The 55,881-nt window shown below is 39.1% G+C and carries 63 protein-coding genes, 2 pseudogenes and 1 other annotated feature (1 of these 66 only partly in view); of the genes and pseudogenes, 47 read left to right on the top strand and 18 right to left on the bottom strand.

All coding sequences use genetic code 11. The annotated features are described in order from the left end of the window. The 3 genes in view from K6V48_RS05140 to K6V48_RS05130 are tightly spaced (at most 56 nt apart) and all read right to left on the bottom strand, a layout consistent with a single transcriptional unit that may run on beyond the window. Window positions 1–1,180, bottom strand: the 5' portion of a protein-coding gene (locus K6V48_RS05140) for a cation diffusion facilitator family transporter (protein WP_222368327.1). The gene continues 14 nt to the left of window position 1, outside the view; the window shows 1,180 of its 1,194 coding nt (coding positions 1–1,180); its start codon is at window positions 1,178–1,180; its stop codon lies beyond the left edge, outside the window. A 56-nt stretch (window positions 1,181–1,236) separates the two neighbouring features. Next, a complete protein-coding gene (locus K6V48_RS05135; protein WP_024392706.1) occupies window positions 1,237–1,689 on the bottom strand; it encodes a threonine/serine exporter family protein in 453 nt (150 codons plus the stop codon). 3 nt (window positions 1,690–1,692) lie between these two features. Further along, window positions 1,693–2,451, bottom strand: coding sequence for a threonine/serine exporter family protein (locus K6V48_RS05130; RefSeq protein WP_222368390.1), 759 nt, complete (start codon window positions 2,449–2,451; stop codon window positions 1,693–1,695). Between the two features lie 155 nt (window positions 2,452–2,606). On the opposite strand from K6V48_RS05130, the gene K6V48_RS05125 reads away from it, so the two are divergent. Beyond that, window positions 2,607–3,032 carry a MarR family winged helix-turn-helix transcriptional regulator gene (locus K6V48_RS05125; protein WP_222368325.1) on the top strand — a complete coding sequence of 142 codons (426 nt, stop codon included), beginning with the start codon at window positions 2,607–2,609 and terminating at the stop codon, window positions 3,030–3,032. 19 nt (window positions 3,033–3,051) lie between these two features. Continuing rightward, complete coding sequence (locus tag K6V48_RS05120; protein WP_222368323.1) at window positions 3,052–3,411, top strand: DUF1304 domain-containing protein; 360 nt, start codon at window positions 3,052–3,054, stop codon at window positions 3,409–3,411. A gap of 35 nt (window positions 3,412–3,446) precedes the next feature. Here the strand turns inward: K6V48_RS05120 and K6V48_RS05115 are convergent, their stop codons facing one another. From K6V48_RS05115 to K6V48_RS05100, 4 genes are read right to left on the bottom strand one after another with little or no spacing between them, the layout of a single operon-like run. Next, window positions 3,447–4,301, bottom strand: a complete 855-nt coding sequence (locus K6V48_RS05115; protein ID WP_222368320.1) for a DUF4097 family beta strand repeat-containing protein — start codon at window positions 4,299–4,301, stop codon at window positions 3,447–3,449. Beyond that, window positions 4,288–4,872 (bottom strand): DUF1700 domain-containing protein, encoded by a 585-nt coding sequence (locus K6V48_RS05110; RefSeq protein ID WP_105127003.1) that lies wholly within the window; start codon window positions 4,870–4,872, stop codon window positions 4,288–4,290. The genes K6V48_RS05115 and K6V48_RS05110 overlap by 14 nt, the downstream gene beginning before the upstream one ends. 11 nt (window positions 4,873–4,883) lie before the next feature. After that, window positions 4,884–6,002, bottom strand: a complete 1,119-nt coding sequence (locus K6V48_RS05105; protein ID WP_222368317.1) for a DUF1700 domain-containing protein — start codon at window positions 6,000–6,002, stop codon at window positions 4,884–4,886. Continuing rightward, window positions 5,999–6,316, bottom strand: a complete 318-nt coding sequence (locus K6V48_RS05100; RefSeq protein ID WP_024392712.1) for a PadR family transcriptional regulator — start codon at window positions 6,314–6,316, stop codon at window positions 5,999–6,001. The genes K6V48_RS05105 and K6V48_RS05100 overlap by 4 nt, the downstream gene beginning before the upstream one ends. Window positions 6,317–6,615: 299 nt before the next feature. Here K6V48_RS05100 and K6V48_RS05095 point away from each other — a divergent pair, with 299 nt between their 5' ends. Next, complete coding sequence (locus K6V48_RS05095) at window positions 6,616–7,530, top strand: AEC family transporter (RefSeq protein WP_222368316.1); 915 nt, start codon at window positions 6,616–6,618, stop codon at window positions 7,528–7,530. Between the two features lie 258 nt (window positions 7,531–7,788). On the opposite strand, the gene K6V48_RS05090 is transcribed toward K6V48_RS05095, so the two are convergent. The 3 genes from K6V48_RS05090 to K6V48_RS05080 all read right to left on the bottom strand — a co-directional run bounded on the left by K6V48_RS05090 (window position 7,789) and on the right by K6V48_RS05080 (window position 10,367). Further along, complete coding sequence (locus K6V48_RS05090) at window positions 7,789–8,187, bottom strand: DUF5684 domain-containing protein (protein WP_222368314.1); 399 nt, start codon at window positions 8,185–8,187, stop codon at window positions 7,789–7,791. 134 nt (window positions 8,188–8,321) lie between these two features. Continuing rightward, a complete protein-coding gene (pepT, locus tag K6V48_RS05085; RefSeq protein ID WP_222368312.1) occupies window positions 8,322–9,542 on the bottom strand; it encodes a peptidase T in 1,221 nt (406 codons plus the stop codon). 9 nt (window positions 9,543–9,551) lie between these two features. After that, window positions 9,552–10,367: a Cof-type HAD-IIB family hydrolase gene (locus K6V48_RS05080; protein WP_222368311.1), complete on the bottom strand. Its 816-nt coding sequence runs from the start codon at window positions 10,365–10,367 to the stop codon at window positions 9,552–9,554. A gap of 225 nt (window positions 10,368–10,592) precedes the next feature. Between K6V48_RS05080 and K6V48_RS05075 the strand changes: the two genes are divergently transcribed. From K6V48_RS05075 to K6V48_RS04980, 19 genes are all read left to right on the top strand, one after another. Beyond that, window positions 10,593–11,036 carry a DUF2798 domain-containing protein gene (locus K6V48_RS05075; RefSeq protein ID WP_222368310.1) on the top strand — a complete coding sequence of 148 codons (444 nt, stop codon included), beginning with the start codon at window positions 10,593–10,595 and terminating at the stop codon, window positions 11,034–11,036. Between the two features lie 310 nt (window positions 11,037–11,346). Beyond that, window positions 11,347–11,817: an SRPBCC family protein gene (locus tag K6V48_RS05070; protein WP_222368309.1), complete on the top strand. Its 471-nt coding sequence runs from the start codon at window positions 11,347–11,349 to the stop codon at window positions 11,815–11,817. 15 nt (window positions 11,818–11,832) lie between these two features. Continuing rightward, entirely contained in the window at window positions 11,833–13,089 is a 1,257-nt protein-coding gene (locus tag K6V48_RS05065) for a DUF2130 domain-containing protein (protein WP_222368307.1), read from the top strand. 1 nt (window position 13,090) lies between these two features. Beyond that, complete coding sequence (locus K6V48_RS05060) at window positions 13,091–13,324, top strand: DUF1858 domain-containing protein (protein ID WP_172075374.1); 234 nt, start codon at window positions 13,091–13,093, stop codon at window positions 13,322–13,324. After that, window positions 13,321–14,646, top strand: a complete 1,326-nt coding sequence (locus tag K6V48_RS05055; RefSeq protein WP_222368305.1) for a DUF438 domain-containing protein — start codon at window positions 13,321–13,323, stop codon at window positions 14,644–14,646. Before K6V48_RS05060 ends, K6V48_RS05055 begins: the two co-directional genes overlap by 4 nt. Before the next feature lie 26 nt (window positions 14,647–14,672). Next, entirely contained in the window at window positions 14,673–15,104 is a 432-nt protein-coding gene (locus K6V48_RS11820; protein ID WP_261311046.1) for a hypothetical protein, read from the top strand. Window positions 15,105–15,153: 49 nt separating this feature from the next. Beyond that, complete coding sequence (truB, locus tag K6V48_RS05040) at window positions 15,154–16,032, top strand: tRNA pseudouridine(55) synthase TruB (protein ID WP_222368301.1); 879 nt, start codon at window positions 15,154–15,156, stop codon at window positions 16,030–16,032. A gap of 34 nt (window positions 16,033–16,066) precedes the next feature. Continuing rightward, window positions 16,067–16,987, top strand: a complete 921-nt coding sequence (locus tag K6V48_RS05035) for a bifunctional riboflavin kinase/FAD synthetase (RefSeq protein WP_222368297.1) — start codon at window positions 16,067–16,069, stop codon at window positions 16,985–16,987. 154 nt (window positions 16,988–17,141) lie between these two features. Next, a complete protein-coding gene (locus K6V48_RS05030) occupies window positions 17,142–17,543 on the top strand; it encodes a Spx/MgsR family RNA polymerase-binding regulatory protein (RefSeq protein ID WP_024392725.1) in 402 nt (133 codons plus the stop codon). Between the two features lie 4 nt (window positions 17,544–17,547). Further along, window positions 17,548–17,826, top strand: a complete 279-nt coding sequence (locus tag K6V48_RS05025) for a UPF0223 family protein (protein WP_029749539.1) — start codon at window positions 17,548–17,550, stop codon at window positions 17,824–17,826. After that, a complete protein-coding gene (locus K6V48_RS05020) occupies window positions 17,816–18,574 on the top strand; it encodes an inositol monophosphatase family protein (RefSeq protein WP_172038489.1) in 759 nt (252 codons plus the stop codon). Before K6V48_RS05025 ends, K6V48_RS05020 begins: the two co-directional genes overlap by 11 nt. Continuing rightward, on the top strand, window positions 18,574–19,875 hold the full coding sequence (locus K6V48_RS05015; protein WP_172038536.1) for an RsmF rRNA methyltransferase first C-terminal domain-containing protein: 1,302 nt from the start codon (window positions 18,574–18,576) through the stop codon (window positions 19,873–19,875). Before K6V48_RS05020 ends, K6V48_RS05015 begins: the two co-directional genes overlap by 1 nt. A gap of 138 nt (window positions 19,876–20,013) precedes the next feature. Beyond that, window positions 20,014–20,883: a phosphate ABC transporter substrate-binding protein PstS family protein gene (locus K6V48_RS05010; protein WP_172038488.1), complete on the top strand. Its 870-nt coding sequence runs from the start codon at window positions 20,014–20,016 to the stop codon at window positions 20,881–20,883. Window positions 20,884–20,885: 2 nt separating this feature from the next. Next, window positions 20,886–21,803: a phosphate ABC transporter permease subunit PstC gene (gene pstC / locus K6V48_RS05005; protein ID WP_172038487.1), complete on the top strand. Its 918-nt coding sequence runs from the start codon at window positions 20,886–20,888 to the stop codon at window positions 21,801–21,803. Further along, window positions 21,793–22,680: a phosphate ABC transporter permease PstA gene (gene pstA / locus K6V48_RS05000; RefSeq protein WP_172038486.1), complete on the top strand. Its 888-nt coding sequence runs from the start codon at window positions 21,793–21,795 to the stop codon at window positions 22,678–22,680. Before pstC ends, pstA begins: the two co-directional genes overlap by 11 nt. Window positions 22,681–22,705: 25 nt before the next feature. After that, on the top strand, window positions 22,706–23,509 hold the full coding sequence (pstB, locus tag K6V48_RS04995; RefSeq protein ID WP_172038485.1) for a phosphate ABC transporter ATP-binding protein PstB: 804 nt from the start codon (window positions 22,706–22,708) through the stop codon (window positions 23,507–23,509). 12 nt (window positions 23,510–23,521) lie between these two features. Then, a complete protein-coding gene (pstB, locus tag K6V48_RS04990) occupies window positions 23,522–24,280 on the top strand; it encodes a phosphate ABC transporter ATP-binding protein PstB (protein ID WP_172038484.1) in 759 nt (252 codons plus the stop codon). Between the two features lie 31 nt (window positions 24,281–24,311). Beyond that, window positions 24,312–24,968 carry a phosphate signaling complex protein PhoU gene (gene phoU / locus K6V48_RS04985; protein ID WP_172066185.1) on the top strand — a complete coding sequence of 219 codons (657 nt, stop codon included), beginning with the start codon at window positions 24,312–24,314 and terminating at the stop codon, window positions 24,966–24,968. 145 nt (window positions 24,969–25,113) lie between these two features. Beyond that, complete coding sequence (locus K6V48_RS04980) at window positions 25,114–25,602, top strand: EbsA family protein (RefSeq protein WP_222368296.1); 489 nt, start codon at window positions 25,114–25,116, stop codon at window positions 25,600–25,602. On the opposite strand, the gene K6V48_RS04975 is transcribed toward K6V48_RS04980, so the two are convergent. Then, on the bottom strand, window positions 25,591–25,785 hold the full coding sequence (locus K6V48_RS04975; protein WP_222368295.1) for a ferredoxin: 195 nt from the start codon (window positions 25,783–25,785) through the stop codon (window positions 25,591–25,593). The two genes, K6V48_RS04980 and K6V48_RS04975, sit on opposite strands and share 12 nt — an antisense overlap. Before the next feature lie 50 nt (window positions 25,786–25,835). Between K6V48_RS04975 and K6V48_RS04970 the strand changes: the two genes are divergently transcribed. The 5 genes from K6V48_RS04970 (at window position 25,836) to rplT (ending at window position 28,351) form a co-directional block, all read left to right on the top strand. After that, complete coding sequence (locus tag K6V48_RS04970) at window positions 25,836–26,336, top strand: SAG1386/EF1546 family surface-associated protein (RefSeq protein WP_222368294.1); 501 nt, start codon at window positions 25,836–25,838, stop codon at window positions 26,334–26,336. Between the two features lie 8 nt (window positions 26,337–26,344). Next, window positions 26,345–27,022, top strand: a complete 678-nt coding sequence (gene cmk / locus K6V48_RS04965) for a (d)CMP kinase (protein WP_172085669.1) — start codon at window positions 26,345–26,347, stop codon at window positions 27,020–27,022. A 26-nt stretch (window positions 27,023–27,048) separates the two neighbouring features. Continuing rightward, window positions 27,049–27,177 (top strand) — a sequence feature (ribosomal protein L20 leader region). 40 nt (window positions 27,178–27,217) lie between these two features. Beyond that, window positions 27,218–27,724 carry a translation initiation factor IF-3 gene (infC, locus tag K6V48_RS04960; protein WP_024392739.1) on the top strand — a complete coding sequence of 169 codons (507 nt, stop codon included), beginning with the start codon at window positions 27,218–27,220 and terminating at the stop codon, window positions 27,722–27,724. 27 nt (window positions 27,725–27,751) lie between these two features. Next, a complete protein-coding gene (gene rpmI, locus K6V48_RS04955) occupies window positions 27,752–27,952 on the top strand; it encodes a 50S ribosomal protein L35 (protein WP_024392740.1) in 201 nt (66 codons plus the stop codon). A gap of 39 nt (window positions 27,953–27,991) precedes the next feature. After that, a complete protein-coding gene (gene rplT / locus K6V48_RS04950; RefSeq protein WP_012028296.1) occupies window positions 27,992–28,351 on the top strand; it encodes a 50S ribosomal protein L20 in 360 nt (119 codons plus the stop codon). 117 nt (window positions 28,352–28,468) lie between these two features. Here rplT and K6V48_RS04945 read toward each other — a convergent pair whose 3' ends face one another. Then, the gene (locus tag K6V48_RS04945; protein ID WP_222368293.1) at window positions 28,469–30,664 is read right to left on the bottom strand and encodes an LTA synthase family protein; all 2,196 of its coding nucleotides are present in this window, start codon (window positions 30,662–30,664) and stop codon (window positions 28,469–28,471) included. A 122-nt stretch (window positions 30,665–30,786) separates the two neighbouring features. Between K6V48_RS04945 and K6V48_RS04940 the strand changes: the two genes are divergently transcribed. The 9 genes from K6V48_RS04940 (at window position 30,787) to K6V48_RS04900 (ending at window position 39,412) form a co-directional block, all read left to right on the top strand. Then, window positions 30,787–31,950 (top strand): class I SAM-dependent rRNA methyltransferase, encoded by a 1,164-nt coding sequence (locus K6V48_RS04940; RefSeq protein WP_172071250.1) that lies wholly within the window; start codon window positions 30,787–30,789, stop codon window positions 31,948–31,950. After that, window positions 31,947–32,621: a type I 3-dehydroquinate dehydratase gene (gene aroD, locus K6V48_RS04935; RefSeq protein WP_172038476.1), complete on the top strand. Its 675-nt coding sequence runs from the start codon at window positions 31,947–31,949 to the stop codon at window positions 32,619–32,621. Before K6V48_RS04940 ends, aroD begins: the two co-directional genes overlap by 4 nt. A 1-nt stretch (window position 32,622) precedes the next feature. Then, complete coding sequence (gene aroC / locus K6V48_RS04930; protein WP_222368292.1) at window positions 32,623–33,789, top strand: chorismate synthase; 1,167 nt, start codon at window positions 32,623–32,625, stop codon at window positions 33,787–33,789. Window positions 33,790–33,797: 8 nt separating this feature from the next. Beyond that, window positions 33,798–34,901, top strand: a complete 1,104-nt coding sequence (locus K6V48_RS04925) for a prephenate dehydrogenase (RefSeq protein WP_222368291.1) — start codon at window positions 33,798–33,800, stop codon at window positions 34,899–34,901. Between the two features lie 10 nt (window positions 34,902–34,911). Continuing rightward, window positions 34,912–35,253, top strand: a complete 342-nt coding sequence (locus K6V48_RS04920; RefSeq protein ID WP_222368288.1) for a YlbF/YmcA family competence regulator — start codon at window positions 34,912–34,914, stop codon at window positions 35,251–35,253. A 438-nt stretch (window positions 35,254–35,691) separates the two neighbouring features. Continuing rightward, window positions 35,692–36,654 carry an ABC transporter substrate-binding protein gene (locus tag K6V48_RS04915; protein ID WP_222368285.1) on the top strand — a complete coding sequence of 321 codons (963 nt, stop codon included), beginning with the start codon at window positions 35,692–35,694 and terminating at the stop codon, window positions 36,652–36,654. Between the two features lie 27 nt (window positions 36,655–36,681). Then, window positions 36,682–37,659, top strand: coding sequence for an ABC transporter substrate-binding protein (locus K6V48_RS04910; protein ID WP_222368388.1), 978 nt, complete (start codon window positions 36,682–36,684; stop codon window positions 37,657–37,659). Window positions 37,660–37,708: 49 nt separating this feature from the next. Further along, complete coding sequence (locus K6V48_RS04905) at window positions 37,709–38,602, top strand: ABC transporter permease (RefSeq protein ID WP_024392749.1); 894 nt, start codon at window positions 37,709–37,711, stop codon at window positions 38,600–38,602. A gap of 9 nt (window positions 38,603–38,611) precedes the next feature. Next, window positions 38,612–39,412 (top strand): ABC transporter ATP-binding protein, encoded by an 801-nt coding sequence (locus K6V48_RS04900; protein WP_222368283.1) that lies wholly within the window; start codon window positions 38,612–38,614, stop codon window positions 39,410–39,412. 52 nt (window positions 39,413–39,464) lie between these two features. Here the strand turns inward: K6V48_RS04900 and aroB are convergent, their stop codons facing one another. The 4 genes from aroB to K6V48_RS04880 are packed head-to-tail and all read right to left on the bottom strand — an operon-like array spanning window position 39,465 to window position 43,531. Then, window positions 39,465–40,529, bottom strand: a complete 1,065-nt coding sequence (gene aroB, locus K6V48_RS04895; RefSeq protein ID WP_222368280.1) for a 3-dehydroquinate synthase — start codon at window positions 40,527–40,529, stop codon at window positions 39,465–39,467. Window positions 40,530–40,541: 12 nt separating this feature from the next. Next, window positions 40,542–41,411, bottom strand: coding sequence for a shikimate dehydrogenase (locus K6V48_RS04890; RefSeq protein WP_222368277.1), 870 nt, complete (start codon window positions 41,409–41,411; stop codon window positions 40,542–40,544). Window positions 41,412–41,458: 47 nt separating this feature from the next. Then, window positions 41,459–42,484: a 3-deoxy-7-phosphoheptulonate synthase gene (locus tag K6V48_RS04885; protein WP_172024679.1), complete on the bottom strand. Its 1,026-nt coding sequence runs from the start codon at window positions 42,482–42,484 to the stop codon at window positions 41,459–41,461. 9 nt (window positions 42,485–42,493) lie between these two features. After that, a complete protein-coding gene (locus tag K6V48_RS04880; protein WP_172038469.1) occupies window positions 42,494–43,531 on the bottom strand; it encodes a 3-deoxy-7-phosphoheptulonate synthase in 1,038 nt (345 codons plus the stop codon). Between the two features lie 341 nt (window positions 43,532–43,872). Here K6V48_RS04880 and aroA point away from each other — a divergent pair, with 341 nt between their 5' ends. The 6 genes from aroA to K6V48_RS04850 all read left to right on the top strand — a co-directional run bounded on the left by aroA (window position 43,873) and on the right by K6V48_RS04850 (window position 49,790). Next, the gene (gene aroA, locus K6V48_RS04875) at window positions 43,873–45,153 is read left to right on the top strand and encodes a 3-phosphoshikimate 1-carboxyvinyltransferase (RefSeq protein WP_172038468.1); all 1,281 of its coding nucleotides are present in this window, start codon (window positions 43,873–43,875) and stop codon (window positions 45,151–45,153) included. Window positions 45,154–45,161: 8 nt separating this feature from the next. After that, window positions 45,162–45,653 (top strand): shikimate kinase, encoded by a 492-nt coding sequence (locus K6V48_RS04870; RefSeq protein WP_172038467.1) that lies wholly within the window; start codon window positions 45,162–45,164, stop codon window positions 45,651–45,653. After that, window positions 45,644–46,471, top strand: a complete 828-nt coding sequence (pheA, locus tag K6V48_RS04865) for a prephenate dehydratase (protein WP_172038466.1) — start codon at window positions 45,644–45,646, stop codon at window positions 46,469–46,471. The genes K6V48_RS04870 and pheA overlap by 10 nt, the downstream gene beginning before the upstream one ends. A gap of 14 nt (window positions 46,472–46,485) precedes the next feature. Further along, on the top strand, window positions 46,486–47,805 hold the full coding sequence (locus K6V48_RS04860; RefSeq protein WP_172016504.1) for an LCP family protein: 1,320 nt from the start codon (window positions 46,486–46,488) through the stop codon (window positions 47,803–47,805). Between the two features lie 68 nt (window positions 47,806–47,873). Then, window positions 47,874–49,229 (top strand): 23S rRNA (uracil(1939)-C(5))-methyltransferase RlmD, encoded by a 1,356-nt coding sequence (gene rlmD / locus K6V48_RS04855; RefSeq protein ID WP_222368274.1) that lies wholly within the window; start codon window positions 47,874–47,876, stop codon window positions 49,227–49,229. A 390-nt stretch (window positions 49,230–49,619) separates the two neighbouring features. Further along, a complete protein-coding gene (locus tag K6V48_RS04850) occupies window positions 49,620–49,790 on the top strand; it encodes a hypothetical protein (RefSeq protein ID WP_002941306.1) in 171 nt (56 codons plus the stop codon). Window positions 49,791–49,810: 20 nt separating this feature from the next. On the opposite strand, the gene K6V48_RS04845 is transcribed toward K6V48_RS04850, so the two are convergent. Then, window positions 49,811–50,764, bottom strand: a complete 954-nt coding sequence (locus K6V48_RS04845) for an IS30 family transposase (protein WP_141596847.1) — start codon at window positions 50,762–50,764, stop codon at window positions 49,811–49,813. 453 nt (window positions 50,765–51,217) lie between these two features. Here K6V48_RS04845 and K6V48_RS04840 point away from each other — a divergent pair. The 3 genes and pseudogenes from K6V48_RS04840 to optrA all read left to right on the top strand — a co-directional run. Then, window positions 51,218–51,361, top strand: a pseudogene (locus K6V48_RS04840) (CatA-like O-acetyltransferase); the annotation flags it as partial. Beyond that, entirely contained in the window at window positions 51,355–52,050 is a 696-nt protein-coding gene (locus tag K6V48_RS12015; RefSeq protein WP_174854653.1) for a helix-turn-helix domain-containing protein, read from the top strand. The pseudogene K6V48_RS04840 and the gene K6V48_RS12015, both read left to right, overlap by 7 nt. Window positions 52,051–52,381: 331 nt before the next feature. After that, window positions 52,382–54,349, top strand: coding sequence for an ABC-F type ribosomal protection protein OptrA (gene optrA / locus K6V48_RS04830; RefSeq protein ID WP_050572105.1), 1,968 nt, complete (start codon window positions 52,382–52,384; stop codon window positions 54,347–54,349). Window positions 54,350–54,645: 296 nt separating this feature from the next. Here the strand turns inward: optrA and K6V48_RS04825 are convergent, their stop codons facing one another. Beyond that, complete coding sequence (locus K6V48_RS04825) at window positions 54,646–55,326, bottom strand: IS6-like element IS1216 family transposase (RefSeq protein ID WP_001015311.1); 681 nt, start codon at window positions 55,324–55,326, stop codon at window positions 54,646–54,648. Between the two features lie 257 nt (window positions 55,327–55,583). Here K6V48_RS04825 and K6V48_RS12010 point away from each other — a divergent pair. After that, window positions 55,584–55,667, top strand: a pseudogene (locus K6V48_RS12010) (MLS leader peptide); the annotation flags it as partial. A gap of 48 nt (window positions 55,668–55,715) precedes the next feature. Then, entirely contained in the window at window positions 55,716–55,799 is an 84-nt protein-coding gene (locus K6V48_RS04815) for a 23S rRNA methyltransferase attenuator leader peptide ErmL (protein WP_032501549.1), read from the top strand. Window positions 55,800–55,881: the final 82 nt, after the last annotated feature.

Raw genomic sequence — 55,881 nt, 5'->3', positions numbered from 1 at the left:
TTGAGATTTGGTGGAAAATGACAGTCCAATTTTCATGACGACGCCAGAGGGATGTATGGACAAAATCGCCAATTTCAAATGTAACTAGTTTAGACTTTTGACTAATAGAAATCATCTGATAGTTGGAAAGATAGGTTGTTTGAACAGGGTGACTTTCAAGCATTTGAGTTTTATCTTGATACCGACCTTTGGCATCGATGAGAAGGTAGTTCTCATCAATTAAAGTCTCATATCCAGTAGCATGTGCTTGTATCTCTGTTTCAAATCGGAAGAGTTTATCATAAATGTGTTCATACATCTCATCGTGTGGAATTTCAGATGGTTCTACGTGTATATCTACATCAAAAACACCATGTTTGAGTGTTAGGAGTTGCTCAACCTGTTCGGTTATTTCATGACTTTCATAAACGGACAGATCCGGATTCATTTCGAGGACAATATCCAGATAGATATTGGCACCATAGGTGCGACCACGTTGTGACTTGACAGAAACAATTTTAGGAAGTTTGAGAATATCTTCTTCGTATTTTTTCAATAAGTTTTCATCAAAACCATCTGAGAGTGTGAAAAAGCTCTCCATAAAAATATCATATGCAGTTTTTAGAATGAAAAAGGTGATGATGATAGCAGCAATTTTATCAACAATTGGGAAGTTAGAGGCAGCAGCAAAGATTGCGATAGAAGTTCCAATGGAGGTAACAGCGTCAGATAGATTGTCCTTAGCAGCAGCTTCAAGTGCTTTAGAATGAACTCTTTTCGCTAGGCGATTATTATAAAAATATACGGCCAACATAACGAGTGCGGAGAAAATACCTACTATTGCCCCCGTGATGTCTACCTCGACTGGAGAATTACTAATTATTTTTTGTAAGGTATCATAGAGGACTTGAAAACCAACAACGAACATGATGAAAGAAGTCATCAAACTAGCAAGGTCTTCCATTTTCCAATGTCCGAATTTATGGTCAGTGTCAGCAGGTTTTTGAGCCATTTTCAATCCAACCAGTACGGCGACATTTCCAATAATATCGGAAATATTATTGAAGGCATCTGCTCGCAAGGCATCTGAATGAAAGAGTTGACCTGCAGTTAGTTTGATAATTGACAAGACTATGTAGGTACCTATTGATAGTAAGGCACCACGTTCAGCTAGTTTTAGATTGGAAACAGTTTGGTTCATGGCATCTCCTTTAATAAGTTTTCATTGTAACAAAAAGCCCCCCTGTTTTCAAGGGGTTAGACTGAATTTTTATGAGCATTCATGACCTTATAAAGGCGTAATAAGATAGTGCCACTTGCCATACCAATTGGGATAACCAAAGCTAGTGTCAATACGGTTGTAATATTGGTGAGGGCTTGAGCATATTCGCCTGAAACAAAATAGGTAGTAGACATGTATGCACGGTAGCCGGGAACAAGTGGTGCAAGTATAGCCAATGAAAAGATGACGGAGGGTGTTTTTAACCAAATACTCATGATTTGACTGACACAGGATCCGATAATTGCTGCGAAAAAGGTAGCAATCAAGACATTTGTTGGTTCCAATAGTAAAAGATAAATAAGCCAAACAAGCATTCCTAGGAGACCACCCGGAATCAACATTTTCTTTTGAACATTGAGAACAACTAAAAAAGCAGCAATAGCGATGTAAGATGCAATCGCCTGAAATAAAAAATTAATGGAAGTCATACCTTACCTCACAAGCATCAGGGCGACTGTAGTTCCAGCACCAAGTGATAAAATAATCAGCGCAGTTTGAAAGAACTTGGTCATTCCAGTATTAATATGGTTGGTCATCAGGTCCCTCACAGCATTTGTGAATGCAATACCAGGTACAAATGGCATGACCGCACCAGCGTTAATCAGGTTTGGATTGATGGTAAGGTTCGTATGGGTACTAAGTATGTAGGATGTGAGTGAGAACACAAAAGCGCCGACAAAAGTTGTGACAAAGTCAATTCCAATATAGCGATCTACAATGAGAGAGAGAGGAAAAGCTAGTGCGGTGGCAAGTATAGCTCCTGCAGCATCTAAAAGCGATCCACCAAACATAATGGTAAAAAAAGGAGCAGCGACCACTGCGGCCAAGGTTACTTGGATATTATTATATGGTGGTTTTTGTTGTTTAATTCTATTTAACTGTTGCCAAGCTTCTTCCAAACTTATTTCTTCATTGGCAAGAGAGCGAGAGACTTGATTGACATCACAAACTTTTTGCATGTCGTAATTTGAGCTCACAATACGTTTCATACGAGAAATGTTTGTATGATCAATGGAGAAAAAGATTGCAGCAGGAATCGCCAGAACATTAGCTTGTTCGATTCCTTGTGAGTGTGCAATCCGAATCATTGTATCCTCTACTCGATGAATTTCAGCTCCGCTTTGCGCTAAAATAGCACCAGCTAGCATGAGTACATCTATGACTAAGTTTAGTCTAGGAGTGTTTTCCATCAATGTGTCCTTCCGCTTGTTTTCCTTCATTATAACAAAATATAGGTATAGGAAACACATTTTTTTGATAGATAAGCAAATAAATTGCAAATTGTTCGGATTGTAGTATAATTGATTTATCAACGATTGATGAATCAATCAAAAGAGGTAAATCTATGCAAGAAATGGAAGATTTGTTATACAGATTGAAAGTGGCTGATGAATCGATTTCTAATCTATTTGAAAAGCAATTGGGAATCAGCTTGACACGTTACACCATACTACGGATATTGTTGGAGGATGCCCCGATGCATCAATTAGCATTACAGCAGCGACTTCAGATTGATCGGGCAGCTATTACAAGGCATCTGAAATTGTTAGAGGAACAAGGCTATATTAGTCGTGAACGAAATTCTAAGAATCAGAGAGAAGTACTTGTATGGCCGACTGAGCAGGCTCGAGAAGCACTGATTTCTGCCCCTCCAGCCCATCATCTTGCGATCAAGGAAGCAATGAACCAGGTTCTGACTCTCGAAGAGAGGAATCAATTTCTTGCCATGCTTGACAAATTGCTAAGTGGCTTGCAAGAGTTACCTATTTAATTTTTAGAGAGGAGACATTATGTCTATTTTTACCACTATTCTAGCTAGTATCGTAGCTATTGAACATTTATATATCATGTATTTGGAAACCTTTGCGACCCATTCAAATACTACAAGCCGTGTCTTCAATATGGCCAAGGATGAATTGCAACGTAAGTCTGTGACCACTCTATTTAAGAATCAGGGAATCTATAATGGCTTATTAGCTATCTTTCTCTTGTATGGAATTTTCACAGGCAACCTTGAAGTGACAACTATTTTTGTCCTGTTTGTTATTGGAGCGGCAGGCTACGGAGCAGCGACTTCTAGTCCTAAAATCCTTTTGACCCAAGGAGGGCCAGCAATCTTAACTCTCATTTCAATCTTTTTATTCAACTAAGCTAAAAAGCCTTCCGTGAGGAGGGCTTTTTGCAATTAACGAATAGTCAGTTCTCCATCTAGTGTAGAGATAGAGAGGTAATTTGTGGCTTTTGGATTAGAATAGTTTGGAAGGTCAATTCCTATATTATTTTGACTGGCTTCAATATAGATGTCAGATTTTGTTTGTGAATGAAGAGAAATGTCGATTGAACCATTGTAATTGTTGATGCCATGCCTTCCTTCTAGTTTTAGATTTTCAGCATTAAAGTTCCCATCCTCAACAGTTAGGATACTCCCGACAGTATCAGTGATGTCTGCTGGACTTGTTAATGTGGAATGATTGATTTCTACTTCTCCATTGAAATGCGATAAATGCTTGAAGCTAATCTGACTGTTTTCAATCAACATGTCCCCATCTTCTACAGTGAGATCAAGACCATGAATAGTCACTTTATCCAGATAAAGATCTCCTTGAATGTTACCTGAGAGTGATTCGATTTTGCTGTTTTTAGGAACCTCTAAGACAGGTTGGTAGTTGGCAATATTCTGGTTATTGGCAAGATTTAAGATAGGTTCTAATATACCATCATAAGTTATGATTCCTTGAAAGGCACTAGAAATGGTTAATTTTCCGTCTTGGAAATTGTGGCTGAGTTGGTCAATTTCCTTATGCTGATTTCGGTAGTAGTGGAGGTGAAATTGGTTATCAGGCGATGGCATGATGGACAGTCGGTCATTAACTTCAATAGCTCTAATGTCGCTAAAGCTTACAGTTTGAGGCTGATAGTAGTTTTTTGCAACAGTTTTCATATTTTTCCATCCCCCACCTAGGTAGCCGATGAGGCTGATGATTGTTCCAAGAGTGAGCAGGACCAGACTAATTCTCGTAAATGGTTTAAGCTTTCTCATGATAATCTCCTTTGCGAATTGTTCTTTGTATCCAGTGTAAAATAAGCAAGAAGGATTTGCTACTCCAATCAAGCGTGAGCTTGCTGCCAAGAAGTGAGAGTGCAAAACAGATGAGGGCTAGTCCTGTAAAGAGAAGCGAAGAAGACCAGGAGAGTGAGAAAAGGTCGATGGCAAGGAGTAGCTGGGCGATACCTAGGCTTAGGAGTACTATCCAAAGTGAGATAAGGATTAGAATAGCACTGAGGATGAGCAGGAGTAGGGTAATGAAGAGGGCAACTAGGGTGATTGCTAGGGGAATGCCGATAGGAGCTGCGAGGATGGATAAGATTATAAGCCAAACCATGTTACGTGTGTTTGGTTTTTTCTCGGATTTTTCCTTGTTATATAAGTGTGCGAGAATATCCCGTGCAGCCTCTTTGGGAGTACCCAGTTCTTGAATAATGGCCTGTTCATTTTCAGGTCCTGCTTCATCAAAATGTTCATTAAAATAGTCAAGCGTATCTTGAAAGTCTTCTTTAGGCAAGTGTTTGAGATGTTTTTCAAGTTTCTGCAAATATTCCTTCCGATTCATAGTCATCTCCTTTATCCAATGCTAACTTGACAGTCTTCACATTGGATGATCAACTGTGCGGGACTGTTAGCTTGTTTGTAGCTCAGATGTGAGGTATCATCATCTTTTATCATTGTAAATGTCTTATCCTTTGGCAGTTTTAGGCTGGAATCTTCTTCTGTGATGTCTAAGTTAATATCCTCAATTGGTCCAAATGATAAGACAGAATCTTGAGCATGGCAACTAAAGGTGTTGGTTAAGATAAATTCTTTATGATTCCAGACACAATCTTCTAATTCTGCGCGTGCTGTAGACATGTTGACACTTGTTAGATGAACAACCGAATCACTCGCTCTACTTGTAAACTCATCGAATTGACTATCCGTGAGAGTGAGACTGGTATCTTCTAGTTGAACTGATGTGGCAGAACTTTGAACCTTGATCAATGTTAGATTGCTGTCTTCCGAATTTATTTCGAGCAGTTTTTCCACTTGCATATCTACAATTGTTAAACTACTGTCGATTAGTTTCAGATTAACAGTGCTCAGAGGGAATAGACTTTTTGGGATTTTGAGAATAGCAGAGCTAATTTGATTATTTGAAAAGTTTAGATTACCTGGTATTGGCTTGCTGCTGATATATAAATGATCATCGACAAGTTGGTATTCAAATGATTGGTAGTTGTCAACTAAGGAAGTTGGATATGAGAATAAGACAACCTCATCATCCCAAGCCTGTACAGTCAGGCTATTGTCCTCTAAGTAAATATGAATCTCTTTACAATTTGGAAGTTCCTCAAACTTAGTTTTCAAGCTGTGCTGTTTACTAGTTTGATTGGATGAAAATTTGAAATTTTTGAAGAATTCATCCCAGTCAAACTGAAAATCAAAATCGAAATCAAAATCAAAATTGAACGGGTTGGCGCTGTCTGAAGTAGATTGGTCGTGCGGATCTTGCAGTGCATCTTCTGGTAAATTGGTAATGATTTCTTTGGCAACTTCCTCAGGTGAACCTAATTCTTGAATGGCAACTTGTTCATCAGCTTTTTCATCAAAAAACTCATTAAAATAATCTAAAGCTTCTTGTTTTGCAGTTGGGTGAAGTTGTGAAAGTGCTTGTTCCAATTGTTCAAAATATTCGGTGCGTGTCATTTTCGTAGGCTCCCTTCTATAATTCCATCTATATTTGTTTTGTAGGCATCCCATTCTGCCTGGAGGAATGGGATATGATTTCGACCATTCGGAGTAATGGTGTAATATTTTCGTTTTCTCCCCTGAAATTCTTGAGTATAGGTTGTTACAAATCCTGCTTTCTCCAGTTTTTTCAGAATGGGGTAAAGTGTCGACTCTTTAATATCAGCGACTATCTTGATGGTCTGACTAATTTCATATCCATATGAATCTTGTTTTTCAACAATAGATAGAATCAGAAATTCAATCAAGATAGAGGATACAGGGTAGTACATAAAATCACCTCTATGATCTTGTTTTAGTTGCTTAGTTTTCCTTTTATTACAAAGAAAATCTTAGCAGTTCGTATTGTACACTTCAACCCTGATTTATACGGCTGAAGCGAACAGATTTTGCTTCGTTTTCAACCTCCAACTAACTACCAGATAGTTGGAGTATGTTGTAAAAGTAAACTAAAAGACTACATATAAAATTTTTATATATAAATTATATACCTATCATTTCCTAAAATCAAGTATTTATATAAAATTTTTATATATAATCAGAATGAACTTCTCTATGCTATACTATATCCATGAAAGAACTTGAATTATTAACTCGCGCTTTTAGTTTTATTTGCGTAATTGGTCTCGGTTACATTTTAAAAATCCAGGGAATAGTCCGAAGAGAAGATGCCACTATTTTTTCCACTCTGGTCATGAATGTAACTTTGCCAGCCTCCTTATTCATCGCCTCCTCAACAGCACAAGTATCGTTCAGTCTCTATCTTCCATTCCTTTTAGGAATTTTTTGTAATCTTCTTTTGAATCTAGTAGGATACTGGGAGGCTAAACACTCTGGACATCAAGCGTCAGTCGGGCTCATGCAATTATCTGGATACAATATAGGTACTTTCACACTACCTTTTGTTCAAGCCTTCTTTCCAGCGAGCAGTTTGCTAAGTGTTATCGTCTTTGATGCAGGAAATGCAATTATGGTTTTAGGAGGAAATTACAGTATTGCAACTGGAATTGATGTAGAAAAAGAAGGGATGTCTGTTACATCATTTTTTAAAAACATTTCGCGCTCAATTCCGCTGATGGTATACTTAGTCAGTCTTTTACTTGCTAGTTTATCCATACAACTTCCACAAGAAATCCTCTCTACTTTGACGATTGCTAGCAATGCCAATCCATTTTTAGCGATGCTGATGTTGGGAATCCTCCTTGATTTAAAACTGAATTGGAAGGAAATTGGTCGATTGTCCTACCTCTTGTTTCTGCGAGTAGGGGCCAATATCTTGATGGGGGCCCTCATCTATTTTCTACTCCCAATTGAGCAGTCTATGAAAATGATGCTTCTGGTGTGCTTAGCATCACCAATTTCGGTCATGTCACCAATTTATGCATTAAAGTTAGGAAGCCGTTCTGCAGAACCTGCGAATGTCAATTCCTTATCTATACTTGTTAGCCTTGCTGTGATGGTACTTCTGATTTTTCTATTCGTATAAAAAAGCCTTCGCTTGTGCGAGGGCTTAAAATCTGTCTCATACTCAATGAAAATCAAAAGTAGCCTAGTTTCAGCTATCTGGGAGATCTTGAAATCTGGAAATTGAGAGAACTGTGTTTGCGTCATTAAGCTAAAGATATAGCTCTGTTACTATCTCATTTCAAGGTTTAGTCATTTGAATTGGCTTTGATACATCGTCACTTTCGGCTTGTCGTACTCTACGATAGTGACTTGTTTCGAAAGTCTTATTTCCAATATATTAATCAATAAAGAATTCCTGCGGGCCTTGGTAACGACTTCCGTCATTGAAGGCTAGGTAGAGGTTGAAGATTGGTGTAAAGAAAACATACAAGATAGCTTGTAGCGCTGATAGTCCAAAACTACGGCCAAAAGAGTAAACCAGATAGATGCCGTATAGAGGTCCTACTAGTGGAATCAGTAAAAGGAGGATGAACCATCTTTTTTCATAGCCAAATGTGATACATTGTTGGATATAGAGATTGTAAAATGGAATCAATGATTTCCAACCTGCATAGCCTGCTTTTTTAAAAAGAAGGTAGTTTGAAATAGCAACCAGGATATACCAAATAAGTGAGAAAAGAAGTGCTGTTCCCCAAATACCGATAAGAATACCTTGTAGTAATGTTTCGTTTGTCATAATAATTCTCCATTTCTATTTGATAATTCTATTATACTAGTATTAGTTCAATAATACAATATATTTTTGCATTTTTTTATTTATTTTTTTAACATTTTAAAAAATCGGCTATCATTTGATAACCGATTTAAATCTTATTTAGCAGTAACAATTCCAAGGATGACATCAACAGCTTGTTCCATGGTTTCAAGACTAACGAATTCGAAGCGACCGTGCATGTTTTCACCACCTGCGAAGATATTTGGTGTTGGAATGCCCATGAAAGAAATCTTAGACCCATCTGTTCCCCCGCGAACAGGTTCAATGAGAGGTTTGATACCAAGATTTTCCATAACTTCTTTGGCAATGTTGATTGGAGTCATGTCTTTTTCGATGATTTTCTTCATATTGTAGTACTGATCATGCAAGTGGACAATGACACGTGGAGTGTCAAAGTTGGCATTCATTTTCTCAGCAATGTCCAGCATGAGTTCTTTACGTGCCTGAAAATCTTTTTCCTCAAAGTCACGGATGATGTAGCTAGTTGAAGCGGTATCAACACTACCTTCCATGTTCATCAAGTGGAAGAAACCTTGATAGCCTTCCGTTTTTTCAGGGCGGTCTTCTTCAGGAAGAGCATTGTGGAAGTCGATAGCCAGTTGGAAAGCGTTGATCATTTGATCTTTGGCTGAACCTGGGTGCACATTGCGTCCAAGAAAATCAACTTTAGCGGCTGCAGCTGAGAAGGTCTCGTACTGGAGCTCGCCTAGCGGTCCACCGTCCATCGTATAGGCAAAGTCTACATCAAAATCTTCCACATCAAACTTGTCTGCACCGACACCGATTTCTTCGTCAGGACCAAAGCCGACACGGATTTCACAGTGTTTGATGTCAGGGTTCTGCACCAAGTACTCAATTGCCGTCATGATTTCTGCAATTCCTGACTTGTCATCAGATCCTAGCAAGGTAGTACCATCTGTGGTAATCAGGGTTTGACCCTGGTAGTTGGCAAGTTGTGGGAAGTCTTTTGGATGCAATTCATAGCCAGATGTGCCCAAGGCAATAGGATTTCCGTCGTAGTTTTCGATGATTTGTGGGTTGACACCTTCTGCGTTGAAATCAGCCGTATCCATGTGTGCAATAAAACCAATCTTGCGTGTCAAACTTGGATCATTGGCAGGTAGTGTTCCTACCGCAAAACCATTTGGTAGATAGTGGACATTCTGTAAGCCGATGCGTTTCATTTCAGGCAAGAGAATGTTTTGAGCAAACTCAACTTGATTATAGGTAGAAGGTGTGGTTGTTGAGCTTTCATCAGAGCGTGTATTTTCTTTGACATATACTAAAAAACGGTCTAAAAGTGTAGGGTATTTCATGTTGTCTCCTTATTTGTACAAAATATGTTTTTCAATGGCTTTTGCAACACCATTGTTTTCATTGGTATCTGTAATGTCTTGGGCAATAGCCTTGACTTGTTCATTGGCGTTGCCCATGGCGATTCCCAGACCTGCAAATGCTATCATTTCAAGGTCGTTGTTGGCATCACCTATGGCCATAATTTCCTCAGGAAGAATACTGAGGCGGTCCGCTAGCTTTTTCAAACCAGAAGCTTTGCTTGCTCCATCTGGTAGAATTTCCAAGAGATAGTCCTGTGAACGAACGGTGGAATAGCGTTGGCTGAGCACAGTGTTATGTTGTTCTTCAAATGCATCGATGGCATCTTTTTCACCGACGAACATTGCTTCGAAGAAACGATGTTTACCTGATGTAGCCTCTGTTAGATCAATTGGTAAAGGTGTCATACCTACTAATCCAGCATCTAAGGACACTGTCGCATTTGCTTGTTCTGCTAATACAAAGTACTCCTCTTCATCAAAAAGGGAGATTTGGACAGCATCACTAGTTGTGAAGGTACTGAGGTATTCAACGTCTGAAATAGCTAGTTCCTCCCAGTCAACAAGAGCCCAATTTTTTGTAGAATGTGTTGAACAACCGTTATTGACAATGATATATTCTTCTTCCGTATCAAACCCTAGTTGTTTGACAAAGGGTTTGACGCCAACTAAAGGACGTCCTGTGCATAAAACCACTGTGACACCAGCTTTAACAGCTTTATGAATAGCATCAATCTCTGCTTGTTTCAACTCTTTTTTCTCATTTAAAAGCGTTCCGTCCATATCGAGGGCGATGAGTTTTATCATAATATCCTCCTTGTTTTCAATAAGACTAGTATAGCACAAATTAATAATAGAAAGTAATGTAGAGGGATACGTGTTTGGGGGAAATTGCTTCAAAAGTTTTGATTTGATTAACTTAGTCTTTTTTTGAAAAAAATATCTGTATGATATTTTGTTATTTATCATTAACTAGTGATTTGTGATATAATGATATTATCGAAAATAATAAATTGTTTTGGAGGTAAGTAAATGTCGAAAAGCATAAAAGATAAGCTGATTTTTGCAGGTTTAATGTCATTAATGATGCCATCAGTAATGACCGCCTGGAACTTATGGTGGGCAGACCGGTTAAGCTTTCAAATGTTTGTGCCAGCCTATTTGGCCGCGGTTCTTGTTTCATTTATTGTTGTACAATTTGTTAATCCACTGGTGTCTATCTGGATAATTTATTTACAAACCAAAATCTCAAATGTGAAACAAATGAACATACTAATTAGCGTTTTTCGTTCAATCTTAATGGGGCTTGCAATGGGCCTATTTGGTCTTTATATGAGTCAACTACCATTTCAGATACCATTGTATCTTGTTCGTTTTTCTAGAAATATTATTATTTCATTTCCATTAAGTTATTTTCTGGTACGTCCATTAGCAGGAAAAATTGTCAAAAGATTTCATCTTAACGTTGATAATTAGTTTAAATTTTCAAAATGTTAAAATTTTAAAGAAGATTTCTATTGAAAATGTTATATACATTTGGATAATTAATAGGGATAGTTAATGCGATAATATATGGGTGTCTAGGTGTTTTCATGACATTACCATGTTACATAAAAATATATGTTCGATAAAAAAACAAAATGGATGATAATTTAATGAAGAAATTGTTGTTTTCGATTTATTATAGAATCCATGTTTTGTCAGGATTAAAAAATATAGATAATGGAAACATCGGTTATTGGCCGGTGTTTTTTGGTATAATGAGAAAATAGAAGAGGAGTCACGTATGAAGATTAATGTCCAGAAAGAATTAGATACCTATTTACTAACTATCTCATATATTGTTACAGCTGGTTTGGCTGAAACGTGGAATCTGCTAGCGACAGATTCTGGTTTTGCACGCTGGTTTCCGCAGTTGAGAGTTGAGGGCGACAAGCTGGTTTTTGAAATGGAAGGATTCCGTGAAGTGCTGGTTCTTCTTGCCTATCGTGAAAACCAGAAAATTGCCTACACGTGGGATTCAGCAACAGTTTCATTTACACTTTCTCAGCTAGAAAATCAGACCTTGATTACTTTTGAAGAACGAATTCCAGAAGATTTTGGTAATGAATTTGCGAACGCTCAAAAAGACATGACAGGCTGGCTCGTTCAGAACGAATGCATCCAGGCGCTCTTACATCTAGAGGACTTACCTGAGCGCAAAAACTTACAGGAGAAGTGGACATTGTTTTTAGAAGAACAATTGAAAGATTACTGATTAGAGGAGAAAAAGATGACTCATAATATTACCTGCCCTCATTGTGGGACGGCCTTTCAGGTCAATGAAACAGAATACAGTCAACTCTTAGCTCAGGTGCGTGGTGCGGAGTTTGATAAGGAAATCCACGACCGCTTGGAGCGGGAACGGGAATTATTAAGCCAGAAGGCTGAAAATGATTTGCAGGCTAGATTGAGTGATAGGGATAAGGAGATTCTGGAACTGACCGCAAAACTGGATACATTTGCTAGTCAGACGGAACTCGAACTCAGCTCTGCCATTTCTAAAAAAGACCAAGAAATCCAAGAACTTAAGGCTCAGTTGGGGCAAATCGGTCTTGCCAAGGACTTGGAGTTGCAGCAGGCGATAGCTCAGGTGGAGAAGGAGCGGGATGCGGCGCAAAATGCTTTGGTTTTGCAGGAACAAAAGCAAGAGTTAGCCCTGGCGACCACTCGTCAGGAGTACGAAGTACGGCTCAAGGCGGCGGATGAGCAGGTGGAATTTTACAAAAATTTCAAGGCCCAGCAGTCTACTAAGGCAATTGGAGAGAGCTTGGAGCAATTTGCTGAGGCGGAGTTTAACAAGGTTCGTTCCTATGCTTTTCCACGCGCCAAATTTGCGAAGGACAACGAAGTATCAGCGTCCGGTTCAAAAGGAGATTTCATCTTCCGTGATTTTGACGAGTCAGGCTTGGAATTTATTTCCATCATGTTCGAAATGAAAAATGAGGCGGATACGACCAAGACCAAGCATAAAAACGCTGATTTCTTTAAGGAGTTGGATAAGGACCGTAGGGAGAAAAAATGCGAATATGCTGTATTAGTTAGCATGTTAGAGGCAGACAATGACTATTACAATACAGGGATTGTGGATGTTAGTCATGAATATGAGAAGATGTATGTTATTCGACCACAGTTCTTTATCCAATTAATCGGAATTTTACGAAATGCTGCGCTTAATAGTCTGCAATATCAGCAGGAGTTAGCCTTGGTTAAGGAGCAGAATATTGATATTACTCATTTTGAAGAAGATTTGGAAATTTTCAAGAATGCTTTTGCAAAAAACTATCAATCGGCCAGCAACAATTTCCAAAAGGCTATTGATGAAATCGACAAGGCAATCAAGCGAATGGAAGCTGTCAAAGCAGCCCTAACCACCAGCGAAAACCAGCTTCGCCTAGCCAATAATAAACTAGACGACGTCTCCGTCAAAAAACTAACCCGAAATAACCCAACCATGAAAGCTAAGTTTGAGGCGTTGAAGGAGGAATAGGATGAACACAATCGACCTAAATCTGCCTGTGGCAGAGATTATCAACCAGCACCCAGAAGTCAAGGACATTCTGGTAGAGCTTGGTTTCAAGCCCTTGGCAAATCCAGCCATGCTGAACACAGTTGGTAAGGTAACCAGTCTGAAGACAGGCGCCAAGATGACCAAAATTCCACTAGACCGTATTCAACAGGTCTTGGAATGCAACGGCTACGAGGTAATAGGAGGAGAAGCATGACAGACCAACGGATTGACATTTTGAAGAATATTCTCTTGGACCTGCACAATGGTGCCAGCCCAGAGTCTGTTCAGGACCAGTTTAATCAGCATTTTACGGGTGTTTCTGCCCTTGAAATCTCTTTAATGGAGCATGAGCTCATGTCTAGCGACACGGGTATCACTTTTGAAGACGTCATGAGCCTTTGCAATATCCACGCCAACCTCTTCAAAGGAGCCATTGCAGATGTGGAAGTGGCGGATATGGACCAGGAAGGACACCCAGTTTATGTCTTCAAGCAGGAAAACCTGGCACTGCGGGCAGCTCTCTTACGCATCCGCCGAATCATTGACCAGTATGAGCAGACAGAGGAAGAGGAGCTGAAAGACCAGCTCCTGCAAGGTTTGACACGCCAGTTTGGCCTCCTCGGTCAGTTTGAAAACCACTACACTCGCAAGGAAAAAGTCTTCTTTCCGATTATGGAGCGGTACGGTCATGATGCACCGCCCAAGGTCATGTGGGGTGTGGACGACGAGATTCGCGATCTCTTCAAGACGGCCCGTAAAACCCTTGCAACAGGCGACCTAGCTGAGATACGCGCCCACTTTGAAAACTTCGCCAAGGAGTTCGAGGAGATGATTTTCAAGGAAGAAGCCATACTTCTCATGATTCTATTGGAGACATTCACTCAGGATGACTGGCTCCAAGTGGCAGAGGACAGCGACGCTTACGGCTACGCCATTGTTAAGCCGACAACCAAGTGGGTACCTCATCGGGAGGTTTTTGGGGAAATAGCAGAGCAGGAAGTAAATACTGTTACTCCGCAACCAGCTAGCCCAAACCAGCAGATTATCGACACGCCAGAAGGTCAGTTTACCATTACCTTCACACCCAAGGAAAAGTCAGAAACTGTTCAGGACAGGACTAGTCCGCAGACCTTCGGCAACGGTTATTTATCTGTTAAGCAAGCTAATCTAATCCTCAATCATTTACCGCTGGAATTAACCTTTGTCAACAAGGATGACATTTTCCAATATTACAATGACAGCCACCCTGTCGAAGACATGATTTTCAAACGGACACCCAGCCAGATCGGACGCCATGTGGAGCTTTGCCATCCTCCTAAAATAGTGGATAAGGTCAAGAAGATTTTTGAACTGCTCCGCACAGGGCAAAAAGACCAGGTCACCATGTGGTTCAAGTCCGAGAGCATGGGCAAGTTTGTCTACGTGGTCTATAAGGCTGTCCGCGATGACCAGGGAGAGTTTCAAGGCGTTTTGGAGTATGTCCAGGATATCCAACCATTTTTTGAGATTGATAGCGATTTTCATCGGGATATCTAGTTTATTCATTTTTTATAGGAAAGAACATGAAACAATTTGAACGCACATATGAGAATATAGACTTTATTCTTTTTAAGGCTTACTATATTGAAGGAAAGAGCGTAGATGTTGCGGTCAGTCTTAGGGAACAGGATTATATGATTGAATATATTGGTGCAGATAATCGAGTTGAAGATACGGTAGATTTTACACCCATTCGTAAAAGCAAGGTAAAAAAATTTAGAGAATTTTTGAAAGAAATCAAGCTGTTGGAGTGGCCGACCATAAAAATTGGTGACAACGGCTATTATGATGCCCCTTTGATATTTTCGTATGGCTATGATGAAGAGACTGAGGAAGGGATTGATGAAGCAATTCCGCGTAACGCAGTATCTTCTGAAACTATGAGACGTGTTCATAAGGAGATTGAACAGTTGATTGGAACAACTTTTGGTAGCTATCGTTTTTATGATAAGTGATTGATAACGGACCGCCCACAAGAGCGGTCCTTTGTGTTATAATGGAAGAATGATTTCAGGAATTATTAATGTAAAAAAAGAGGCAGGGATGACCTCGCATGATGCAGTTTTTAAACTCCGTAAGATTCTCCAGGAGAAAAAGATTGGACACGGGGGGACGCTAGATCCAGATGTGACGGGCGTTCTGCCCATTGCAGTTGGTAAGGCTACTCGTATGATTGAGTACATGCAGGAAGAGGGCAAGATTTACGAGGGGGAGATTACTATCGGCTACTCGACCACGACAGAAGATGCATCGGGCGACCTTGTTAAGCGGACACCGGTTTTGGACATAGCAGAGCAGGCAGTTGATGAGGCTATGGCTAGTTTTGTCGGTACTATTACCCAGATTCCACCTATGTATTCAGCCGTTAAAGTAAATGGTCGTAAGCTATACGAATACGCACGGGCGGGTGAAGAAGTCGAACGTCCTCAACGCCAAATCGACATTTACAGTTTTGAACGGACTAGCCCGATTGAACTAGTAGATGACTGTGCACGGTTCACCTTCCGCGTTCGCTGTGGAAAGGGCACCTATGTCCGTACCCTGTCTGTTGACTTAGGGGCTAAGCTAGGCTATGCTAGCCACATGTCCAAGTTGAAACGAACTGGATCAGCAGGAATGGACCTAGCGGACGCCTTGACTTTGGAAGAAATTTCTTCGCTGGTAGCTGAAAATGATTTTTCATTTCTCCAACCTATTGAACGTGGTATCGGGGATTTACCTGTTGTAGAATTGAAGGAAGAGCAGGTGAAAGATGCTATATTTGGTCGATTTGTAGAATTGAATGCAGAAGCAGAGCGTTTAGCAGGCTTTCATGATGGTCAGTTGATTGCTATTTTTGAAAAACGCGACCAGCTGTATAAACCAAGCAAAGTTTTGGTCTAAGAAATTTTTCGATAACTGTGATAAAATAAAAGACATGAATATAAGAACAATTAAAGATTTTAACGAATTGCAAAAAGAAGAACCAACCGTTTTGGTACTTGGTTATTTTGACGGAATTCACCTGGGGCATAAAGCCCTTTTTGAACGTGCACGAAAGGTGGCAGATGAGCGAGGGCTGACGGTAACTGTTTTGACTTTTCCAGAATCGCCACGGTTGGCCTTTTCGCGTTTTACGCCAGAATTATTGCTACATTTAACAAGTCAGGAACAGCGCTATCTCTTATTGGAGAAATATGGTGTGGATCAACTGGTAATGACGCCATTTACTAGCGGATTTGCTAGTAATACTCCTGCAGAATTTATTGAGCGGTATGTGAAAGGGTTAAATGCTCAGGTCTTGGTTGCTGGATTTGATTATCATTTTGGAAATTGCAGAGCAGACGTGCAGGACTTGATGGAACTGTTTGACGGTCAGGTAGAAACTGTAAATGAAGTGAGCTTGAGCGGAGAAAAAGTTTCTTCAACTCGAATTCGCCAAGCTATCCAGTCAGGGGATGTCTCTCTAGCTAATCAACTTTTAGGTTATCCATTTATGACGGAGGGAATTGTTGTTCATGGAGATGCCAGAGGGCGCACCATTGGCTATCCAACTGCAAATCTGGCTCCTTTTGACCGTGTCCATTTACCATCTGAGGGAGTCTACGTCGCGGATGTTGAAGTAGATGGGAAACGCTATCGAGCCATGACAAGTGTTGGGAAAAATGTTACTTTTGATGGAACAGAGATGCGGATAGAAGCCCATATTTTTGGGTTTGACCGCTTTATTTACGGAGAAAAAATAACTATTTTTTGGCTTGAAAAAATTCGAGATATGGTTAAGTTCGATGGAATTGAAGGGTTGATGGAGCAGATGAAATCCGATGAAAGCTACGCCTTGCATTGGACAAGTAAGTAAACCTATAGATTTCAAAAAACTGCCAACATATCTATGTTTGCGGTCATTAAATTTTATGAAAAATTAATATAATCCCTTTGGTTCCCTATTGAAAATAACAACAAAATAAGATATAATATATTAGAAAAGCTTGTATAGAAGGGAATGGACGGGCATGATAACCTTATTTTTGTCACCAAGTTGTACGAGTTGTCGTAAAGCTAGAGCATGGCTGACTAGCCACGAGGTGCCTTTTAATGAGCATAACATTATGACTAGTCCGTTAACTGCAGATGAATTACAGCAAATTTTATCACTAACAGAAAACGGCACCGATGATTTAATTTCAACACGATCAAAAGTATTTCAAAAGTTAGATATTGACGTGGATGAACTGTCCGTGAGACAGCTTATTGAGTTAATCGAGCTATATCCGAGTTTACTTCGGCGTCCGATTATCCTTGATGAAAAACGGATGCAGATAGGGTTTAATGAGGATGAAATTCGGGCATTTCTACCGCGAAACTATCGCAAGCAAGAATTAAAGAATGCAACATTACGAGCAGAAATAGGATAGAGACATGGATAAACAATACTCATATCCGCTTGATTTTTCGTGGAGCACAGAGGAAATTTCCTCAGTGCTTTCTTTTTTGAATCGAGTGGAAGAAGCATATGAAAAGGGTGTAGAAGCAAGACTCGTTCTTGAACAGTATAAAAAGTTTAAAGAAGTTGTAAGAAGCAAAGGGCAAGAAAGACAAATTGATCGAGATTTCGAAGAAGCATCAGGTTACTCGAGCTATCGAGTTGTAAAGGCTGCCCAAGAAAAACAGAAAGGAATGATCCGATTTGGAAACTAAATATCATTTTGCCAAGCAGATTATTCTTGAAGCGGGTGAGTTCTTACGTGATCATTTAGATGACCCTCTTGTTATAGATGAAAAAACCAATCCTCAAGATTTAGTTACGCACTTAGATAAACAGGTGCAAGACCAATTGAGCCAAAAGATTCTTTCGGAATTTCCAATGGATAGCGTATTTGGTGAAGAAGGTGGTCAAACTGGTTCCATAAAAGAGGGAAAGGTATGGGTGCTGGATCCGATTGATGGGACAACGAATTTTATCGCTCAAAAGAATGACTTTTCCATTCTTTTGGCATATTTTGAAGATGGTGTAGGTCAATTCGCAATCATTTATGATGTGATGCAGGATAAATTATTTCATGGTGGAGGGCAGTTTCCTGTCTATCTCAATGATCAATTGCTTGAAATTCCCAAGGCCACTGCTTTAGCAAGAAGTTTAATCGGATTAAATGCAACCATATATGCTACAAATCAATATGGATTAGGTGACTTGGCCGATCATTCATTAGGAACTCGTTCTGTTGGTAGTGCTGGAATTGGTTTCTCTCACGTTTTAGAAGGACGCTTATTAGCTTATGCTTCGAATCTTTATCCATGGGATTATGCGGCTGCGAGTATTTTAGGGGAAGGTTTAGATTGTCAGTTATTGAGCTTAGAAGGTGATGCGCCCCAGTTTTCTGGTCGAGAACATGTGTTGTTGGTCCCAAAAGCTAGTTTGAGTGAGATTAAGAGGTTTATCCATTGATACAATTACCACAGGAATTTATTGAAAAATATACGTACTTGCTTGGCCCAGATGCCCAAGCATTTTTTGAGAGTTTTGAATCTTCTGCAGTTTCTGGCTTTCGTACGAATCCTTTAAAAGAACAACAGAAGGAATTCCCAGATGCAATACCGAATATGCCTTGGTCTTACTACGGTAAGATTTCTGGGAAGTCAATCGAACATGTGACAGGTTTGGTTTATTCTCAAGAACCAGCTGCACAGATTGTTGGGCAAGTTGCGGCTCCTGAAAAAGGGATGAAGGTACTGGATTTAGCAGCAGCTCCTGGAGGAAAGACCACCCATTTACTTTCATATTTAGAGAATACAGGGATTTTAGTTAGTAATGAGATTTCAGTCAAACGTTCTAAAATTCTCGCAGAAAATGTAGAACGTTTCGGTGCTCGCAATGTTGTCGTTACAAATGAATCTGCTGAACGATTAGCAAAGGTATTCCCCAACTATTTTGACATGATTGTCTTGGATGCACCATGTTCTGGTGAGGGTATGTTTCGGAAAGACCCGGATGCTATTCAGTATTGGTCTAAAAACTATCCTGCTCAGTGCGCGCAGTTGCAAAAGGAAATCTTGGAATCAGCTCTTGAAATGCTTGCACCTAATGGACAACTCATCTACTCTACCTGTACGTGGTCGCCTGAAGAAAATGAAGATATTGTTCGATGGTTATTGGAGCAATATGCTTTAGAATTAATTGATATTCCGAAAATAAATGGTATGGTTGAAGGGATTGGCTATCCTGAGACGGCTCGGATGTATCCTCATCGTTTTAAAGGAGAAGGACAGTTTGTAGCGAAATTTCGATATAAAGGGGAAGGTTCCATGAAAAAAAGGAAATTTGGGAAGTCAAATTTAAATCGTGAACAGCAACAATTATGGCAGTCTTTCAAACAAGAACACCTGACGATACAATGTGACGGTGTTTTACAAGTGTTTGGGGATAATCTCTATTTATTACCCAAAGAGCTTCCTGATTTATCTAAAATTAAAATTGCACGAAATGGTTTACATCTAGGTGTGTTTAAGAAAAAGCGCTTTGAACCCAGTTTTGCTCTCGGCCTTGCATTACAGAGTGATGAAGTGATGAAGCGAATTGAAATTTCAGTTGAAGATTTTCAAAAATATGCTGCAGGTCAGACGATTGAGGTGCCTAAAGAATTACCAAATGGATGGTATCAAGTTGCTGTTGCTGGAAATGGGCTAGGCTTTTCAAAAATCGTTTCTGGAGTATTGAAAAATAGCTTCCCCAAAGGACTAAGATTTTAAGTCCGAAGAAGCAAATTATTTTTGCAACTTGTCTTGTTATATGTTATAGTGGATAAGTGGAATTTTCTTGTAAATGCTGTGTAAAAATCAAATAAAAAGACTAGAAATTCCACTGAAAAATGTAAAGGAATATTTGATATGAAAAAAAAGCATAAGCTAGGAATTGCAGCTTTATTTCTCATCTCTAGCATGGCACTCTCTGCCTGCTCTGCTTGGATTGATCGAGGTGAATCCATTACTGCGGTGGGTTCAACAGCACTTCAACCCTTAGTAGAGGCTGCCGCTGACGAATTTGGTTCAGTGAATCTAGGTAAATCCGTCAATGTCCAAGGTGGGGGATCTGGTACTGGTCTTTCCCAAGTTCAATCTGGCGCGGTTCAGATTGGGAACTCAGATGTTTTTGCAGAAGAAAAAGAAGGGATTGACGCCAGTCAACTTGTAGACCATCAAGTGGCAGTTGCAGGTCTTGCAGTAATTGTTAATGAAGAAGTGACGGTGGACGATATTACTACTGAAGATCTCCGTAAGATTTTCACGGGAGAGATTACCAACTGGAAGGAACTCGGTGGTCAGGATCTTCCAATTACCATCATCAACCGTGCAGCGAGTTCTGGTTCGCGTGCAACATTTGACAGCATTATCATGAATGGTGAGAAGGCTATCCAAAGTCAGGAACAAGATTCCAACGGGATGGTCAAGTCTATTGTTGCTCAGACACCGGGTGCCATTTCTTATTTGGCTTTCGCTTACTTGGATGATACCATTCATACGATTAAGTTGAATGGATTTGAACCAACAACTGAAAATGTAGCGACCAATGACTGGCCGATTTGGGCTTACGAGCACATGTATACTAAGGGTAAACCAGATGGTTTGACCCAGGAATTTCTTGATTACATGTACTCAGAAGAAGTGCAAGAAGGCATCGTTGTCAGCATGGGGTATATTTCTATCAACCACATGAAGGTAGTGAAGTCTGCTGACGGTGTGGTAACGGATAAGGAGTAGAAATGAAAAACGAACAACTCGAAAAGGAATTATCAACTCCCTCAAAAAATTCTCGTTTGGAGAAATTTGGACAGGTTTTGACCTTCCTTTGTCTTAGCTTGATTGTCTTTATTGTTGCTATGATTTTGATTTTCGTAGCGCAACGTGGCTTGTCTACCTTCTTTGTAGATGGCGTTAGCATTACGGATTTCTTGTTTGGTGATAAATGGGAGCCGGGTTCAAAAACATTTGGTGCCTTGCCAATGATTTCAGGTTCCTTTATCGTAACGATTTTATCAGCCATTATTGCCACACCGATTGCAATTGGCGCCGCAGTTTTTATGACTGAAATTTCACCAAAGCGTGGCGCAAAAATTTTGCAGCCTGTTATTGAGTTGCTGGTCGGTATTCCATCAGTAGTTTATGGTTTCATCGGTTTGCAAGTGGTGGTACCGTTTGTCCGCTCCATCTTTGGCGGGACAGGTTTTGGTATCTTGTCAGGGGTTTTCGTACTCTTTGTTATGATTTTACCAACTGTAACCTTCATGACAGTGGACAGTCTCCGCGCTGTACCGCGTCATTACCGTGAGGCAAGTTTGGCCATGGGGGCGACTCGTTGGCAGACTATCTGGCGCGTTATTCTAAATGCAGCAAAACCGGGGATTTTCACGGCTGTTATCTTCGGTATGGCTCGTGCCTTTGGTGAGGCCTTGGCTATCCAGATGGTGGTGGGGAACTCAGCAGTTATTCCTACGTCATTGACTACACCAGCAGCGACATTGACCTCCGTCTTAACGATGGGTATCGGTAACACTGTTATGGGTACCGTCCAAAATAATGTGCTCTGGTCATTGGCTCTTGTCTTGCTCTTGATGAGCTTAGTCTTTAATATGATTATGAAATTTATTACGAGAGAGGGTAAGAAAAACTATGCACGCTAAGAAAATGGATAAACTGGCGACAGGTGTTCTTTACTCCATCGCGACCGTAATTGTTGTTATCTTGACAGCTTTAATTCTCTTTATTCTGGTAAGAGGATTGCCTCATGTTAATTGGCACTTCCTGACCAGCAAGTCATCGTCTTATAAGGCCGGTGGTGGTATCGGTATTCAGCTTTACAATTCCTTCTTCCTTTTGGTTGTAACGCTCTTGATTTCAGTACCCTTGTCAACTGGTGCAGGTATTTATTTGGCGGAATATGCTAAGAAAGGTCCTTTGACCAACTTTATTCGTACCTGTATTGAGATTCTGTCCTCTCTGCCATCAGTAGTTGTTGGTTTGTTTGGTTACTTGATTTTCGTTGTCCAGTTTGAATATGGTTTCTCTATCCTGTCAGGTGCTTTGGCTCTGACCGTATTCAACCTGCCACAGATGACCCGTAACGTTGAGGATAGCTTGCGCCACGTTCACCATACGCAACGTGAGGCCGGTTTGGCCCTTGGGTTGTCACGCTGGGAAACAGTTCTCCACGTGGTCATTCCTGAGGCGCTACCGGGTATTGTTACTGGTATTGTCCTTGCTTCTGGTCGTATCTTCGGTGAAGCAGCGGCTTTGATTTATACCGCAGGTCAATCAGCTCCGGCTCTTGATTGGTCCAATTGGAACCCGCTCAGCGTAACCAGCCCGATTTCGATTTTCCGTCAGTCTGAAACCCTTGCGGTTCATATTTGGAAGGTCAACAGTGAGGGAACGATTCCTGATGCGACACAAGTATCTGCAGGTTCTGCAGCCATCCTCTTGGTATTTATCTTGATTTTCAACCTTTCTGCCCGTTACATCGGTAAGAAACTTCATGCGAAAATGACTTCTGCAGCATAAGCAGTCGACTTATTAAGGAGAAAAAATGGCAGAATATAACTGGAATGAACGTCATATCATTACCTTCCCAGAAGAAAAAATTGCCCTTTCGACAAAAGATGTTCATGTTTACTATGGTAAAAATGAGGCAATTAAGGGCATTGATATGCAGTTCGAGAAAAATAAAATCACAGCCTTGATTGGCCCATCAGGCTGTGGGAAATCAACCTATCTTCGCAGTCTCAACCGGATGAATGATACGATTGACATTGCCAAGGTAACTGGTCAAATCCTCTATGAAGGAATTGACATTAATAAGCCAAACATGAACGTTTACGAAATTCGTAAACACATTGGTATGGTTTTCCAACGTCCAAACCCTTTTGCAAAATCTATCTACAAGAACATTACGTTTGCGCATGAGCGTGCAGGTGTTAAAGACAAGAAAGTCTTGGATGAAATCGTTGAAACCTCACTCAAGCAAGCGGCGCTCTGGGATCAGGTCAAAGACGATTTGCACAAGTCAGCCTTTACCTTGTCAGGTGGTCAGCAACAACGTCTCTGTATCGCGCGCGCTATTTCTGTGAAACCACAGATTTTGCTCATGGATGAGCCAGCTTCAGCCTTGGACCCAATTGCGACTATGCAGTTGGAAGAAACCATGTTTGAACTCAAGAAAAACTATACCATCATTATCGTAACGCACAACATGCAACAAGCAGCCCGTGCAAGCGATTATACAGCCTTCTTCTATTTGGGCGACTTGATTGAGTATGATAAGACTTCTAACGTTTTCCAAAATGCCAAACTCAAGTCAACCAGCGACTACGTTTCAGGACACTTTGGATAGAAAGGAGACACGATGACATCACCTATTTTACAAGTAAAAGATTTGTCTGTTTACTACAATAAGAAAAAGGCTTTGAACAGCGTCTCTATTGATTTCTACCCAAATGAGATTACAGCCTTGATTGGTCCTTCTGGTTCTGGTAAATCAACGCTTTTGCGGTCTATCAACCGTATGGGCGATTTGAACCCAGAAGTAACCTTGACAGGGGCTATTGATTACAACGGCAAGAATATTTATAGTCCACGCACAGATACTGTTGACTTGCGCAAGGAAATCGGGATGGTCTTTCAGCAACCTAACCCATTCCCAATGTCCATTTACGAAAATGTTGTCTATGGCCTTAGGATTAACGGCATTAAGGACAAGCAAGTCTTGGACGAGGCTGTTGAAAAATCCTTGATCGGTGCATCTATTTGGGATGAAGTGAAGGACCGTTTGCACGATTCAGCGCTAGGTTTATCTGGTGGTCAGCAGCAACGTGTGTGTGTTGCTCGTGTATTGGCGACCAGTCCAAAAATCATTCTGCTCGATGAACCAACTTCGGCCTTGGACCCAATCTCGGCAGGTAAAATCGAAGATACTCTTTATGGCTTGAAGGAAAAATACACGATGATTTTAGTAACGCGTTCGATGCAACAGGCGTCACGTATTTCAAACCGTACTGGATTTTTCCTGGCTGGCGATCTCATTGAGTACAATGATACGAAAGAAATGTTCTTGAATCCAGCTCATAAGGAGACGGAAGATTACATTACTGGTAAATTTGGTTAGTCCTCATTTAGATATAGAAAAGAGATTCATTATGTTAAGAGCACAATTTGAAGAAGAATTAGGAAAATTGCATAATCAATTTTATGCGATGGGAAATGAAGTTTTAGGACAGATTAACAATACTGTTCGCGCTTTTACGACCCACGACCGTGAATTGGCCAAAGAAGTCATCGAGGCAGATAAGAAAATCAATGAATTTGAAGTAAAATTGGAAAAGAAATCATTGGAAATCATCGCTCTGCAACAGCCTGTTTCGACAGATTTACGCCGTGTTATCACTGTTTTGAAAGCTACCAGTGATTTGGAACGAATGGGTGATCATGCGGTATCTATCGCGAAAGCAGCTATTCGAATGAAGGGCGAAGTTCGCATTCTCGTCGTTGAAGAAGAAATCAAAAAAATGGGCAAGGAAGTCCGTCATTTGGTCGAATCATCATTGGAGTTATATCTCAATTCAGGCGATATGGAAACAGCTTACGAAATTGCTGCACGCGATGAAGTTATCAACGATTACTATGCAAAAATCCAAGCATTGACGACAGAAGAAATCAAGAAAAATCCAGATGCCTTGGTTGCCGGTCGTGACTACTTCCAAGTTTTGACTTATCTGGAACGGATTGGTGATTACGCGAAAAATATCTGTGAATGGGTTGTTTATCTTCGTACAGGAGATATTACGGAGTTGTAAAACCTACTTAGTTACTTAATATGTTACCAACTCTTTACATAGCCTTATTATCGTGTAATGTAAATGCAACAAAGTTTTTCAAAAGTAAGAGATTTTCATAGGAAAATCTCTCTTTTTATGCTAGAATAATAGATGGAGGATAGCAATGATAAAAATTTTTGGTAAAATACGCTATCACTGGCAGCCAGAGTTTTCGTGGGGTATCATTTATTGGTCACTAACCCTAACCCCCTTGTTTATAGCCCTATCTCTACTGCTTGAAAAGCTGAAAATGTCCATCTTATTTTTTATGTTGGTTGGTCTTTTTTTTCTAATGTGCCTACTCGGTACCCGGAGATACTTTGAATTAAAAGAAGATCATTTAAGGATATCAACTGCAAATCCCCTAAAAGTAAAAAAAATACTGATGAAAGATATCAGTAGGATAGAAGTATCTTATCTAGCTATTCGTATTATTGTAAATCAGAATACAGATGGTTCAATTTATCATATGCGAAAGTGGCCGAAAAAATATTTTGTAAATCATATTGCATTACATCCCGAATTTTCAGGTGAAGTTGTGTTAACGGATCACTTGATTAAACAGGATTACTTCGAAGAATATTATAGTGGAAAAACTACCTCAATCAGATAAGATAGCTTTTGTCGGACAAGACTTGATTGCATTCATTATTTCCGGTGTGGGTTGACAGTTTTTTTCATTCCCCTCACTTTCAGAAAAAATCACAATACCATCATCATTATAATCAAATAGATTGGAATATGTTTGGCATAATCCGCATGCGATGCACCGTTCAGGAATTAATTTTATTTTCATATTGATATTCTAATAGTTATTAAGAAAAAATACAAGGAGAAACCACGCTTATGTCACAAGAACCATGGAATGAAGAAGTATACTCATCTAGATCAGCAAGTAGAAAAGACCGAATAAAAAATGGTGTAGCAAGCACTAGGGTCTTCACGGTGTTAGCAATTATTTTCTTTCTCATTATGCTTGTTGTTTTAATATTAGCAATCTACCTTTCAACTGGTGGTAGCCAAACAAATTCGAATCAGGAGTTCTATAATGCTAGTAGTGCCAGTAGTGTAGTTGCCTCCTCCTCTAGTGCTACTGAAGAGAGCTCGACAGTAGCAGAAAGCACTGAAGAGACTGTGACGTCATCAACAGAGGCAACAACACAATCAACTACTACGGACACTGGTGATGGTACAACTCTAACAGTTGAAGCTGGGGAAGGAATTGGGAGTATCGCGGCCCGTGCTGGTATTTCAATTTCAGAGCTAGAACGTTTAAATCCGGATAAAATGGTCGGACCCGGGGGAACTTGGTGGGCCAATCCTGGAGATATAGTTCGTATTAGATAAGAGGAGTTATGAAATCAATTCAAATCGCTATTGATGGTCCTGCTTCAAGCGGAAAGTCAACTGTCGCTAAAATTATTGCTAAAGATTTGGGCTATACCTATTTAGACACAGGCGCTATGTATCGTTCAGCTACTTACCTAGCCTTAAAAAATGGTATAGAGGTGACAAATCAAGAGAAAATCGTTCAACTGCTAGAATCCAATCCGATTCGATTTGGCAGGGACGAGAATGGTGAGCAACTTGTATTTGTTGGTGATTGTGACGTCACGTTACCTATTCGAAATAACCACGTGACTAATAATGTTTCGGCAGTAGCGGCACTTCCTTTGGTAAGGGAAAAATTGGTCCATTTACAACAGGAAATTGCACAAGCTGGTGGTATCGTCATGGATGGTCGTGATATTGGCACTGTGGTACTTCCTCAAGCGGAGTTAAAAATCTTTCTCATTGCATCGGTTGAGGAACGGGCTTTACGTCGTTTTAAGGAAAATACGGAACGTGGCATCGAAACGGATTTGGAAACCTTAAAGGAGGAGATTGCAGCTCGTGATTTTAAAGATTCAAACCGAGCAGTTTCGCCATTAAAAGCAGCAGATGATGCAATCACTTTTGATACGACCGGTGTGTCCATTGAAGGTGTTGTGAAATTTATTTCCGAAAAAGCGAAAGAAATTCTTGACAAGTAGTTGGAGAGATGATAAAATAGTCGTATTGAGAAAAGCAGAAGTGAGAGCTTCTCGCCTTGCGACTAACGTTGTCTGGCCCTACGATTTAAGATTTCTTCGGAAAGAATAATGGTGTAGTGCGGACTTGTTTAGCAGGTCCGTTTTGTTTTTCTCGAAAAAAATAAAATGAGGTGAAAAGCCATAGCAAAGCAAGATTTGTTCATCAATGATGAAATTCGAGTGCGTGAAGTTCGTCTTATCGGTCTTGAGGGTGAACAGTTGGGAATCAAACCGCTCAATGAGGCTCAGGCCATTGCTGATAATTCAAATGTGGATTTAGTATTGATTCAACCACAAGCTAAACCGCCAGTAGCTAAAATCATGGACTACGGTAAGTTTAAGTTTGAATATCAGAAAAAACAGAAAGAACAACGCAAGAAACAAAGTGTTGTTACTGTAAAAGAAGTACGTCTAAGTCCAGTAATTGATAAAGGGGATTTTGAGACAAAACTTCGTAATGCCCGTAAATTCCTTGAAAAAGGAAATAAAGTCAAGGTTTCGATCCGTTTTAAGGGTCGTATGATTACCCACAAAGAAGTTGGAGCGAAAGTATTAGCTGAGTTCGCCGAAGCAACCCAAGATATTGCGATTATTGAACAACGTGCTAAGATGGACGGTCGTCAAATGTTTATGCAATTGGCCCCAGCTTCAGAAAAAAAATAAGCTTTTTACGCTAAAAGGAGAATTAAAATGCCAAAACAAAAAACTCACCGCGCATCAGCTAAACGTTTTAAACGTACAGGTTCTGGTGGATTGAAACGCTTCCGCGCTTATACTTCACACCGTTTCCACGGTAAAACTAAAAAACAACGTCGTCACCTTCGTAAAGCAGGTTTGGTGCATGCTGGTGACTTTAAGCGTATCAAATCAATGCTTACTGGTTTGAAATAAGCCGACTACTAGAATTTAGATTATTTGGAGGAAAATTAAATGGCACGTGTTAAAGGTGGCGTTGTTTCTCGTAAACGCCGTAAACGTATTTTAAAATTAGCTAAAGGTTACTATGGAGCTAAACATCTCTTGTTCCGCACTGCGAAAGAACAAGTTATGAACTCTTACTACTATGCATACCGTGACCGCCGTCAGAAAAAACGTGATTTCCGTAAATTGTGGATCACTCGTATCAATGCGGCTGCTCGTATGAATGGTTTGTCTTACTCACAATTGATGCACGGTTTGAAATTGGCTGAAATTGAAGTGAACCGTAAAATGCTTGCTGATTTAGCAGTAAACGATGCAGCAGCTTTCACAGCTCTTGCAGATGCTGCTAAAGCAAAACTTGCTAAATAAGCATATAGGATTTGAAAAAAGCTTGGATTATTTCCGAGTTTTTTCAATTCTCTCTAGGAATAAAAATAGGCATTGGAATCAACCTTCGTAATGAAGAATGTGATCCAATGCCTTTTTCTATTCTGATGAAGTACTTGTGGTCGTTGAACTACTGCTAGATGTTTCGCTACCACTTGTAATTGATGTTTCTTGACTAGTCGAAGAGGTGCCATGAAGTTCTAGGTAACTAGGTGCCTTAAATAAATCTACTGTTGATTGATTACTATTTTTGCTAAAAATGCTGGTTGATTGAGAACCAAGATCGTTTTCTATTGCGAGTTCGCTCGCTAATGAATCAATATAGTTAAATTGACTTGCATCTAAAGCAGGTAAACCATTGTCGAAGAATCGGATAAGATCACCAGTTTGGATGGCATCACTAGCTGCTAATTGCGCCGCAGCAGAGGCTTTTATATCATCAATTTCTTTTTGAGTAACTTCATCTGGATTGGTTATTTCCAAACCTGTTTCAGTATAATAAATTTTTCCTTCGTAGCTCGTATATTTGGGAGTAATAAAACTTCCAGCAGTGCGAAGAGCGACAATTTGATTGTGTTCACTAGAGAGCATATCTTGTCCAACTTGAAGATAATTGTTTGCTTCAATTCCTAAAAGGTGTTCGAGAGTTGGTAAGGCGTCTATTTCACCACCAAAAGTATCAATAATTCCACCATTTGTCATTCCAGGCACTACAATCATATATGGAACTCGTTGCAACATTGCATTGTCAAAATCTGACCAAGTTTGAGAATCTTTTCCGATTAATGGAGCTAAGTCAGGGTTGCGGGAATTTGAAATTCCATAGTGGTCGCCATATAGGACAATGATTGAATTTTCATACAAACCAGTAGCTTTCAAATAGTCAAAGAATGCCTTAATTGAGGCATCTAAATAGTTAGCTGTGGCAAAGTACCCGTTGATGGTTTCATCAGGTGTATCAGCCAATGGGAAACCAGTTTCATCGCCAACTAAACTAGTAGTGTAGGGATAGTGGTTTGAAACTGTGATGAATTTAGCATAAAAAGGTTGTTGCAAATGTTCAAGATACTGAATTGAGTCTGCAAACATGATTTTATCATTCAAACCATACTGGAATGAGTTTTCAGCAGTCGCCTCAGAGAAATAGGATTGGTCAAAGAAGTAATTGTAGCCCCATTGTTTGTATGTGTTATTTCGGTTCCAGAAGCTGGCTGAGTTACCGTGGAAAACAGCGGAAGTATAGCCTCCATTCTGAGAAAGGATATAAGGCGCTGCCTGTTGTGTATTACTTCCTCCATATTGAACCATGAACGATCCTTGATTGAGACCAAAAAGAGATGTCTCAATCATAGTTTCAGCATCAGAAGTCTTTCCTGCCTTAACTTGATTAAAGAAATTTGAAAAGGCCAAAGTAGACTGTGAATGGTAGAGAGAGTTGAGAAATGGTGTTGCTTCATATTCAACGCCATCAACATTCAGTTTATAATCAATTACAAATTGTTGTAAACTTTCTAAGTGGAGATAAATGACATTCCGTCCTTTGGCGATTCCAAAATAGTCACTATTGGGAGAGGCGTAATGTTCTTGAACATACGCTTCTACAGGGACAAGGTCCTCTGCTGTCGCATCTGAACGATCACGCTCGGTTGTATATGTTTGATGAGCGTTATAAGTAAAGAATGCAGGTAAACCAAGGGCACGTACAATATAGTTATTTGAAAATCCTCTCGTTAACAATTCAGGTCGGTCAATTTCAGCTAAGAATAAATTGATTGAAAAACTTAGGACTGCCAAACAGGACAGTGCGAAACTGGCTTTTGTTGAAAGTGCTTTTGCATGAAATGAAAATTTCTGTTTTTTGACTAATACAGCAAATAAAATGAAATCAAGAAAGTAGACCAGGTCCCAGATTCTAAACAGTTCAACAGCTGTTTCGCCAAGTCCAGTTGATACACTGGATGTTGCCATCATTGTAGAAACAGAAATATAATCTGCAAATTCACGGTAATAAACAGCATTTGAAAACAGCCAAGCAAACAGAATCAGATAAATTGTTATTGCAACACCATAAAATAGTTTGCTATTTTTAATATAGAGTGCGATTCCTAGCAATAAAAGTGCTAATGGAAAGGGATTAAAAATAGCGATAATATACTGCAATAAACTGGATATATCCAAATGAAAATCAATAAAATAGGCCCAAAGAGACTTCAGCCAATAGCTGAGTAACAGTAAAAAAATGAATCCGAGGCGAGTCTGATAGTTCTTTTTTATGATAGCTATTAGTTTTTTCACAAGTATGATTCTCCACTGTCCTTTCTAAAATCTTTGTTCATTATATCATATTTTATAAAAAATCCTGCAATAATAAGAGTTTTTTTGGCATATAGAATGAATCATGATATAATAGAAAATGTATGAATATGATAGTGAGTAGCCAGGCAGAAAAAAAGATTGATAAAGGCATCTGCCTTCTAGATAGTTCAGATTTCAATAAAAACCATAGCTTTCCTGATGGACAAGTGTCGTTGTTTTCTAAGAGTAGAAGATATTTAGGAGAGGCTTACTTATCTTCACAAAATAAAGGAATTGGTTGGCTTTTTAGTCGAAATAAAATAGCATTGTCTGTAGATTTTTTTATTAGTCTTTTTAATAAGGCAAAAATAGTACGCCAGCCGTTCTACAATTCAAATTTGACAACAGCTTTTCGATTATTTAATCAAGATGGTGACGGTTTTGGTGGATTGACAATTGATTTATATGGAGATTATGCTGTTTTTTCTTGGTATAATACTTTTGTCTATTCCATTAGACAGTTGGTTATTGATGCCTTTCAAATTGTTTTTCCTGAGGTAGTTGGAGCTTACGAGAAAATTCGTTTTCAGTCAGAATTAAGTGATTCCAATTTCCTGTATGGAGATCAGGCCCCGGATACATTTACTGTCATTGAAAATGGTGTTGCTTATCAGGTTTTTTTAAATGATGGATTGATGACTGGAATTTTCTTAGATCAACATGATGTTAGAGCTTCACTTGTTGATGGACTTGCTAGCGATAAAAAAGTGCTAAATATGTTTTCATATACAGCTGCTTTTTCGGTTGCAGCAGCTATGGGTGGGGCGAGTGAGACTGTTTCAGTTGATTTGGCGAAACGATCACGCGATCTATCTAAAGCACATTTTATGGCAAATGGTTTACCTCTTGATCACCATCAATTCGTTGTAATGGATGTTTTTGAATATTTTAATTATGCAAAGAGAAAGGGATTGAAGTTTGATGTGATTATTCTGGATCCACCTAGCTTTGCTCGAAATAAAAAGCATACATTCACAGTGGCGAAAGATTATTACAAACTGATTGAACAATCACTTGAAATCTTACATTCAGATGGCATGATTATTGCCTCAACCAATGCTGCAAACATTTCGATAGACAAGTTTAAACAGCAAGTTCAGAAAGGACTTGGAAAAATCAAGTACCGCTTTTTACAAACTTATCGCTTACCAATTGATTTTACAGTTAATAAAAATGATGAAAGTAGTAATTACCTAAAGGTATTTACAATACAGGTGCAAAAATGAAAATTGTTGTTCCAATTATGCCAAGAAGTATAGAGGAAATAGAAGCAATTGATGTGGAACGATTATCTGATGCAGATATCATTGAGTGGAGAGCTGATTATCTTCCTAAAGACGAAATTTTAAAAGTTGCGCCCGCTATTTTTGAAGTATGCAATGGCAAAGAAGTTCTATTTACATTACGTACGACACGTGAGGGTGGCCACCTAGATTTAGAAGACCAAGAATATGTCAATTTAATTAAGGAGGTTGCAGCAATTTACCAACCAGACTATATTGACTTTGAGTACTATTCTTATCAGTCTGTATTTGATCAGATGTTGGATTTCCCTAACTTAGTTTTAAGTTACCACAATTTCACGGAAACACCTTCAAATTATTTGGAAATCATTTCGGAGCTCACGCGTTTTTCTCCTGCGGTTGTGAAAATTGCTGTTATGGCAAACTCCGAGCAGGATGTACTTGATGTGATGAATTATACTCGTGGGTTTAAAACATTGAATTCTGAGCAAGAGTTTGCTACAATTTCAATGGGGGCATTAGGTAAGTTATCCCGAATTTCAGGATTTGTAACGGGTTCAAATTGGACTTTTGCAAGTTTAGATGAAGCTTCTGCCCCTGGCCAGATCTCATTGGCAAATACACGAAAATTTTTAGATATATTGGAGAACTAGTATGAGGTATTTAACAGCAGGCGAGTCGCATGGCCCACGTTTAACAGCCATTATTGAGGGAGTTCCAGCAGGTCTTCCTTTAACAGCTGAAGATATTAATAAAGACTTGAAACGCCGTCAAGGTGGTTATGGTCGAGGAAGTCGTATGCAAATTGAAACGGACCGTGTGGAAATTACTGCTGGAGTTCGTCATGGTAAAACAACCGGTGCACCAATCACTCTGAATGTAACAAACAAGGATCATCAGAAGTGGTTGGATATTATGGCTGTTGAGGATATTGAAGAGAAACTTAAAAGCAAGCGTCGCATCAAACACCCACGTCCAGGACATGCCGATTTGGTCGGTGGGATGAAATACCGTTTTAGTGATTTACGAAACTCTTTAGAGCGTTCAAGTGCCCGAGAAACCACAATGAGAGTGGCAGTTGGGGCTGTTGCAAAACGTATACTGGAAGAACTTGATATTGAGATTGCAAACCATGTTGTTGTTTTTGGTGGGAAAGAAATTGATGTACCAGATGGATTAACTGTTGCTCAGATTCGTGAACGCGCGGCCGCATCAGAAGTTTCCATTGTCAATCAAGAGCGTGAAGAGGAAATCAAGGCTTACATTGACCAAGTGAAACGTGATGGCGATACGATTGGTGGAGTCGTTGAAACAATCGTTGGCGGTGTTCCAGCTGGTTTGGGTTCCTATGTACAATGGGACCGGAAACTAGATGCGAAACTAGCACAGGCTGTTGTGTCGATTAATGCCTTTAAAGGTGCCGAATTTGGTCTTGGTTTTAAAACTGGCTATCTCCAAGGTAGTCAAGTAATGGACGAAATACTTTGGACTGAAGAGGATGGCTATACTCGACGGACAAACAATTTGGGTGGTTTTGAAGGTGGTATGACAAACGGTCAACCATTAATTATCAGAGGGGTGATGAAGCCAATTCCAACCCTTTACAAACCTCTTATATCAGTCGATATTGATACTCACGAGCCTTATAAAGCAACTGTAGAGCGCTCGGATCCAACAGCTCTACCTGCTGCGGGTGTTGTGATGGAATCTGTAGTTGCGACTGTTATTGCAAATGAAATGTTGGAAAAATTCTCTTCAGATAATTTAGAGGAATTAAAAGCTGCTGTTGCTAGCCACCGTGACTATGTTAAGAATTTCTAGGTGGTAAGATGACTAAGACAGTATATATTGCCGGTCTCGGTCTTATCGGTGGCTCTCTAGCACTCGGTATACGGAAACACCATCCAGATTACACCATACTTGGTTATAATCGAGGAGAAAAATCTCGTCATATAGCTTTACAAAGAAATATGGTAGATGAGGTGACTGATAATTTCTCACTATTTGCGGGTCGTGCAGATGTTATCATTTTATGCGTGCCAATTCAGCAAACCATAGAGTTTATCAAACAGTTAGGACAAATCGATTTAAAACCAAACGTATTGGTGACAGATGCTGGTTCCACAAAAACAGAGATTATACAAGCTGCGGAGGCTTATCTCTCAGAAAAAGGAATTAACTTTATTGGAAGTCATCCAATGGCTGGTAGTCATAAATCTGGTGCGGAAGCTGGAGATATTTTATTATTTGAAAATGCATATTACATTATGACACCTTGTTCATTGACCCAGGCAGACGCAGTTCCTAGACTAACTGACCTCCTTTCGGGAACTGGTGCGCGATTCGTACAGATTGATGCCCAGGAACATGATTTTGTAACGAGTCAAATATCGCATTTTCCCCATGTGCTGGCTTCAAGCCTGATGAATCAGGCGGGTGATTATGCCGTAGAACACCCCTTTACGAATAACTTTGCGGCAGGTGGATTTCGAGATATGACTCGAATTGCAGAGAGTGAACCAGGTATGTGGACGAGCATCTTGATGACAAATTCAGAGCCAATTATTGAACGTATAGAAGATTTTAAAGGTCGCTTAAGCTATATTAGTCAACTTTTAAAAGAAAAAAGACAGGACGATATTTGGGACTTTTTTGCCAGAGGTAGTCAAACACGAAAAGAGATGGAAATCCATAAGCGTGGTGGTGTTGATTCGTTTTTCGATATATTTATCAATGTACCTGATGAAGAGGACTCAGTTCTAAAAGTTTTAGAGGTCCTGAGAGGAATCTCTATCGTAAATATTCGTATTAACGAAGAAAACCGTGAAGACACATATGGTATCTTACAGATCACATTTAAAAATAAGGAACATCTAGAAGAAGCTGCAAAGCGCTTATCTGAGCAGACTTCTTATCAAATATACTTAAATTAGGAGGTTGTTTATGACCACAAATATCTATGATATTGCCAATCAATTGGAGCGCGCTATTCGCAATCTACCGGAATATAAGGCAGTGGAAGCAGTGAAAGTATCTGTTGAAGCGAATGCGGAAGCTAAAAGTACCCTTGATGCCTATATTTCTTTCCAAAAAGGTATTCAGGAAAAATTACAAGCAGGTGAAATTCCAACTGAAACTGACCAAAAGAAAATGGTTGATTTCAATAAAAAGGTTCAAGCCAATCCATTGTTGACAGAGTATTTTACGAAGCAACAACAATTAGGAACCTATGTGGCAGATTTGGAACGGATTATCTTTAAACCATTAAATGAATTGCTTCAATAAACGGCTCAAGTAGTCGTTTATTTTTTAGAATTTCATCAATTGTATGAATTTTATTAAAAAATCTGAAAATTTACGCAATTATCTATTGACAAATGATTTTAAAACAGTTATCATAGTTACAAATCAAAAAATGAAAGGAAAACAGATATGCCACGTATGTGTCGAAAACAAACAGTTACTCGTACATATTTCTACAGCTATTTTAGATAGTGTTTGTAGACATGGAGAACATGGATGCAAACACGGGAACGTAAAGTTTGTATCTATGTGGCTGTAGTCGTTTTGACATGTGCCTCATAGATGAATACATCTAAATGGCGCGAGTTGTTCAGTCTGTTTTTACTATACAGTTGAAGCATTGGGGCCGTTTAGAATGTCATCTTCTAGACGGTCCCTTTCTTTTTGGATTAACAACTTATACATTTAAAGGAGATTGAAATGGTTAGATTTAAAAAAATTATTCTTAGCTCGGTTGTAGCACTATCAGCGCTAACATTGGCAGCATGTAGTTCTAATAGTGAAGATTCTGGATCAGTTAAGATTGGTATAATCCAATATGCAGAACATGAGGCCTTATCGTCAGCTCGTGAAGGATTTATTGAAGCATTGGAAGATGCGGGATACAAGGAAGGCGAGAATCTGACAATTGACTTCCAGAATTCACAAGGAGATCAGGCCAATTTACAAACAATGGTAGGACAGCTTGCAGGGAAAAATGATTTGAACTTTGCAATAGCAACACCTGCAGCCCAAGCATTGTTAAATGCGGATGGTGAGACACCAAGTGTGTTTACAGCTGTAACTGATCCAGTTGAAGCAGGACTGGTTGACAGTTTGGATGCACCCGGCGGTTCAATGACAGGTTCTATTGATGCAACAGATGTAGAAGGTCAGATTGACATGTTACTCAAAGTGGTTCCTTCTGCCAAAACGGTTGGTATCTTCTACAATTCAAGTGAAGTTAATTCTGAGGTGCAAGCTGACCAAGCTAAACAAGCCCTTGAAGCGAAAGGAGTCAAAGTAGAGGTAGCAACTGTTACTTCAACAAATGACGTTCAACAAGCAATGACCTCTCTGGCTGCTAAGGTCGATGCTATCTATCTCCCGACAGATAATACAGTTGCTTCAACTGCTTCAACGATTGGTGAAATTTTACAAGAAGCAAAGGTTCCAGCAATGGGAAGTGATGCCGCAGTTATTGATGCTACTCTATTTACTTATGGGGTTGACTATCATGCAATTGGTGTACAGGCTGGCGAACTAGCTGTGAAAATCTTGAAAGGTGATAAGCCAGCTGACCTGCCAGTTGAAAAACCAAATACAGCTGCTGTTACTGTGAATGAAGAAATGGCGACAGCTCTCGGATTTGATGCTGAAACCATTAAAGCATTGGAAAAATAAAAGTTGGAAAGATAGGAGTATCATATGATGAAAACTAAATTCATGAAAAAAATAGTTGCGATTTCCCTGATTAGTGCAGGAATTTTGACGCTTGTAGCTTGCTCTTCCGCAAGTTCAGACAAATCTTCTTCTGAAACAGTTAAAGTTGGGATTCTACAATATATGGAACATGAATCCTTGACTGCAGCGCGTGAAGGGTTTGTCGCAGAGTTAGAGGCGAACGGCTACAAAGAAGGAGAAAAATTAGTCTTAGATTATCAGAACGCACAAGGTGATCAAGCAAACCTACAAACTATATCAGAACAATTAATCGATGGAAATGATATTGTATTAGCTATTGCAACACCTGCGGCACAAAGTTTGGCAACCGTATCAACTGAAACTCCCATCCTATTCACTGCCGTTACGGATCCATTATCAGCGGATTTGGTAGAGTCTATTGAAAAACCAGGGGGTCTCTTGACAGGAACTTCCGACCAAGCTCCAATTGATAAACAAGTTGAATTATTAGGCCAGGCCGTTCCAGATGCGAAGGCAGTTGGTATCCTATATACCACTAGTGAGCGGAACTCTGAGGTGCAAGTAGAACAAGCTAAAGAATTATTTGAAAAAGCAGGCTATAAGGTAGTTGTAAAGGGACTCACTTCAACAAATGAAGTGCAAGATGCCACTACAAGCTTGATGAAGGATGTAGATGCTATTTTTGTTCCAACTGATAACACAATTGCCTCAACAATGACCATGATTGGTGAATTGTCTGTTGAACATCAAATACCAGTTATCGGTGGTTCAACAGATATGGTGGATGAAGGTGGTTTACTAACTTATGGTACTAATTATGAGGCTCTAGGACGTCAAACCGCAAAAATGGCAATCAAAATCATTGAAGGTGCGGATGTTTCTGAAACCGCAGTGGAATACCCTGAAACAGTTAGCCTTCATGTAAATGAGGACATTGCCAAACAACTTGGAATTGATACTAGCAAACTTTCTGTATCTGAGTAAATGGTGCAAGAAGAGAGAGATTCTTCAATAACCTACAAAGGAGAAAATCGTGGATATTATTTTATCAAGTATTTCGCAAGGCTTGCTTTGGTCAGTCATGGCGATTGGTGTTTACTTGACTTTTCGTATTTTGGATATTGCAGATATGACAGCAGAGGGATCTTATCCCCTTGGAGCTGCTGTTTGTGCAACAGGAATTGTAAATGGTCTAAACCCTTTACTTGCAACTTTTCTTGCAATGATAGCTGGTATGGGAGCTGGATTAATTTCTGGTTTACTCCACACAAAGTTAAAAATTCCTGCTCTCTTGACAGGTATTGTCACCTTGACAGGTCTTTATTCGATTAACTTGAAAATATTAGGTAAGGCCAATGTGGCTTTGCTTAAGCAGGAGACCTTGGTCACTCAATTGCAGGATTTTGGTTTGACTAAAACGAATGCTGTACTGGTGATTGGTATCATCTTTGTTTTAGCAGTTGTCGGAGTGTTAACGCTTTTACTCAATACACAAATTGGTTTGGCTATTCGTTCAACAGGGGATAATATTCCAATGAGTGAAGCAAATGGCATTAACGTAGACAGAATGAAAATCTATGGCTATATGATGTCAAATGGGTTAATTGCTCTTTGTGGTGCCTTGTTGACCCAAAATAATGGTTATGCAGATCTTAACTCTGGTACGGGTACTATCGTTATCGGTTTGGCATCTGTCATTATTGCTGAAGTCATATTACGGAATCTCCGTTTGGGTTGGAGATTGCTGTCAGTTGTACTGGGTGCAGTCGTATACCGCTTGATTATTCTGGCGATTTTGGAAATACCTGGGATGGATGCGGACCTTGTCAAACTCTTCTCTGCAATCCTATTGGCAACTGTACTTTATGTTCCTGAATTACAGAAGAAACTCAATATTCGTCGTCCCAAATTAAATGGACATGCTTAGGAGGAAATAATGACAACAATTTTATCAATAGAAAATATTCATAAAACCTTCGAAGCAGGGACTGTCAATGAAAATCATGTTCTTCGTGGGTTAAGCTTAGATGTGAAAGAAGGAGACTTTATCTCTATTATCGGTGGTAATGGTGCTGGTAAGTCAACATTTATGAACTCACTTGCTGGAGCACTAACAGTTGATTCGGGTGATATTTTACTTGAAGGGAAATCCATCAAGCATGTCTCAGCAGCAAAACGTTCTAAGGACATTAGCCGTGTTTTCCAAGATCCGAAGATGGGAACTGCTTCTCGCCTAACTATTGAAGAAAACATGGCCATTGCTTATCGTCGTGGATTATCACGTGGTCTCGGTTGGGGTGTAAAAGATAGTGAACGTGCTATTTTTAGGGAAGCATTGAAAGAGCTTGGTCTAGGATTGGAAAACCGTATGAAAGTTGATACTCAATTTCTTTCAGGTGGCCAACGTCAAGCTTTGACTTTGATGATGGCTTCTCTTGTTAAGCCCAAGGTACTCTTGCTAGATGAACATACGGCTGCCCTTGATCCAAAAACCAGTGATATGGTAATGGAATTGACGAAGAAAATCGTTGAAGGACACCAATTAACGGCGTTGATGATTACGCACAATATGGAAAACGCTATTGCATATGGCAATCGATTGGTGATGTTACATCGTGGTCAAATCGTTGTTGATGTGGAGGGTGAAGCGAAGAAGAACTTAACTGTTCAAGACTTGATGGATCTTTTCTACCAGAATAGTGGCGAAAAATTGACTGATGATGATATGATATTGTAAAAAAAGGCTACTGAGTTTATTGCTTCAACTCAGTAGCCTTTTGTCATATAAACTATTGCAAGAATTCTCTCATTTCTTCTAATGGAATGTGATGGATTGCAGCCTGTCCAAGCTGTGGCACGATAACAAGCTTAATAGTTTTTCCTCTTGCTTTCTTATCGTGAGTTAAGGCTGTATATAATTCCTCGCTATTCCAAGGTTGATGTGCAGTTGGCAAACCAAATTTCTCACACATAGCGATAATTTTTTCAGTTATACCTGCTGGCATTAAACCTTTTTTCTCAGAAGCACGTGAGATTTGAACCATTCCGATAGCGACAGCTTCACCGTGCATGACTTGACCATAGCCAGCGGTAGCTTCAATCGCATGACCGATTGTGTGACCAAAGTTTAGATATAAGCGGACTCCATTGTCCAACTCATCTTCGACTACAACCTTGCGTTTAACTTCGCAGGAGTGGTAGATGATATAGTCGGCATTCTCCAAAATACTTTCTACAGAGCCATCTAATCGGTCAAGTGTATCCCAGAGTTCCCCATCATCAATCAAGCCATATTTAACGACTTCGCCCATTCCTTCAATCAATTCACGTTTGCCAAGTGTTTTTAGGGTATTAGGGTCAATGAGGACGCCATCAGGTTGGCAGAAGCTACCGACCATATTCTTAGCGAATGGTGTATTCACGCCAGTTTTCCCACCAATTGAAGAATCTACTTGGGCAGTTAGACTCGTTGGAACCTGGAGAAAATGGATACCTCGCATATAAGTTGAGGCAACGTAGCCAGCTAAATCTCCAACCACACCACCACCAAGAGCTAAAATCCCATCACTCCGGGTCATACCATTTTTTACGAGAAATTCGTAGGCTTGATAAACTGTTTCAAGATTTTTTGATGCTTCACCTTCTGGAAATTCAAATACAATAGTGTCAAAACCAGCTTGTTCTAAACTAGCTTGGACCGTTTGACTATACAGTCTACCAACCAGGTCATCTGTAATGATGGTAATTTTTTGAGGGTTCCAGAGTTCTTTGACCCAGGAACCAACCTGTGACAAGCTACCTCTTTCAATGAGGATGTCATATGGATTGTGGGGAAGGTTAACAGTTAGTTTCATACCCGTTCCTCTCTATTTGATATCGTATTTCTGTACTAATTGTTGCCAAATCAAATCTGTCGGCATTTCTTTTCCCGTCCAGAGTTCAAAGGCTTCCGCTGCTTGAAAGAGTAGCATACCCAGACCGTTGATGGTGGAATTTCCTTGTGAATTTGCCATTTTCAATAAAGGTGTTTCAAATGGTTGATATATCACATCTGCAACCAATAGTTTCTCTGGAAAACCAATGGTAGCTGGGAGTGGTAGGGAAGTGCCATCCATTCCCACACTGGTTCCATTGATGAGTAAGTCTGAATTGTTTATGTGCTCTGCGAGTAACTGGTTATCATTGTTGGGGAGTACTTGTAGGGTAACTCCAGTAGATTGTGCAATAGTTTGGACTGTTACAATTGTTCTTTCCACACTTTGTGGGCGACAAAAAATGGTGATTTCCTTTGCGCCATCTATTGCAGCTTGGGCGATAATGGCAGTTGAAGCACCACCTCCACCTAAGATTGTCAGCCGTTTGTTTCTCACATGGAATGCTCTAAGAGTTTCCAAACTTTTGAAAAATCCGATGCCGTCTGTATTGTGACCAATAAGCAGGTCGTCTTGATGAAGAACAGTATTAACGGCACCTATCAAGCGAGCAGACTCTGTTAAATCATCTAGGTAGGGTATTACAGCCTGTTTATAAGGCATGGAAAGATTAATTCCAAACATGTTATATCGTTTGATATTTTCAAGTGTGACTGCTAGATCATCTTCTGGAATTTCCCATGCTAGGTAGACTCCATTTACACCCGTTTCTTCAAAAGCAAGATTGTGGATGAAGGGTGAAATGGAATGTTTTATTGGCTTTGCAACTACAGCTGCTAGGCGAGTATATCCATCAATATTCACAAAATGCCTCCAATTCTAATCATTCTTGCTTTGCAATTATAAAATAATTATAGTGTCTGATGAATTTCACGGATGAGTGCTTCGGTTTTTTCCCATCCCAAGCAAGGATCAGTAATGGACTTGCCATAGACTTCAGGGCTATCTTGACGGCCGTCTTCTAAGTAGGATTCAATCATGAAACCACGGACGTATTTACGAATGGATTCGTTCCAATCACGATTAATAAGCGTTTGGCGAACTATGCGAATTTGCTCCAAGTAATTTTTACCAGAATTATCATGGTTGGTATCGATGACAATGAATGGATTTTCAAGACCAAATTGCTCATATTGCTTGATGGTTTTCAAAAGAATGTCATAGTAGTAGTTCGGCTCATAACCACCTTTTTCAGTATTGGCACCGCGAAGAATAGCATGGGCAAGTGGATTGCCGTCCGTATCAACTTCGGCATCTCGGTAGATAAAATTTTGTTTATTTTGTGCAGCATAGATACCATTGAACATAACTGTCAAATTGCCTGAAGTCGGGTTTTTCATGCCTGTAGGCATATCGATTCCAGAAGCAACGAAACGGTGTTCTTGGTCTTCGACGGAGCGAGCTCCGATAGCATGATAAGATACCAAATCTTCTACCAAAGGATAATTTGCAGAATAGAGCATTTCGTCCGCCGTTGTCAAACCTGTCTCAGTAATCACTCGGTAATGGAGATGACGTACAGCAGCAATACCATTAATTAAATCAGGTAGTTTAGACGTATCTGGTTGATGCATCAAACCCTTGTATCCTTCACCATTTGTACGCGGTTTTGCAGTATAGACTCGCATAACGATAAAGATTTTATCTTTAACCTCTTCCTGGAGTTTTGACAAACGGTTTGCATAATCTAAAACAGCATCTTCATTATCAGAAGAGCAAGGTCCGATGACGAGGAGAAGACGTTGATCTTCACCCCTAATCACTCGTTTTAGTTCTTCATCACGCTGGTTTTTTGCTACTAAAAAGTCGCCTTCAAGTTTTGAAAGTTCTTTAATTTGTTCTATATCAATACTAGTACTTTTTCTATGTATTCCCATCATTATTTCCTATCTATTATATATTTCTCGGATTAATTCTTGTGTTTTTTCCCAACCTAAACATGGATCAGTGATTGATTTTCCATAAATGTCTGGATTGTCCTGACGACCGTCCTCAATATAGGATTCAATCATAAATCCACGGACATAGTTACGGATGGACTCGTTCCAGTCTCGGTTGATCAAGGTTTGGCGTACGATTCGTATTTGTTCTAAATAGTTTTTACCAGAGTTATCATGGTTTGTGTCAATCAAAATGAATGGATTTTTTAATCCGAATTGTTGATAAATCTCAATCGTTTCCAAAAGGTTATCATAGTAGTAGTTCGGCAGGTATTTTCCATTTTCGTTCACTGCACCGCGGAGAATGACATGGGCAAGTGGGTTACCAGAAGTTTCAACCTCTGTGTTGTTGAAAAGGAAAGATTGTTTCTTCTGAGCTGCAAAAATTCCATTAAACATGACTTTCAGGTTGCCCGAAGTTGGATTTTTAAAGCCTGTTGGAACATCAATACCAGAAGCAACAAAGCGGTGTTGCTGGTTTTCAACAGAGCGAGCACCAATCGCAATATAGGAAACTAGATCATCTACAAGTGGTAGATTTTCAGGATACAGCATTTCGTCAGCAGTCGTTAAACCAGTTTCCGTAATCACACGATAGTGCAGGTTACGAACAGCTTTAATACCATTAATAAGACTAGGGGCGGCATCTGTATCAGGTTGATGCATGAGTCCCTTGTAGCCATCTCCATTAGTACGTGGCTTGGCAGTATATACACGCATGACCATGAAGATTTTATCCTTGACTTCCTCTTGGAGTTTAGCCAAGCGATGCGCATAATCAAGAACAGCTTCCTCATTATCAGATGAACATGGACCGATGACCAATAATAGACGATCGTCTTCACCTTTGAGAATTGCTTCGAGCTCACGGTCTCGTGCTTGTTTTTTTGCCAGTGTTTCAGGTGCTAATTTAGAATGTTCCCGAACTTGGTCGATATTAATTTTTTCGCTGATTGGTGTGAACAATAGATCTTCCTCTTTCATTAGTAGATTTCCTAATTATATCATTATTCTAGCGATTTTTAAATATAGATTAGTGAATTTACGGTAAATTTACAGTAAATTCAGAATATTTCTTTTCTGGATTATGAAAATCTGAGATACTGACCGATTTTGGATTGATTTCGAAATGAAGGTTTAAAACATGTAGTATGGTAAACGATGTCTAAAACCGATAAAAAAAGACTTGATCAGCTTCTATAAATACATTTTAACGTTTGTTTTAAATCACGAATAATCGTATTTTTCCTACGAATTGTCAAAAAAATCAGAAAATATTCTGTAAATATGGTAAAATGGGAATGAAACTATTTTGAGGTAAGGATATGAGATTAAGAAGTAATGTAGAGCATTTAAAGGGGACCATTCGTGTTCCAGGTGATAAATCAATTAGTCACCGTTCGATTATTTTTGGTAGCTTGGCTAAGGGTGTCACAACAGTTCACGATATTCTTCGAGGAGAAGATGTCCTATCGACTATGCAAGTTTTCCGTGATCTTGGAGTTGAAATTGAAGATAATGGGGACACTGTGGAGATTCATGGTGTTGGTTTTGATGGCTTTCAGGCCCCCAAAAATGATTTGGACATGGGAAATTCGGGAACATCGATTCGCTTGATATCAGGTGTTTTAGCTGGTCAGGACTTCGAGGCAACCATGTTTGGTGATGATTCTCTGTCCAAACGTCCAATGGATCGTGTAACTGTCCCACTCAGTCAAATGGGTGTGGAGATTTCAGGTCAAACTGACCGTGATTTGCCTCCTTTAACAATAAAAGGTAGTAAGCATTTAAAACCGATTCATTACAAACTTCCTGTAGCATCAGCTCAAGTTAAGTCAGCTCTGCTATTTGCTGCCTTGCAGGCAGAAGGGGAATCCGTCATCGTTGAAAAGGAACTGACACGAAATCATACGGAAGATATGATTGTTCAATTTGGTGGGCAATTAGATGTTCATGGAAAAGAAATTCGTATTCAAGGTGGTCAGGAGTTTACAGCGCAAGAAATCACAGTTCCAGGTGATATTTCAAGTGCAGCATTCTGGTTGGTTGCTGGGTTGGTTGTTCCAGGATCAAAGATTATACTAGAAAATGTTGGTATTAACGAGACGCGTACAGGAATTTTAGATGTCATTAAGGCCATGGGCGGGAAAATGACCTTGTCGAATGTTGATGAACTCGCTAAATCTGCCACCATTACAGTTGAATATTCAGACCTACATGCCACAGAAATTGGTGGTGAATTAATTCCACGTTTAATAGATGAACTACCTATCATTGCCTTATTAGCAACTCAAGCAAATGGTACAACTGTGATTCAGGATGCTGAAGAACTCAAGGTTAAAGAAACAGATCGAATTCAAGTAGTCGCGGACGCTTTGAACAGCATGGGTGCGAATATTGAGCCGACTGAGGATGGTATGATTATTCATGGACCAACATCTTTACATGGTGCTACAGTCAATACCTTTGGTGATCATCGTATTGGTATGATGACAGCTATTGCGGCATTATTGGCTAAAAATGGAGAAGTTGAATTAGAGAGAGCGGAAGCGATCAATACAAGCTACCCGGCTTTCTTTGAACACTTAAATAGTTTGATTGATTAGGAGTAAATATGCCAATCGTATTACTAGGATTTATGGGAGTTGGGAAAACTACAACTGCCAGTTTGTTAGAACTCCCAGTCTATGATATGGACCAGATCATAGAGGAACGGATTGGTATGTCAATCGCTGATTATTTTAGTCTGAAGGGAGAAGCGGCCTTTCGCCAGATCGAGACAGAGGTGCTAAAAGAATTATTAACATTACCAGCAGATTGCATCGTTTCAACGGGTGGTGGTGTTGTAAAATCTGAAGTAAACAGGAAGTTATTGCTGGAAAATAAGGATAATAATGTACTTCTTACGGCCTCCTTTGAGGTTGCTTATCAGAGAATTAGCATGGATGATCAATCACTAAGGCCACTCTTTTTGCAACATAGCAAAGATGAATTTAAAGCCATTTATCAAGAACGGATGTCACTTTATCAAGGATTGGCAACAACAGTTATTGATACAGATCATGTACGTCCAGAACAAGTAGCAAGGAAAATTCTATGCAAGTAGCCTATTTGGGACCTCGAGGTTCCTTCACCCATCAAGTTGCCCAGGAGGCATTTCCAACTGCTGATTTGAAGGCCTTCGGAACGATTACAGAAGTGATTAAAGCTTATGAAAATGGACAAGTTACCTATTCCGTCATTCCAGTAGAAAACTCGATTGAAGGAAGTGTTCATGAGACCATAGACTATCTTTTTCATCAGGCAGAAATACATGCAGTTGCAGAAATTGTTCAGCCAATTGCTCAGCAGTTATTGGCAACCGATGCACATAAATCAATTGAAGTGATTTATTCCCATCCACAAGCTATTGCTCAGGGGAAAAAATACATTCAGGAGCATTTTCCTCAGGCTCGGATTGAGGTTACAGCAAGCACTGCTTACGCGGCTCGATTTGTCGCTGAACATGCGGACCAACCCTTCGCCGCCATTGCTCCTCATGCTGCTGCAGATGAGTATGGTCTTGAGGTGATTGGCCAAGATATTCAGGAAATCAGTGAAAACTTTACTCGCTTTTGGATTTTGGGAAATGAGGTGCCAGAAATTCAGTTGGGAAAAGTAGCTCAAAAAGTCAGCTTAGCGTTGACCTTACCTGATAATTTACCGGGTGCCCTCTATAAAGCAATGTCTGTTTTTTCATGGCGCGGGATTAACCTGACAAAAATAGAAAGTCGTCCTTTAAAAACAGCACTGGGAGAGTATTTTTTCATATTAGATATTGACAATGAGTCTGATGAACTCATTCGATTCTCTTTAGAAGAGATGAGTAGTTTAGGAATAGTTTATAAAATTTTAGGAACTTACACAGTGTATATGATGATGTAAGATGAAAGTGTACTATGAGAAATGATAATAGTGTCCTAACGCATCACGAAGAATTGCGTTTAGATTATTTGCAAAAAAATATCCATTATTTAAATGATAAGGAAAAGCGTGAATTAGAGTATTTGCTGTATAAAAAAGAGCTTAGAGAACGTCATGCATCTCCTCAACAACTGAAGTCACGTCATGTAGCATCTGCTTATGAGGATAATTTTGAGAGTGATTACTTTGATGATGATATTGAACAGGAGGCTATCCTACCTCAGTATCCTGAGCGTAAATCAAGAAGCAGAAAGCAGCCCCAAAAGCAGATACAACCAGAAAAAACAGTACCTAAAATCAAGTTAAAAAAACAGAAAAAACCTAGAAAACGCGGTCGGTTGAAACGAATTTTCTTTTATTTGATTCTTGCTTTGTTGTTTGTGATTGGGGCAATGTGCTTTAATTTTTTCAAAGGTATGAACAGTGTTAGCGAGAAACCAGTTCCGGAGGTATTTAATGGTGTAGAAACAACTGATGGAACAAATATACTCATTTTGGGGACAGATGGTCGTATTGGAGAGAGTTCGGAAGAAACACGGACAGATACCATAATGGTCTTAAATGTTAATAATAAGGAAAATAAGGTGAAACTTGTCAGTTTTATGCGCGATACCTTAGTGGATATAGGCGGTTACGAATATAAGTTAAACAATGCCTATACACTTGGAGAGCAAGATAATCTCCATGGTGCTGAACAAGTTCGACTTACCTTGAAAGAGAATTTTGATATTGATATTCAATACTATGCAATGGTTGACTTTTCTATTTTTGCTACTACCATAGATACTCTTTTCCCAGATGGTGTAACTATTGATGCACAATTTTCAACTATTGATGGGGAAGAGGTAAGTTCAATCGAAGCTCCCAATGATTTAGGACTTGAGGAAAATGCTCCACCCTATCAGACAATTTACGTTGGTGAACAAAAGATGGACGGTAAGACACTTCTGAATTACGCTCGGTATCGTTCTGATGATGAGGGGGATTATGGTCGGACTAGACGTCAGCAACAAGTTCTGTCAGCTATCATGTCACAGGTAAAAAATCCAATGAAACTATTTTCTGGTTCTGAGGCAATCGGGAAAGTAGTCGCAATGACGCCTACAACAGTTCCACAAAGTTTTATGTGGTTTCAGGGTCCAGGTATTGTTTTGGATGCAGCAAATGGGATAGAACGAATGACTATTCCAGAAAATGGTGATTGGATTGATGATTATGATATGTATGGCGGTATGGCTTTGCGGATAGATTTTGAAAAATATCAAGAACGCCTAGCTGAAATGGGTTTGCGTTAGGAAATATGGTATACTAGAAAGTGACTTCGGTCACTTTTTTATAGTGTCCAAAATAGAAAGTAAAATTTATGTTAAAGAAAAATGAAATTGTTGAAGTAGAAATAATAGACCTGACCCATGAGGGACAAGGTGTCGCAAAATTAGACGGCTTCGTCTTTTTTGTAGACAATGCTCTACCGGGTGAAAATATTCGGATGAAAATTTTAAAACTGAAGAAAAATATTGGGTTTGGTAAGGTGGAAGAATGGCTGAGCTTTGCACCAAATCGTAATCAGAGCCTTGATTTGACCTATTTAAGAACAGGTATTGCTGATTTGGGTCATTTGAATTATACTGCTCAACTTGAATTTAAGAGAAAGCAAGTTGAAACGAGTTTGAGAAAGATTGCAGGAATTACTGATATTGAGGTGAACGATACAATCGGGATGGATCATCCTGTGGCTTACCGTAACAAGGCAGCTGTTCCTGTTCGTCGTGTCAATGGCCAGTTAGAAACAGGTTTTTTCCGAAAAAATTCTCACGATTTAGTGCCAATTGAAGATTTTTATATTCAACACAAGGACATTGATGCCTTGATTTTGGCTACTCGTGATCTCATGCGTCAATTGGATTTAAAACCTTACGATGAAATAGAACAAACTGGTCTGGTCAGAAACATTGTCGTTCGTCGTGGCCATTATTCAGGGCAACTCATGTTGATCATCGTGACAACCAGGCCAAAGATTTTTCGTATTGAAACCTTAATCGAACGCTTGACCAGACAGTTCCCAAATCTTGTCTCGGTTATTCAGAATATCAATGATCTGAACACCAATGCGATATTCGGTCAAGAGTTCCGCCTCTTGTACGGTAGTGAAACAATAGTTGATACGATGTTAGGCAATGAATTTGAAATTTCAGCTCCTTCTTTCTATCAAGTCAATACTGAAATGGCTGAAAAACTGTATCAAACGGCTATTGACTTTGCTGAACTATCGGCAGATGATGTTATAATTGATGCCTATTCCGGAATCGGGACGATCGGTCTATCTTTTGCAAGACAAGTTCAGCATGTCTATGGAGTGGAAGTGGTTGAAAAGGCTGTCCTTGATAGCCAGAAAAATGCTGCTAGAAATGGTATTGACAATGTTACCTATGTCTGTGATAGTGCAGAATCCGCTATGCAAAAATGGGTTACGGCTGGCATTAAACCGACTGTTATCTTTGTTGATCCGCCAAGAAAAGGTTTGACGGATAGTTTTATTCGTGCCAGTGCCTCTGTTGAGCCGGAAAAAATTGTCTACATTTCCTGCAATGTAGCCACGATGGCGCGTGATATTAAACTTTATGAGGAATTGGGGTACAAATTGACGAAGGTCCAGCCGACTGATTTATTTCCGAATACGCATCACGTCGAGTGTGTTGCTCTGCTCGTAAAAGCCTAGAAACCTTTGAACGAAAGGGATAATGAAAAGCCTTGATTGCAAGGCTTTTGTTATGTAGTGGGGAAGTATTAGAGTGAGTAATTATTTGGAGTGAGTAGAAGTGATAGCAAGAAATTATCAAAATCTATTTCCATTTACCCTGTGGGTACGTGTTTATTTCCGTTGACAAGGAGTTTGTGGGAATAGAAATGTACCCACCTTGTTTGAATCAAGTGAAGTGTAGTTGAAGGAAATCTGTTGAAAGCAATACTTCATTTTACCGAATAAGTAATAATTTAGGCAACTTCAAATCGATTAAAAAAAACTATTTTAAAGGTTAAGAGTAGACAAAAATTGTCCACTCTTTTTTGTAAACTCAATTTATCAATAAATGAAATGAGGGAATGTAAAATGAAATATTTTGAGGTTGAGTTAGAAAATCCTGATGAATTTTTAAAACTACAAACAGAAGATTTTGTGAAAGCTAATCGCTTGCTACTAAGGAAGATAATCCAGAGCGTTACAGTCTATGAAGAACACTTCGTCATATCCTTTAAATCTGGCATCGAATTGGAAGTATGAGGGCAAATTTCAATTCCGAGTTAGCCACCTATAAGAAATTCTCTCGGTGACTTGTAGCCCAAACATTTTTTGGGATAGTTATTGATCCAATTTTCGATAAAAGCGACTTCTTTCGGGGTCGTTTTTGTGGTTCCTTTCGGCAACCATCGTCGGATAAGCCTATTGTGATTCTCGTTCGTGCCTCTCTCCCAAGAGGAATAAGGGTGAGCGTAGTAGATATATTCCTCCAGAAACACTTCTGACAAGCGACTAAACTCGGTTCCATTATCTGTAGTAATGGATTTGATTTGGAACTCCTTCAAGACGATTTTCAAGGCCTGATTCACAGCCTCAGCCGATTTATTTGGAATCAATCGAATGATTTGGTGGCGACTTCTCCTGTCCGTCAAGACCAAAAGGCATTTGTTTCTCGCTCTCGTCAATAGAACCGTGTCAATTTCATAGTGTCCAAGCTCCAGTCGAAGATTGATCACCTCTGGCCGCTCTTCAATTGACTTTCCAGCAGGCTTAAAGTTTGGACTCGCCTGTTTTTTGGTAGTCCTCCCTTTTCTAGGATAAAGCATATCCTTCTTGGTCAAGCCGAGATGCCCCTTGTGAATCCAGTAGTAGATGGTTGAAATCCCCACATTGATGTCCTTGGTTCTAACCATCATTTCAGGCGAGAATTTTTCCATATTGTAGTGCCGAATTTTATCAGCGAGTTCCTTTGTTAAGCTCAGTTTTCTAACGGACTTTTTCCGATTTTTCTCATACAGATTTTGGGCATAATCAGCGGAATAGAGTTTTTTGAAGCGACCTTTTCGGACTTGTTGTAGGGTCGTCCCTCGTATCACTTCATTGTGAATGGTCTGCGGAGCCTTTCCCAATAAGCGAGCGATTTCCCGATTGGATTTCCCTTCGCCTTTCCACCGTTCAATTTGTCTGCGGTTTTCGATTGTCAAATGTTTTCCTTTTGGTGTATAATGTGTATGCATCTCCGTGTCTTCCTACCTTGTGTTTGTGGTGAACTACAAGTATAACACGGAGGTGTTTTCTTTTACCTACAAGGAACTTTCATTTGTCAACAGGTACCCTTGAACCTGTTTTGTTGGCTTAGCCAAGGCTCTCATTCGCCTTGGTAAACCAGCCTAACAGGTCCAAGCCTGTTAACAAACGAAACCAGAACAGACAGCTGAACCAGTTGAAACAGCTGTTTTTTGGCTAGGTTGGGGTGGCTAACTTCATTATAGAACTTTCGATTGGAAGTATGAGACTCATTCCATAACTTTTATATTGAACATATCATCTTGTTGTGTTATACTATAAATTGAAGTTAAATTACTTTAGTATAATTAACGTTTAAGAGGTGACACAATATATGAAAAAATCAGAGGATTATTCCTCCTAAATACAAAGAGATAAGATGAAATTTAGGAGGAAAATTATATATGACTTTTAATATTATTAATTTGGAAACTTGGGATAGAAAAGAATATTTTAATCATTATTTCAATCAACAAACAACTTACAGTGTTACTAAAGAATTTGATATCACTTTACTTAAAAGTATGATAAAAAATAAAGGATGGGACTACAAACGTCTGAGCTTTCAAAGCGGACGATTGAACAAAGTTATCAGGACTTACGAACAAGACTTGAGCTTGTCCAAAATGGTGATATAACTACACTTAAACAGCTGAACCGGGATCAAGATTACCTTAATGCACTTTTTGAATTTTGTAATAATGAACAATCAACAAAATCCATGCTGACATTCTGTCTGTATCTATCGATGTACTATGCTATTGCTGGCGGTCTTCCTATTGAAATGTCAGGTGCAATCAGTAGCTATTACGGAAATCGCTTTAGTTCTCTGAGAAAAAGAGAAGAGTCCGTTGCTATGTATAACAGTATTTTGGAGCATTTCGCTTTAAGTACTGCAGATTATAGAGTATCTGGTGTCTCTTCAGACATAGCAAAAGCAGTCAGGATGATTAAAAGAAATATCAACCGTCAGCTCACCATTCAGTCAATATGCACAGAAATTGGTCTAAGTCAGTATCACTTCATGCGTAAATTCAAGATAGATATAGGTATGACTGTTGGTGCATACATTAAGAAGGAGAAAATAGCATATGCCAAATTTCTATTGGTATATACGAATCAGTCAATATCAGAAATTAGTGAATATCTTATATTTAACTCACAAAGTTACTTCACATCCGTGTTTAAAAAAGAAACAGGAAAAACGCCTTTTGAATATAGAAAGAGTGATTTGTAAAGCTGATGGCTAATGCAAAGAATCAATTGCGGCAATCCTTTTGTATCTTTTTCCAGTGTGGCTGCGGTTTCTGTTGACGGGAACAGCAGGGTTTATCGGGAATCTGGTGCCAGATGAGATAACAGATCAGTTACTTTACTTTTACCAGAAAGGGTGTAAGCTAAAACTTAGGCTAGCCATTGCGCTAGCGACTTGGTACAATAAGGTGGCAATTGAATTATATTAATAATCGATAGGAGGTAGAAGCAAATGAAATCTACAACTATAGTAACATTTAAAGAACTCCATGTATAGGTGGCTGTGACAAGCTTTACATGGAGTAGAATAATTATTGTCCAAAGCCACCTTTGCAATTGCTAGTACTAACGCAAAGGAGGATATGAAAATGCAATACAAAATAATTAATGGTGCCGTTTACTATGATGGTAATATGGTGTTGGAAAACATCGATATTGAAATCAATGATAATGAAAAGATTGCTATTGTTGGTAGAAATGGATGTGGAAAAACAACCTTGCTAAAAGCTATTATAGGCGAAATTGAATTAGAAGAAGGAACTGGTGAAAGTGAGTTTCAAGTAATAAAGACCGGTAACCCTTATATTAGCTATTTAAGACAGATGCCTTTTGAAGATGAAAGTATATCAATGGTGGATGAAGTCCGTACGGTATTTAAGACGCTTATTGATATGGAAAACAAGATGAAACAGCTGATAGATAAAATGGAGAATCAATATGATGATAAAATCATCAATGAATACTCTGATATCAGTGAAAGGTATATGGCTCTTGGAGGTCTAACCTACCAAAAAGAATATGAAACGATGATTCGTAGTATGGGTTTTACTGAAGCAGATGATAAAAAACCCATTTCTGAATTTTCAGGTGGTCAGCGAACTAAGATAGCTTTTATAAAAATACTTTTAACAAAGCCAGACATTCTATTACTTGATGAACCTACTAACCACCTTGATATAGAAACAATACAATGGTTGGAGAGTTATTTGAGAAGTTATAAATCTACATTGGTTATTATTTCCCATGATAGAATGTTTCTTAATCGAATTGTGGATAAGGTTTATGAAATCGAATGGGGAGAGACCAAATGTTATAAAGGTAATTATTCAGCCTTTGAGGAGCAAAAACGAGAAAATCATATCAAACAGCAAAAAGATTACGACTTGCAACAGATAGAAATTGAAAGGATTACACGCTTGATTGAACGTTTTCGTTATAAACCTACGAAAGCTAAAATGGTGCAATCTAAAATTAAATTATTACAGCGTATGCAAATATTAAATGCACCAGACCAATACGATACAAAAACTTATATGTCTAAATTTCAACCGAGAATCAGTAGTTCAAGGCAAGTATTAAGTGCTTCAGAACTTGTGATAGGCTATGATACTCCTCTTGCAAAGGTTAATTTCAACCTTGAAAGGGGACAGAAGCTTGGAATTGTTGGGAGTAATGGTATTGGTAAATCCACGTTGCTTAAAACACTTATGGATGGTGTGGCAGCATTGTCTGGAGATTTTAAATTCGGATACAATGTTGAAATTAGCTATTTTGACCAACAGCTTGCTCAAATCAGTGGAGATGATACACTATTCGAAATTTTTCAAAGCGAATACCCTGAGCTAAATGACACAGAGGTCAGAACTGCTCTTGGCTCATTTCAGTTTAGTGGAGATGATGTTTTTAGACCGGTGTCCTCTTTGTCAGGTGGAGAAAAGGTTAGATTGACATTATGTAAATTATTATATAAACGTACTAATGTTTTAATCTTAGATGAACCGACAAACCACATGGATATTATTGGAAAAGAGAATTTAGAGAATATCTTATGCAGTTATCAAGGTACAATTATTTTTGTGTCACATGATAGATATTTTACTAATAAGATTGCTGACAGATTACTTGTTTTTGATAAGGATGGTGTAGAGTTTGTACAATCTACTTATGGTGAGTACGAGAAAAAAAGGATGAATTCTGAAAAGCCATTTAATAACATTAAAGTTGAGCAGAAAGTAGAGAAAAATAACACAGTAAAAGGCGATCGTAACTCCATTGAGAAGGAGAAGGTTAAGAAGGAGAAACGAATTGAAAAGCTTGAAGTGTTAATAAATCAATATGATGAAGAATTAGAAAGATTGAATAAAATCATTTCTGAACCAAACAATTCTTCTGATTATATAGTACTGACGGAAATACAAAAATCAATTGATGATGTTAAAAGGTGTCAGGGTAATTATTTTAATGAATGGGAACAGTTGATGAGAGAATTGGAAGTTATGTAATTTTTGAGTTATGCAATAAGGATGTAAAAGTGTTAATGATACATTCTGGTTGTTGAAAATGTAAAAAAATTAATGAATTTTTATTAGATATAATCGCTATGTGAAGACCTTTTGAGTTTGCCGCATAGCGGTTTTTATTATCTATACTTTGGAATTGTCAAGAAAAGTGTAGTCGTATAAACTCACTAAATTTCCTTTGATTGTTATGCTGCCAGAAGTTGTTCTTCCAGTAGCCCTCTGTAGGTTCTGTTGCAAAGTTTTAAATAAAGAATAAAATCCCTTACGGTATCTATGATTTAAGCTGGGATTCCCAATAATACCTTGATTTCAGTACAGACCGAAAACCCGAAGAGAGTGCCTTCTTTTCGGGTTTTCTTATATAATCCTCGGATGGCTTCCATGCCTTTAATCGTTGTAGAGGCAGTGCGTAAACTTCGATAGAATTTATTGCGTCTCTTTACTGGACGATGGTCTTGTTCAATCAAATTATTCAGGTATTTAATGGTACGATGTTCTGTCCCTTGATAAAAGCCGTATTCTTTTAGTTTCTTAAAGGCACTTGTAATAGAGGGGGCTTTATCTGTGACTACAACCTTCGGTTCATCAAACTGCTTCACTAACCGCTTAAGAAAAGCATAGGCTGCTTGTGTGTCCCGTTTTTTACGTAACCAAATATCCAAGGTTAAACCATCTGCATCGATGGCTCGATACAAATAATGCCATTTTCCTTTAATTTTGATGTACGTTTCATCCATTTTCCATGAATAAAAGGATTTTTTATTTTTCTTTTTCCAAATTTGATAGAGTAGTTTGCCATATTCTTGCACCCAACGATAAATCGTCGTATGAGAAACGTTAATGCCACGATCATATAAGATTTCTTGAACTTCACGATAGCTAAGGTTATAACGAAGATAGTAGCCCACGGCTACAATAATCACATCCTGCTGAAATTGCTTTCCTTTAAAATGATTCATCGTCATTCCTCCTGCTATCTTTTTCTATTATTCTACCTTATTTGATAGTAGATTTAAAACTTTGCAACAGAACCGTGAGTTATTAGTGGTACAGTTTTCAACCGTTTTAATTATAAAAAAGTGGTGCATTTTTAAATTGGCACAAACAGGTAACGGTTATTGCAGGTGTATTTCTTATCTATGGGTTTAACATGGATTTTATCATTAAAATCATGAGTATTGTCCGAGAGTGATTGGTCTTGCGTATGGTTAACCCTAAAGTTATGGAAATAAGACTTAGAAGCAAACTTAAGAGTGTGTTGATAGTGCATTATCTTAAAATTTTGTATAATAGGAATTGAAGTTAAATTAGATGCTAAAAATTTGTAATTAAGAAGGAGGGATTCGTCATGTTGGTATTCCAAATGCGTAATGTAGATAAAACATCTACTGTTTTGAAACAGACTAAAAACAGTGATTACGTAGATAAATAAATACGTTAGATTAATTCCTACCAGTGACTAATCTTATGACTTTTTAAACAGATAACTAAAATTACAAACAAATCGTTTAACT

This window comes from Streptococcus suis (assembly GCF_019794555.1).
In the GTDB taxonomy this organism is placed as follows: Bacteria; Bacillota; Bacilli; order Lactobacillales; family Streptococcaceae; genus Streptococcus; species Streptococcus suis_AB.
This window is presented reverse-complemented; position numbering and strand designations above follow the sequence as displayed.

What these genes read in the sequence shown, in the direction of transcription:
- K6V48_RS05135 (WP_024392706.1), bottom strand. Translation starts at nt 1,689, where the DNA reads ATGACTTCCATTAATTTTTTATTTCAGGCGATTGCATCTTACATCGCT.
- K6V48_RS05130 (WP_222368390.1), bottom strand. Translation starts at nt 2,451, where the DNA reads ATGGAAAACACTCCTAGACTAAACTTAGTCATAGATGTACTCATGCTA.
- K6V48_RS05125 (WP_222368325.1), top strand. Translation starts at nt 2,607, where the DNA reads ATGCAAGAAATGGAAGATTTGTTATACAGATTGAAAGTGGCTGATGAA.
- K6V48_RS05120 (WP_222368323.1), top strand. Translation starts at nt 3,052, where the DNA reads ATGTCTATTTTTACCACTATTCTAGCTAGTATCGTAGCTATTGAACAT.
- K6V48_RS05115 (WP_222368320.1), bottom strand. Translation starts at nt 4,301, where the DNA reads ATGAGAAAGCTTAAACCATTTACGAGAATTAGTCTGGTCCTGCTCACT.
- K6V48_RS05110 (WP_105127003.1), bottom strand. Translation starts at nt 4,872, where the DNA reads ATGAATCGGAAGGAATATTTGCAGAAACTTGAAAAACATCTCAAACAC.
- K6V48_RS05105 (WP_222368317.1), bottom strand. Translation starts at nt 6,002, where the DNA reads ATGACACGCACCGAATATTTTGAACAATTGGAACAAGCACTTTCACAA.
- K6V48_RS05100 (WP_024392712.1), bottom strand. Translation starts at nt 6,316, where the DNA reads ATGTACTACCCTGTATCCTCTATCTTGATTGAATTTCTGATTCTATCT.
- K6V48_RS05095 (WP_222368316.1), top strand. Translation starts at nt 6,616, where the DNA reads ATGAAAGAACTTGAATTATTAACTCGCGCTTTTAGTTTTATTTGCGTA.
- K6V48_RS05090 (WP_222368314.1), bottom strand. Translation starts at nt 8,187, where the DNA reads ATGACAAACGAAACATTACTACAAGGTATTCTTATCGGTATTTGGGGA.
- pepT (WP_222368312.1), bottom strand. Translation starts at nt 9,542, where the DNA reads ATGAAATACCCTACACTTTTAGACCGTTTTTTAGTATATGTCAAAGAA.
- K6V48_RS05080 (WP_222368311.1), bottom strand. Translation starts at nt 10,367, where the DNA reads ATGATAAAACTCATCGCCCTCGATATGGACGGAACGCTTTTAAATGAG.
- K6V48_RS05075 (WP_222368310.1), top strand. Translation starts at nt 10,593, where the DNA reads ATGTCGAAAAGCATAAAAGATAAGCTGATTTTTGCAGGTTTAATGTCA.
- K6V48_RS05070 (WP_222368309.1), top strand. Translation starts at nt 11,347, where the DNA reads ATGAAGATTAATGTCCAGAAAGAATTAGATACCTATTTACTAACTATC.
- K6V48_RS05065 (WP_222368307.1), top strand. Translation starts at nt 11,833, where the DNA reads ATGACTCATAATATTACCTGCCCTCATTGTGGGACGGCCTTTCAGGTC.
- K6V48_RS05060 (WP_172075374.1), top strand. Translation starts at nt 13,091, where the DNA reads ATGAACACAATCGACCTAAATCTGCCTGTGGCAGAGATTATCAACCAG.
- K6V48_RS05055 (WP_222368305.1), top strand. Translation starts at nt 13,321, where the DNA reads ATGACAGACCAACGGATTGACATTTTGAAGAATATTCTCTTGGACCTG.
- K6V48_RS11820 (WP_261311046.1), top strand. Translation starts at nt 14,673, where the DNA reads ATGAAACAATTTGAACGCACATATGAGAATATAGACTTTATTCTTTTT.
- truB (WP_222368301.1), top strand. Translation starts at nt 15,154, where the DNA reads ATGATTTCAGGAATTATTAATGTAAAAAAAGAGGCAGGGATGACCTCG.
- K6V48_RS05035 (WP_222368297.1), top strand. Translation starts at nt 16,067, where the DNA reads ATGAATATAAGAACAATTAAAGATTTTAACGAATTGCAAAAAGAAGAA.
- K6V48_RS05030 (WP_024392725.1), top strand. Translation starts at nt 17,142, where the DNA reads ATGATAACCTTATTTTTGTCACCAAGTTGTACGAGTTGTCGTAAAGCT.
- K6V48_RS05025 (WP_029749539.1), top strand. Translation starts at nt 17,548, where the DNA reads ATGGATAAACAATACTCATATCCGCTTGATTTTTCGTGGAGCACAGAG.
- K6V48_RS05010 (WP_172038488.1), top strand. Translation starts at nt 20,014, where the DNA reads ATGAAAAAAAAGCATAAGCTAGGAATTGCAGCTTTATTTCTCATCTCT.
- pstC (WP_172038487.1), top strand. Translation starts at nt 20,886, where the DNA reads ATGAAAAACGAACAACTCGAAAAGGAATTATCAACTCCCTCAAAAAAT.
- pstA (WP_172038486.1), top strand. Translation starts at nt 21,793, where the DNA reads ATGCACGCTAAGAAAATGGATAAACTGGCGACAGGTGTTCTTTACTCC.
- pstB (WP_172038485.1), top strand. Translation starts at nt 22,706, where the DNA reads ATGGCAGAATATAACTGGAATGAACGTCATATCATTACCTTCCCAGAA.
- pstB (WP_172038484.1), top strand. Translation starts at nt 23,522, where the DNA reads ATGACATCACCTATTTTACAAGTAAAAGATTTGTCTGTTTACTACAAT.
- phoU (WP_172066185.1), top strand. Translation starts at nt 24,312, where the DNA reads ATGTTAAGAGCACAATTTGAAGAAGAATTAGGAAAATTGCATAATCAA.
- K6V48_RS04980 (WP_222368296.1), top strand. Translation starts at nt 25,114, where the DNA reads ATGATAAAAATTTTTGGTAAAATACGCTATCACTGGCAGCCAGAGTTT.
- K6V48_RS04975 (WP_222368295.1), bottom strand. Translation starts at nt 25,785, where the DNA reads ATGAAAATAAAATTAATTCCTGAACGGTGCATCGCATGCGGATTATGC.
- K6V48_RS04970 (WP_222368294.1), top strand. Translation starts at nt 25,836, where the DNA reads ATGTCACAAGAACCATGGAATGAAGAAGTATACTCATCTAGATCAGCA.
- cmk (WP_172085669.1), top strand. Translation starts at nt 26,345, where the DNA reads ATGAAATCAATTCAAATCGCTATTGATGGTCCTGCTTCAAGCGGAAAG.
- rpmI (WP_024392740.1), top strand. Translation starts at nt 27,752, where the DNA reads ATGCCAAAACAAAAAACTCACCGCGCATCAGCTAAACGTTTTAAACGT.
- rplT (WP_012028296.1), top strand. Translation starts at nt 27,992, where the DNA reads ATGGCACGTGTTAAAGGTGGCGTTGTTTCTCGTAAACGCCGTAAACGT.
- K6V48_RS04940 (WP_172071250.1), top strand. Translation starts at nt 30,787, where the DNA reads ATGAATATGATAGTGAGTAGCCAGGCAGAAAAAAAGATTGATAAAGGC.
- aroD (WP_172038476.1), top strand. Translation starts at nt 31,947, where the DNA reads ATGAAAATTGTTGTTCCAATTATGCCAAGAAGTATAGAGGAAATAGAA.
- aroC (WP_222368292.1), top strand. Translation starts at nt 32,623, where the DNA reads ATGAGGTATTTAACAGCAGGCGAGTCGCATGGCCCACGTTTAACAGCC.
- K6V48_RS04925 (WP_222368291.1), top strand. Translation starts at nt 33,798, where the DNA reads ATGACTAAGACAGTATATATTGCCGGTCTCGGTCTTATCGGTGGCTCT.
- K6V48_RS04920 (WP_222368288.1), top strand. Translation starts at nt 34,912, where the DNA reads ATGACCACAAATATCTATGATATTGCCAATCAATTGGAGCGCGCTATT.
- K6V48_RS04915 (WP_222368285.1), top strand. Translation starts at nt 35,692, where the DNA reads ATGGTTAGATTTAAAAAAATTATTCTTAGCTCGGTTGTAGCACTATCA.
- K6V48_RS04910 (WP_222368388.1), top strand. Translation starts at nt 36,682, where the DNA reads ATGAAAACTAAATTCATGAAAAAAATAGTTGCGATTTCCCTGATTAGT.
- K6V48_RS04900 (WP_222368283.1), top strand. Translation starts at nt 38,612, where the DNA reads ATGACAACAATTTTATCAATAGAAAATATTCATAAAACCTTCGAAGCA.
- aroB (WP_222368280.1), bottom strand. Translation starts at nt 40,529, where the DNA reads ATGAAACTAACTGTTAACCTTCCCCACAATCCATATGACATCCTCATT.
- K6V48_RS04885 (WP_172024679.1), bottom strand. Translation starts at nt 42,484, where the DNA reads ATGGGAATACATAGAAAAAGTACTAGTATTGATATAGAACAAATTAAA.
- K6V48_RS04880 (WP_172038469.1), bottom strand. Translation starts at nt 43,531, where the DNA reads ATGAAAGAGGAAGATCTATTGTTCACACCAATCAGCGAAAAAATTAAT.
- aroA (WP_172038468.1), top strand. Translation starts at nt 43,873, where the DNA reads ATGAGATTAAGAAGTAATGTAGAGCATTTAAAGGGGACCATTCGTGTT.
- K6V48_RS04870 (WP_172038467.1), top strand. Translation starts at nt 45,162, where the DNA reads ATGCCAATCGTATTACTAGGATTTATGGGAGTTGGGAAAACTACAACT.
- pheA (WP_172038466.1), top strand. Translation starts at nt 45,644, where the DNA reads ATGCAAGTAGCCTATTTGGGACCTCGAGGTTCCTTCACCCATCAAGTT.
- K6V48_RS04860 (WP_172016504.1), top strand. Translation starts at nt 46,486, where the DNA reads ATGAGAAATGATAATAGTGTCCTAACGCATCACGAAGAATTGCGTTTA.
- rlmD (WP_222368274.1), top strand. Translation starts at nt 47,874, where the DNA reads ATGTTAAAGAAAAATGAAATTGTTGAAGTAGAAATAATAGACCTGACC.
- K6V48_RS04850 (WP_002941306.1), top strand. Translation starts at nt 49,620, where the DNA reads ATGAAATATTTTGAGGTTGAGTTAGAAAATCCTGATGAATTTTTAAAA.
- K6V48_RS04845 (WP_141596847.1), bottom strand. Translation starts at nt 50,764, where the DNA reads ATGCATACACATTATACACCAAAAGGAAAACATTTGACAATCGAAAAC.
- K6V48_RS12015 (WP_174854653.1), top strand. Translation starts at nt 51,355, where the DNA reads ATGGGACTACAAACGTCTGAGCTTTCAAAGCGGACGATTGAACAAAGT.
- K6V48_RS04825 (WP_001015311.1), bottom strand. Translation starts at nt 55,326, where the DNA reads ATGAATCATTTTAAAGGAAAGCAATTTCAGCAGGATGTGATTATTGTA.
- K6V48_RS04815 (WP_032501549.1), top strand. Translation starts at nt 55,716, where the DNA reads ATGTTGGTATTCCAAATGCGTAATGTAGATAAAACATCTACTGTTTTG.